Origin of the sequence: Sphingomonas sp. CFBP8993, assembly GCF_034044895.1 — a bacterium.
Lineage (GTDB): Bacteria > Pseudomonadota > Alphaproteobacteria > Sphingomonadales > Sphingomonadaceae > Sphingomonas.
The window spans coordinates 452886-509370 of record NZ_JAXCWU010000002.1 but is presented as its reverse complement, the minus strand read 5'-3'; the positions used below and the strand labels follow the sequence as shown (position 1 = coordinate 509370).

53 protein-coding genes and 1 CRISPR repeat array (2 of these 54 only partly in view) are annotated in these 56485 nt (G+C 66.2%); of the genes, 17 read left to right on the top strand and 36 right to left on the bottom strand.

Annotation, left to right across the window (positions count from 1 at the left end):
• Positions 1 to 113 carry the 5' portion of a toxic anion resistance protein gene (locus SOM26_RS05515; RefSeq protein ID WP_320451720.1) on the bottom strand. Its footprint begins 1096 nt before the window's first position, so 113 of the gene's 1209 nt are visible here — the first part of the coding sequence; its start codon is at positions 111 to 113; its stop codon lies beyond the left edge, outside the window.
• Positions 114 to 472: 359 nt separating this feature from the next.
• On the bottom strand, positions 473 to 1498 hold the full coding sequence (ruvB, locus tag SOM26_RS05510; RefSeq protein WP_320451719.1) for a Holliday junction branch migration DNA helicase RuvB: 1026 nt from the start codon (positions 1496 to 1498) through the stop codon (positions 473 to 475).
• A 153-nt stretch (positions 1499 to 1651) separates the two neighbouring features.
• Here ruvB and SOM26_RS05505 point away from each other — a divergent pair, with 153 nt between their 5' ends.
• Entirely contained in the window at positions 1652 to 2545 is an 894-nt protein-coding gene (locus tag SOM26_RS05505) for a 2-hydroxyacid dehydrogenase (RefSeq protein WP_414712016.1), read from the top strand.
• A gap of 97 nt (positions 2546 to 2642) precedes the next feature.
• Here SOM26_RS05505 and ruvA read toward each other — a convergent pair whose 3' ends face one another.
• The 4 genes from ruvA to SOM26_RS05485 all read right to left on the bottom strand — a co-directional run bounded on the left by ruvA (position 2643) and on the right by SOM26_RS05485 (position 5393).
• Positions 2643 to 3242: a Holliday junction branch migration protein RuvA gene (ruvA, locus tag SOM26_RS05500; protein ID WP_320451718.1), complete on the bottom strand. Its 600-nt coding sequence runs from the start codon at positions 3240 to 3242 to the stop codon at positions 2643 to 2645.
• Positions 3243 to 3465: 223 nt separating this feature from the next.
• Positions 3466 to 3984, bottom strand: coding sequence for a crossover junction endodeoxyribonuclease RuvC (gene ruvC, locus SOM26_RS05495; RefSeq protein ID WP_320451717.1), 519 nt, complete (start codon positions 3982 to 3984; stop codon positions 3466 to 3468).
• 98 nt (positions 3985 to 4082) lie between these two features.
• The gene (locus SOM26_RS05490; protein ID WP_056437018.1) at positions 4083 to 4826 is read right to left on the bottom strand and encodes a YebC/PmpR family DNA-binding transcriptional regulator; all 744 of its coding nucleotides are present in this window, start codon (positions 4824 to 4826) and stop codon (positions 4083 to 4085) included.
• 27 nt (positions 4827 to 4853) lie between these two features.
• Entirely contained in the window at positions 4854 to 5393 is a 540-nt protein-coding gene (locus SOM26_RS05485) for a DUF1003 domain-containing protein (protein WP_320451716.1), read from the bottom strand.
• A 71-nt stretch (positions 5394 to 5464) separates the two neighbouring features.
• On the opposite strand from SOM26_RS05485, the gene SOM26_RS05480 reads away from it, so the two are divergent.
• Positions 5465 to 6928 carry a helicase HerA domain-containing protein gene (locus tag SOM26_RS05480; RefSeq protein WP_320451715.1) on the top strand — a complete coding sequence of 488 codons (1464 nt, stop codon included), beginning with the start codon at positions 5465 to 5467 and terminating at the stop codon, positions 6926 to 6928.
• Between the two features lie 145 nt (positions 6929 to 7073).
• Here SOM26_RS05480 and SOM26_RS05475 read toward each other — a convergent pair whose 3' ends face one another.
• The 3 genes from SOM26_RS05475 to SOM26_RS05465 form a co-directional block, all read right to left on the bottom strand.
• Positions 7074 to 7442 (bottom strand): hypothetical protein, encoded by a 369-nt coding sequence (locus SOM26_RS05475; protein ID WP_320451714.1) that lies wholly within the window; start codon positions 7440 to 7442, stop codon positions 7074 to 7076.
• A gap of 176 nt (positions 7443 to 7618) precedes the next feature.
• Complete coding sequence (locus tag SOM26_RS05470; protein WP_320451713.1) at positions 7619 to 7879, bottom strand: DUF2312 domain-containing protein; 261 nt, start codon at positions 7877 to 7879, stop codon at positions 7619 to 7621.
• Positions 7880 to 8029: 150 nt separating this feature from the next.
• Entirely contained in the window at positions 8030 to 8332 is a 303-nt protein-coding gene (locus tag SOM26_RS05465) for a DUF1244 domain-containing protein (protein WP_320451712.1), read from the bottom strand.
• A gap of 72 nt (positions 8333 to 8404) precedes the next feature.
• On the opposite strand from SOM26_RS05465, the gene pyk reads away from it, so the two are divergent.
• From pyk to cas2, 4 genes are all read left to right on the top strand, one after another.
• The gene (gene pyk, locus SOM26_RS05460; protein WP_320451711.1) at positions 8405 to 9874 is read left to right on the top strand and encodes a pyruvate kinase; all 1470 of its coding nucleotides are present in this window, start codon (positions 8405 to 8407) and stop codon (positions 9872 to 9874) included.
• A 486-nt stretch (positions 9875 to 10360) separates the two neighbouring features.
• Positions 10361 to 13627, top strand: a complete 3267-nt coding sequence (cas9, locus tag SOM26_RS05455; RefSeq protein WP_320451710.1) for a type II CRISPR RNA-guided endonuclease Cas9 — start codon at positions 10361 to 10363, stop codon at positions 13625 to 13627.
• 15 nt (positions 13628 to 13642) lie between these two features.
• Complete coding sequence (cas1, locus tag SOM26_RS05450; protein ID WP_320451709.1) at positions 13643 to 14575, top strand: type II CRISPR-associated endonuclease Cas1; 933 nt, start codon at positions 13643 to 13645, stop codon at positions 14573 to 14575.
• Positions 14572 to 14916 carry a CRISPR-associated endonuclease Cas2 gene (gene cas2, locus SOM26_RS05445; RefSeq protein WP_320451708.1) on the top strand — a complete coding sequence of 115 codons (345 nt, stop codon included), beginning with the start codon at positions 14572 to 14574 and terminating at the stop codon, positions 14914 to 14916. Before cas1 ends, cas2 begins: the two co-directional genes overlap by 4 nt.
• Positions 14917 to 14989: 73 nt before the next feature.
• A CRISPR array of direct repeats spans positions 14990 to 16541; the repeat unit is 36 nt; unit sequence AGTATAGCCGCTCAGAGATTGCGGTCCAGCGGCAAC.
• Between the two features lie 222 nt (positions 16542 to 16763).
• On the opposite strand, the gene lpdA is transcribed toward cas2, so the two are convergent.
• The 10 genes from lpdA to phhA form a co-directional block, all read right to left on the bottom strand.
• A complete protein-coding gene (lpdA, locus tag SOM26_RS05440; RefSeq protein ID WP_320451707.1) occupies positions 16764 to 18158 on the bottom strand; it encodes a dihydrolipoyl dehydrogenase in 1395 nt (464 codons plus the stop codon).
• Between the two features lie 108 nt (positions 18159 to 18266).
• On the bottom strand, positions 18267 to 19493 hold the full coding sequence (gene odhB / locus SOM26_RS05435; RefSeq protein ID WP_320451706.1) for a 2-oxoglutarate dehydrogenase complex dihydrolipoyllysine-residue succinyltransferase: 1227 nt from the start codon (positions 19491 to 19493) through the stop codon (positions 18267 to 18269).
• Positions 19494 to 19608: 115 nt separating this feature from the next.
• Positions 19609 to 22590, bottom strand: coding sequence for a 2-oxoglutarate dehydrogenase E1 component (locus tag SOM26_RS05430; RefSeq protein ID WP_320451705.1), 2982 nt, complete (start codon positions 22588 to 22590; stop codon positions 19609 to 19611).
• Between the two features lie 130 nt (positions 22591 to 22720).
• Complete coding sequence (gene sucD, locus SOM26_RS05425) at positions 22721 to 23605, bottom strand: succinate--CoA ligase subunit alpha (protein WP_042484035.1); 885 nt, start codon at positions 23603 to 23605, stop codon at positions 22721 to 22723.
• A gap of 56 nt (positions 23606 to 23661) precedes the next feature.
• The gene (locus SOM26_RS05420; protein ID WP_320451704.1) at positions 23662 to 23964 is read right to left on the bottom strand and encodes a GIY-YIG nuclease family protein; all 303 of its coding nucleotides are present in this window, start codon (positions 23962 to 23964) and stop codon (positions 23662 to 23664) included.
• Between the two features lie 52 nt (positions 23965 to 24016).
• Positions 24017 to 24979: a malate dehydrogenase gene (gene mdh / locus SOM26_RS05415; RefSeq protein WP_076717375.1), complete on the bottom strand. Its 963-nt coding sequence runs from the start codon at positions 24977 to 24979 to the stop codon at positions 24017 to 24019.
• Between the two features lie 132 nt (positions 24980 to 25111).
• Positions 25112 to 26224 carry a cell division protein ZapE gene (gene zapE / locus SOM26_RS05410; protein ID WP_320451703.1) on the bottom strand — a complete coding sequence of 371 codons (1113 nt, stop codon included), beginning with the start codon at positions 26222 to 26224 and terminating at the stop codon, positions 25112 to 25114.
• Positions 26225 to 26437: 213 nt separating this feature from the next.
• Positions 26438 to 27217: a succinate dehydrogenase iron-sulfur subunit gene (locus tag SOM26_RS05405; RefSeq protein WP_320451864.1), complete on the bottom strand. Its 780-nt coding sequence runs from the start codon at positions 27215 to 27217 to the stop codon at positions 26438 to 26440.
• 110 nt (positions 27218 to 27327) lie between these two features.
• Positions 27328 to 27903 carry an ATP-dependent Clp protease proteolytic subunit gene (locus SOM26_RS05400; RefSeq protein WP_320451702.1) on the bottom strand — a complete coding sequence of 192 codons (576 nt, stop codon included), beginning with the start codon at positions 27901 to 27903 and terminating at the stop codon, positions 27328 to 27330.
• 59 nt (positions 27904 to 27962) lie between these two features.
• Complete coding sequence (gene phhA / locus SOM26_RS05395; RefSeq protein WP_320451701.1) at positions 27963 to 28832, bottom strand: phenylalanine 4-monooxygenase; 870 nt, start codon at positions 28830 to 28832, stop codon at positions 27963 to 27965.
• Between the two features lie 14 nt (positions 28833 to 28846).
• Here phhA and SOM26_RS05390 point away from each other — a divergent pair, with 14 nt between their 5' ends.
• Together SOM26_RS05390 and SOM26_RS05385 are read left to right on the top strand one after the other, a co-directional pair.
• Complete coding sequence (locus SOM26_RS05390) at positions 28847 to 29542, top strand: TIGR02117 family protein (RefSeq protein WP_320451700.1); 696 nt, start codon at positions 28847 to 28849, stop codon at positions 29540 to 29542.
• The gene (locus SOM26_RS05385) at positions 29503 to 30243 is read left to right on the top strand and encodes an alpha/beta hydrolase (protein ID WP_320451699.1); all 741 of its coding nucleotides are present in this window, start codon (positions 29503 to 29505) and stop codon (positions 30241 to 30243) included. The genes SOM26_RS05390 and SOM26_RS05385 overlap by 40 nt, the downstream gene beginning before the upstream one ends.
• Here SOM26_RS05385 and SOM26_RS05380 read toward each other — a convergent pair.
• Entirely contained in the window at positions 30237 to 30539 is a 303-nt protein-coding gene (locus SOM26_RS05380) for a hypothetical protein (RefSeq protein ID WP_320451698.1), read from the bottom strand. The genes SOM26_RS05385 and SOM26_RS05380 overlap by 7 nt on opposite strands.
• A gap of 16 nt (positions 30540 to 30555) precedes the next feature.
• Complete coding sequence (locus SOM26_RS05375) at positions 30556 to 31569, bottom strand: glycerophosphodiester phosphodiesterase (RefSeq protein ID WP_320451697.1); 1014 nt, start codon at positions 31567 to 31569, stop codon at positions 30556 to 30558.
• A 113-nt stretch (positions 31570 to 31682) separates the two neighbouring features.
• Between SOM26_RS05375 and SOM26_RS05370 the strand changes: the two genes are divergently transcribed.
• From SOM26_RS05370 to SOM26_RS05350, 5 genes are read left to right on the top strand one after another with little or no spacing between them, the layout of a single operon-like run.
• Positions 31683 to 32219: a 2Fe-2S iron-sulfur cluster-binding protein gene (locus tag SOM26_RS05370; RefSeq protein ID WP_320451696.1), complete on the top strand. Its 537-nt coding sequence runs from the start codon at positions 31683 to 31685 to the stop codon at positions 32217 to 32219.
• On the top strand, positions 32216 to 33199 hold the full coding sequence (locus tag SOM26_RS05365) for an FAD binding domain-containing protein (RefSeq protein ID WP_320451695.1): 984 nt from the start codon (positions 32216 to 32218) through the stop codon (positions 33197 to 33199). The genes SOM26_RS05370 and SOM26_RS05365 overlap by 4 nt, the downstream gene beginning before the upstream one ends.
• Before the next feature lie 4 nt (positions 33200 to 33203).
• On the top strand, positions 33204 to 35441 hold the full coding sequence (locus SOM26_RS05360; RefSeq protein WP_320451694.1) for a xanthine dehydrogenase family protein molybdopterin-binding subunit: 2238 nt from the start codon (positions 33204 to 33206) through the stop codon (positions 35439 to 35441).
• A complete protein-coding gene (locus SOM26_RS05355; protein WP_320451693.1) occupies positions 35441 to 36364 on the top strand; it encodes an XdhC family protein in 924 nt (307 codons plus the stop codon). Before SOM26_RS05360 ends, SOM26_RS05355 begins: the two co-directional genes overlap by 1 nt.
• Positions 36351 to 36974, top strand: coding sequence for a nucleotidyltransferase family protein (locus SOM26_RS05350; RefSeq protein ID WP_320451692.1), 624 nt, complete (start codon positions 36351 to 36353; stop codon positions 36972 to 36974). Before SOM26_RS05355 ends, SOM26_RS05350 begins: the two co-directional genes overlap by 14 nt.
• Here SOM26_RS05350 and SOM26_RS05345 read toward each other — a convergent pair.
• The 11 genes from SOM26_RS05345 to SOM26_RS05295 form a co-directional block, all read right to left on the bottom strand.
• Positions 36943 to 38148, bottom strand: a complete 1206-nt coding sequence (locus SOM26_RS05345; protein WP_320451691.1) for an ABC transporter permease — start codon at positions 38146 to 38148, stop codon at positions 36943 to 36945. The genes SOM26_RS05350 and SOM26_RS05345 overlap by 32 nt on opposite strands.
• Positions 38148 to 38894 carry an ABC transporter ATP-binding protein gene (locus tag SOM26_RS05340; RefSeq protein ID WP_320451690.1) on the bottom strand — a complete coding sequence of 249 codons (747 nt, stop codon included), beginning with the start codon at positions 38892 to 38894 and terminating at the stop codon, positions 38148 to 38150. Before SOM26_RS05340 ends, SOM26_RS05345 begins: the two co-directional genes overlap by 1 nt.
• Positions 38884 to 40272 (bottom strand): efflux RND transporter periplasmic adaptor subunit, encoded by a 1389-nt coding sequence (locus tag SOM26_RS05335; protein WP_320451689.1) that lies wholly within the window; start codon positions 40270 to 40272, stop codon positions 38884 to 38886. The genes SOM26_RS05340 and SOM26_RS05335 overlap by 11 nt, the downstream gene beginning before the upstream one ends.
• Complete coding sequence (locus tag SOM26_RS05330) at positions 40272 to 41768, bottom strand: efflux transporter outer membrane subunit (protein ID WP_320451688.1); 1497 nt, start codon at positions 41766 to 41768, stop codon at positions 40272 to 40274. Before SOM26_RS05330 ends, SOM26_RS05335 begins: the two co-directional genes overlap by 1 nt.
• Before the next feature lie 259 nt (positions 41769 to 42027).
• On the bottom strand, positions 42028 to 42612 hold the full coding sequence (locus SOM26_RS05325) for an ABC-type transport auxiliary lipoprotein family protein (RefSeq protein ID WP_320451687.1): 585 nt from the start codon (positions 42610 to 42612) through the stop codon (positions 42028 to 42030).
• A gap of 20 nt (positions 42613 to 42632) precedes the next feature.
• Positions 42633 to 43595, bottom strand: coding sequence for an MlaD family protein (locus SOM26_RS05320; RefSeq protein WP_320451686.1), 963 nt, complete (start codon positions 43593 to 43595; stop codon positions 42633 to 42635).
• Complete coding sequence (locus SOM26_RS05315; protein WP_320451685.1) at positions 43595 to 44512, bottom strand: ABC transporter ATP-binding protein; 918 nt, start codon at positions 44510 to 44512, stop codon at positions 43595 to 43597. Before SOM26_RS05315 ends, SOM26_RS05320 begins: the two co-directional genes overlap by 1 nt.
• The gene (locus tag SOM26_RS05310) at positions 44512 to 45618 is read right to left on the bottom strand and encodes an ABC transporter permease (RefSeq protein ID WP_320451684.1); all 1107 of its coding nucleotides are present in this window, start codon (positions 45616 to 45618) and stop codon (positions 44512 to 44514) included. The genes SOM26_RS05315 and SOM26_RS05310 overlap by 1 nt, the downstream gene beginning before the upstream one ends.
• A 97-nt stretch (positions 45619 to 45715) precedes the next feature.
• A complete protein-coding gene (locus SOM26_RS05305) occupies positions 45716 to 46921 on the bottom strand; it encodes a DUF445 domain-containing protein (protein ID WP_320451863.1) in 1206 nt (401 codons plus the stop codon).
• 265 nt (positions 46922 to 47186) lie between these two features.
• Positions 47187 to 50393, bottom strand: a complete 3207-nt coding sequence (locus SOM26_RS05300) for an efflux RND transporter permease subunit (protein ID WP_320451683.1) — start codon at positions 50391 to 50393, stop codon at positions 47187 to 47189.
• A gap of 1 nt (position 50394) precedes the next feature.
• Complete coding sequence (locus tag SOM26_RS05295; RefSeq protein WP_320451862.1) at positions 50395 to 51573, bottom strand: efflux RND transporter periplasmic adaptor subunit; 1179 nt, start codon at positions 51571 to 51573, stop codon at positions 50395 to 50397.
• A gap of 210 nt (positions 51574 to 51783) precedes the next feature.
• Here SOM26_RS05295 and SOM26_RS05290 point away from each other — a divergent pair, with 210 nt between their 5' ends.
• Entirely contained in the window at positions 51784 to 52530 is a 747-nt protein-coding gene (locus SOM26_RS05290; protein WP_320451682.1) for an SIMPL domain-containing protein, read from the top strand.
• A gap of 166 nt (positions 52531 to 52696) precedes the next feature.
• On the opposite strand, the gene SOM26_RS05285 is transcribed toward SOM26_RS05290, so the two are convergent.
• The 3 genes from SOM26_RS05285 to SOM26_RS05275 form a co-directional block, all read right to left on the bottom strand.
• Positions 52697 to 52954 carry a GlsB/YeaQ/YmgE family stress response membrane protein gene (locus tag SOM26_RS05285; RefSeq protein ID WP_042483991.1) on the bottom strand — a complete coding sequence of 86 codons (258 nt, stop codon included), beginning with the start codon at positions 52952 to 52954 and terminating at the stop codon, positions 52697 to 52699.
• A gap of 137 nt (positions 52955 to 53091) precedes the next feature.
• The gene (gene sciP, locus SOM26_RS05280; protein ID WP_261268912.1) at positions 53092 to 53391 is read right to left on the bottom strand and encodes a CtrA inhibitor SciP; all 300 of its coding nucleotides are present in this window, start codon (positions 53389 to 53391) and stop codon (positions 53092 to 53094) included.
• Positions 53392 to 53487: 96 nt separating this feature from the next.
• Positions 53488 to 53718 (bottom strand): hypothetical protein, encoded by a 231-nt coding sequence (locus SOM26_RS05275; RefSeq protein ID WP_320451681.1) that lies wholly within the window; start codon positions 53716 to 53718, stop codon positions 53488 to 53490.
• Between the two features lie 160 nt (positions 53719 to 53878).
• On the opposite strand from SOM26_RS05275, the gene mnmA reads away from it, so the two are divergent.
• A complete protein-coding gene (gene mnmA / locus SOM26_RS05270; protein ID WP_414712015.1) occupies positions 53879 to 54985 on the top strand; it encodes a tRNA 2-thiouridine(34) synthase MnmA in 1107 nt (368 codons plus the stop codon).
• Between the two features lie 15 nt (positions 54986 to 55000).
• On the top strand, positions 55001 to 55273 hold the full coding sequence (locus tag SOM26_RS05265; RefSeq protein ID WP_320451680.1) for a UvrB/UvrC motif-containing protein: 273 nt from the start codon (positions 55001 to 55003) through the stop codon (positions 55271 to 55273).
• Positions 55274 to 55499: 226 nt separating this feature from the next.
• Here the strand turns inward: SOM26_RS05265 and SOM26_RS05260 are convergent, their stop codons facing one another.
• A complete protein-coding gene (locus SOM26_RS05260) occupies positions 55500 to 56216 on the bottom strand; it encodes a DUF4163 domain-containing protein (RefSeq protein WP_320451679.1) in 717 nt (238 codons plus the stop codon).
• A 103-nt stretch (positions 56217 to 56319) separates the two neighbouring features.
• Here SOM26_RS05260 and SOM26_RS05255 point away from each other — a divergent pair, with 103 nt between their 5' ends.
• Positions 56320 to 56485 carry the start of a putative DNA modification/repair radical SAM protein gene (locus SOM26_RS05255; RefSeq protein ID WP_320451678.1) on the top strand. The gene runs 1079 nt beyond the window's last position, so the window shows 166 of its 1245 coding nt (coding positions 1–166); it begins with the start codon at positions 56320 to 56322; the stop codon falls past the right edge of the window.

Below are 56485 nucleotides of genomic sequence, written 5' to 3'. Positions count from 1 at the left end.
TCGTCGACGGGCACCAGACCCGCCGCCTGGGACGGCGCCACCGTCGGCACGGGATCGGGCGGCGTCAGCGTCAGCCCCTTTTCCTGGGTCGCGGTATCGGCGGTCGTGGCCATTCTCAAACTCTCCAAATGCGCGCGTCTAGTGTGGAGGGGATGGCCGCCGGGTTCAAGTGTATTATATGAGCAATACTATCCAGCCGTACGCGACGACAAATTGATCGTGCGATGGGCGCAACCGAAGCCAGGGGGGTTCGTTACCCGACTTCGACCCGGCCTCTCCGGACGGTTCGATCATTCCACAAAGCCCATGGCCCAGCGCTTTTCGCGCGAGACTTCATGCGGTCGCGTCAGGATGGTCGCGCATCGGTCGGAAAGACCGGGTTGAACGCAGCACATACAGACACCCGCCTGCCCCCTTGTCGGTTCCATACCGCCAGGGGGCTTTTTTGGTTCAGGTGCCGGACGGGACCGGATCAGGTGTCGAACAATCCGTCCTGCGAGCCCATCGGCGGGTTCAGGCCCAGATGCTTCCACCCACCTGCGTTGAGGATGCGGCCGCGCGCGGTGCGGGCGAGCAGGCCGAGCTGGATCAGGAAGGGCTCGATCACCTCCTCGATCGTGTCACGCGGCTCGGACAGCCCGGCCGCCAGCGTCTCCACGCCCACCGGACCGCCGCGATAGACGTCGGCGATCATCGTCAGATAGCGCCGATCCATCGCGTCGAGCCCCAGCGCATCGACCTCCAGCCGGTTGAGCGCCTGGTCGGCGGCGGCGGCATGGACGATCTCATGCCCCGCCACGCTGGCGAAGTCGCGGACCCGGCGCAGCAACCGGCCCGCGATACGCGGCGTGCCGCGCGACCGGCGTGCGACCTCGATCGCGCCGTCCTCGGCAATCGGCAGGTCGAGCAGCCGGGCGGCACGGGTGACGACGCGGGTCAGCTCTTCGACGGAGTAGAATTGCAGACGCACCGGGATACCGAAACGGTCGCGGAGCGGCGTGGTCAGCAACCCCTGTCGCGTCGTCGCCCCCACCAGCGTAAAGCGCGGCAGGTCGATCCGCACGCTGCGCGCCGACGGCCCCTCACCGATCATCAGGTCGAGGACACGGTCCTCCATCGCCGGATACAGGACTTCCTCGACCGCCGGTTGCAGCCGGTGGATTTCGTCGATGAACAGGACGTCGCCATCCTCCAAATTGGTCAGCAGCGCCGCGAGATCGCCCGACTTGGCGATCACCGGGCCCGACGTCGCGCGAAAGCCCACACCCATCTCGCGCGCGATGATCTGCGCCAGCGTCGTCTTGCCCAGCCCCGGCGGGCCGAAGAACAGGACATGGTCGAGCGCATCGCCACGCCCGCGCGCCGCCTGGATAAAGACGCGGAGGTTGTCGCGCGCCGCCTGCTGCCCGACGAACTCGTCCAGGCTTTTCGGGCGAAGCGCGGCGTCGACATCCTCGGGACGGCGGCTGGCGGACAATAGGCGGTCTTGGTCGGTCACGCGCACAGCCCTAGCGGCTGGGGGGCATGGCTGTCGAGAAGGCTCGCGAACATTGCACGAACATGGGCATGTCGCGGTCCGGCATGGCCATACGCTCGCCGCGTTTGATCCGGATGGCGGACAGCCCCGCCAAAGCGCGCTATCATCCCGGCCATGCCGCACGATCTCTTTCTCGCCACCGCCGTCCCGCCCGCGCTGGACATCATGCTTGCCGAGCGCTTCACGATCCATCGCGAGACGCCCCCGCCGACCACGCGCGCGATCGTCGGCGGCGGCATGATGACGGTCGACGCGGCGTTGCTCGACCGGCTGCCCGAGTTGGAGATCATCGCGGTGCACGGCGTCGGCCATGACGGCATCGACCGCGCCGCCGTGGCCGCGCGCGGCATCCGCATCGCCATCACCCCGGACATCCTGACCGAGGACGTCGCGGATCAGGCAATCGCGCTGTGGCTGGCGGTCGACCGGCGGATCGCGGCAAACGACCGCGCGCTGCGCATGGGCAACTGGACGGTGCCGCTGGGCCGCCGGGCGAGCGGGCGGCGGATCGGCATTTTCGGGCTCGGCCGGATCGGCGAGGCGATCGCCAGGCGCGCGGAACCGTTCGGGGGAGAGATCCTCTATACCGCGCGCAGCGCCAAGCCGGTGGCGTGGCGCTTCGTCCCCGACCTGGCGACTTTGGCGACAGAGAGCGACGTACTGTTTCTCGCCGCGCCGGGCGGTGACGAGACGCGCGGCGTGGTCGATGCGCAAGTGCTGAACCGGCTGGGGACCGAGGGCGTGCTGGTCAATATCGCACGCGGCAGCCTGGTCGACGAGGCGGCGCTTGTCGCGGCGCTGGAGTCGCATCGGATCGCGGGCGCGGGGCTGGACGTGTTCGCCGACGAACCCGACGTTCCTTACGCGCTGCGCCGGATGAACCATGTCGTGCTCGCCCCGCATCAGGGCAGTGCAACTCGCGAGGGACGCGCGGCGATGGCGGAGATGGTGGTGGCGAACCTCGATGCGCATTTTGGTGGAGAGGTGCCGCCGGGATTTCTGGGGTAAGATTGGGGCGTGGCCTTCGACTTCGCTCAGGTGGAACGGAGTTTTGGATCACACCTCCACAGCCGTTCAGGCTGAGCGAAGTCGAAGCCCATGCCGCCTACTTCGCCGCCTTCCTGAGCGCCAACCGCACCAGCGCATCCAGCGACGCCCCCGCGCCCAGTTCCTCCTCCGCCGCCGCGACCGCCGCATTGGCCTCGGCCGGCCGGAAGCCCAGGTTGAGCAGCGCCGATACCGCATCCGCGCCCGCTCCGACCGGCGCGGCCATCCCGCCCCCCGATCCGGGAGCCAGCACGATGCCGCCGACCCTGTCCTTCAACTCCATCACGATCCGCTGGGCGAGCTTGGGCCCCACGCCGTTCGCGCGCGCGACCATCGCCTTGTCGCCGCTGGCGATCGCGCGCATCAGGTCGACGGGTTCCAGCGCGGACAGGATCGCCAGCGCCACGCGCGATCCCACGCCTTGCACCCCGGTCAGCAGGCGGAACCAGTCGCGCTCGTCCGCGCTCGCGAAGCCGACCAGCCGGATCGAGTCGTCGGATACCAGCATCTCGGTATGCAGCATCGCCGCCTCGCCGACCGGGCCGATGGACGACAGCGTGCGCGCCGAGGCGCCGACCAGATAACCGACGCCGCCGACATCGATCACCGCATGGTCGATACCGGTGGAGTCCAAACGTCCCTTGAGATGCGCGATCATGGGGATGGGTTAGAACAAAAGGGGGGATTCGTCACGGGGGTTTGAAGGACAGGGAATGGCCCGTGGCTTTCCCTCCCCCATCCCCTCCCGCCTGCGGGAGGGGCGTGCCACGCTTCGCCCGTACGACGCCTTCGCGACGGTTCTGAACGGCCGCCCAGCCACGCACCCCTCCCGCAGGCGGGAGGGGATGGGGGAGGGCCCAGCCGCCAGCGAGACGTCAGCGCTAAACCGCCCCCACCCGCCGCTGCATCGCCCGCGCACTCGCCAGGTGATGCGCATGCGTGATCGCCACCGCCAACGCGTCCGCCGCGTCGGGCCCGGTCAGCTTCACGCCGGGCAGCAGATGGCCGACCATCGCCTGCACCTGCTTCTTGTCCGCGCCGCCGGTGCCGACGGTCGCCTTCTTGACGATGCTGGGGTGATATTCGCCCACGACCAGCCCCGCCTGCGCCGCCGACAACAGGACGACACCGCGCGCCTGGCCCAGTTTCAACGTCGACTGCGCATTGCTGTTGCCCAGCACCTCTTCCACCGCCGCGCCGTCTGGCTGTTGCTGGCGGATAACGTCGTAGAGCGCGGCGTGCAGGTTCGCGAGGCGACGCGGCAGGACCATCGACGGCTCGGTCTTGATCTGGCCATTGGCGATATGGCGCAGGCGGTTGCCCTCCACCGCGATCACCCCCCAGCCGGTGGTGCCGAGGCCGGGATCCAGGCCGAGGATGATGGCGGGGGGTGGGGTCATTTCAGGCTTTCGGGAGGGGTTTGACGTTGCCGGCCCCTCCACCACGCAGCTTCGCCACGCGGTCCCCCTCCCCAGGCGTCGCCTGGGGAGGATTGGGGTCAGGCCAGCTTTTCCATCACTTCGTCGGAGACTTCGTAATTGCCCCAGACGGTCTGGACGTCGTCATCGTCATCCAGCGTGTCGATCAGCTTGAACAAAGTCGCTGCCGCCGCTTCGTCGACCGACACCATGGTCTGCGGCCGCCAGGCCAGCTTGGCGCCTTCCGCCTCGCCCAGCACGGGCTCGAGCGCCTTCGCCACTTCGTGCAGGTCGCCCTGCGCGGTCCAGATCTCGTGGCCGTCCTCGGACGAAGTCACGTCCTCGGCCCCGGCCTCCAGCGCCGCCTCGAACACCTTCTCGGCGTCACCGGCACTCGCGGGATAGTTGATCAGGCCCATCCGGTCGAAACCGTGGCTGACCGATCCGCCCGCGCCCAGGTTGCCGCCATTCTTCGACACGGCGGTGCGTACGTTCGTCGCGGTGCGGTTGCGATTGTCGGTCAGCGCCTCGATGATCAGGCTGACGCCGCCGGGGCCGAAGCCCTCGTACCGGACCTCTTCGTAATTCTCGCCATCGCCCCGCGAAGCCTTGTCGATCGCGCGCGCGATATTGTCCTTGGGCATCGAGGCCGCCTTGGCCGCGTTGACGGCGGCGCGCAGACGCGGATTCATGTCCGGGTCGGGCGTGCCCATCTTGGCCGCGACGGTGATTTCGCGGGAAAGCTTGGAAAATGCTGCCGAGCGCTTCTTATCCTGCGCGCCCTTGCGGTGCATGATGTTCTTGAATTTGCTGTGGCCTGCCATCGGTGCCTCTTGAGATGATCGCGCTCTCTACGACCGCGAAAGGGCCTTTGCCAACCCGTCGATCTTGGCCTCCAGGCTATCGAGCCGGTCGGTGACCGCATTGTCCAGCTTGTGATGCAGCCGCAATATGTCGATCTCGGCTCGCAAATTGGTGCGATAGTCGAGGCTCGCGGCCAGCCGATCCTTCGCCGATTGCCGGTTCTGGCTCATCATGATGACCGGTGCCTGGATCGCCGCCAATGTCGAGAGCATCAGGTTCAGGAAGATGTAGGGGTACGGATCGAACGCCAGCCCGAAATGGCTGAGCACGTCCGAATTGAGCAGCATCCAGCCCAGCAGGACCACCGTAAAGGCGATGATGAAGCCCCAGCTGCCGCCGACCGCCGCCACCCGGTCGGCCAGCTTCTCGCCCCAGGTCGAGGTTTCGTCCGCGATGTCGGCGGCGTCGCGCGCGCTGAGTTGTCCCGACTCGATATCGGCGATGACCTGGGCTTCTTCCTCGTCCAGTTCATGCGCGGGCTTGCCCAGCGTGCGGCGGGCGATTTCGGCGGCGGTCGACAGGGCCATAAGGGGAGCGCTCCGCTTGAAGAATCAAATGCCTTGCTCCTTGGGGCGTTGATCGGCCAAACGCCAGAGTCATGACGGTACGCGTGGATATGGGAACCGACGAGCGTGGCTCGTCGGTGCCGATCGATCTTGAGGAACTGCTGGCGACCCGCCTGCTGGTGCAGGGCAATTCGGGGTCGGGAAAGTCGCATCTGCTGCGCCGCCTGCTCGAAAGATCGGCGGGCCAGGTGCAACAGGTGGTCATCGACCCGGAGGGCGATTTCGTCACCCTGTCCAAGGCTTACGGCCATGTCGTGATCGAGGCGGGCGACTATGCCGAGCGCGAGGTCGGGCGCTTCGCCTCGCGGATTCGCGAACACCGCGCCTCGGTCGTGCTCAGCCTGGAGGGGCTGGAGATCGAGGGGCAGATGCGCTGCGCCGCCACCTTCCTGAACGCGCTGTTCGATGCCCCGCGCGAGCATTGGTATCCCGCCCTCGTCGTGGTCGACGAGGCACAGCTCTTCGCCCCCACCACGGGCGGCGAAGTGACCGAGGAGGTCCGCCGCGCCTCGCTGTCGGCGATGACCAACCTGATGTGTCGCGGCCGCAAGCGCGGGCTGGCAGGGGTGATCGCGACCCAGCGACTCGCCAAGCTGGCCAAGAACGTCGCGGCGGAGGCGTCCAACTTCCTGATGGGCCGCACCTTCCTTGACATCGACATGGCGCGCGCCGCCGACCTGCTCGGCATGGAGCGGCGGCAGGCGGATGCGATTCGCGATCTGGCGCGCGGCACCTTCCTGGCGCTGGGCCCAGCCGTCTCGCGGCGGCCGATCACGGTGAAGATCGGCGCGGTCGAAACCTCGGCCCGCTCGGGCAGCCCCAAGCTGACCCCCCTGCCCGACGCGCCGCCGCCCGACCTGCAGGAACTGCTGTTCGCGCCGGTCGAGGAAGCACCGACCCTGCCGATGACCTTCGATCCGCGCCCACGCCGGGTGCCCGCCGAGGAACTGATGGCCGACCTGGGCCGACCGCCTTTGCCCACCACTGCCGCGCCGCCCGCGCCGGAAATGGACGAGGCGGAGATCGAGGCGATCTACGAACAGGTGCTCCGCGCGATCGTCGAGGACCCCGAATCGACCTTCCGCCCCGCCTCGGTCCTGTTCCAGGATTTCCAGGTGCGCTGCCGGATGGCGGGGCTGGCCCGGCCGCCGCTCGACCTGAACGGCTTTGCCCGGCGGCTGTCCTGCGCGCGGGCGGGGATTTTCGACGTCAGCGATCCCGACTGGCAGGAGGCGCTGGCGCTGGCGGGCATGCTGCCCGACGACATGCTGGGCGCGTTCCTGCTGGTCGCACGGGCCGCGCGCGAAGGCCTGCCCTGCCCGCCGGATACCAAGATCGCCGAAACCTATGGCACCAGTTCGCTCGGCCGGGTGAAGCGGCTGATCGCCTATATCGAGAGCCGCGACCTGTTCGTGTGCCGTACCGATTTGACGGGGAAACGGTCGATCACGATTCCCCGGCTGGGCTGGACGACCCAGGCGGCGGAGATGGGGTAAGGTTTGCCTTTGGCCTTCGACTTCGCTCAGGCTGAACGGAGTAGATAGCTGTGGCTCATAATCCCAAACGCCCGTTCAGCCTGAGCGAAGTCGAAGGCCACGCTCCACATCCGCCGCGTACCAACAGGTTGGCGGACTTCAGTGGTCAAGGCTTGGGAGCGGCTGGCTGGTCCTTCAGGCGCGGTACCCAGATCGTGCACGACAGCCCTTCGACCAACGGCCCGCCATCCGGCATCCTCACCCGCTTGAAGCATCCACCCAGCGGAAATGCGCGGCTGAGCCATTTCCCCTCGGGCGTGTCCTGTTCGTAGGACTCGATCTTGCGGCGCTCCAGGAACATCCACAACTTTTCCGATGCCTCGCCCGCACAGATATATTTATGGCTGTCTGCCGTCTCGCGCACATCCCCGGCGTTGACCGCCTCGTTTAGACAGGCCTCCATCAGGACCGGCACCTGTTCCGGAAAGGGCTTTTCGTTCCCGATAGCGAGCAGCGCGATGGCGAAGATCAACATGATGGACCGGGTATATGCCCGGTCCGATCACGACCGGCAATGATCTGAAGCACAGCTACCCACCCCCCGTTCAGCCTGAGTGAAGTCGAAGGCCACGCCCCACCACCCGCCAAACAAAAAGGGCGACGGAGCCCAAAGCCCCGCCGCCCTTCGCATCCTGAAACCCGAAACCGGGATCAGATCATGCCCAGCGCCTTCATATACACTTCGAGGATGGCTTCCTCTTCCTGATATTCCTCGCGCTTCTTCTTGCGGATCGCCATGATCTTGCGGATCGCCTTGGGGTCGTACCCGCGCGCCTTGGCTTCGGCGAAGACATCCTTGATGTCGTCCGAAATGCCCTTCTTCTCTTCTTCCAGCCGCTCGGCCCGCTCGATCAGCAGGCGCAGCTCGTCGGCCGTCACATTGCCGCTGCTGTCGAAATTCTCGTCCGCCATTGTCTCTAACCTTCTTGAAATCCGATATGCCCCGACGAGCCCTGCCATGTCGCCGCCACGACGCGGCCCTGCCTCGGCGAAGGTCGGTCCGGCGCGGATGTCGGGATCGCGGGCGGTCTAGGCGGTTCCGCGCCCGGGCTCAAGCGGGGGTTAACGGTTCTTCTTCACGCTTTCGGCCATGCGTGCGAGTTGTTCGGGTGTCGCCTCGGCCTGATGCTCGGCCTTCCACTGGTCGTACGGCATGCCATAGATCGCCTGCCGCGCCGTCGCCTTGTCGACCCCGGCCGCCTCGCCCACCCAGTCGGACAGGCAGTTGCGGCAGAAACCGGCCAAGCCCATCAGGTCGACATTCTGCGCATCGGTGCGGTGGCGCAGATGCAGCACCAGCCGACGAAACGCCGCCGCCGCCGCCGCGTCATCAATTGCATTCAACGCATCCAGCGTATCGCTCATATTCGTCGCTCCTAGGTTGATCGTAACGCATTAGGCTTTAGGACACTGGCCGCAAAGAAGCAGGATGTGAACATGACCAAGGCCCTCCCCCCGCGTTCGCGCAAAGTCCGCGTCCTCGCCACACTCGGCCCGGCCAGCAGCGATCCCGAGACGATCGCCACCCTGTTCCAGGCGGGCGCCGACGCCTTTCGCATCAACATGAGCCATGGCGACCAGCAGTCGAAAATCCCGCTGATCCAGGCTATTCGCGGGCTGGAGGAGCGGTTCGGCCGTCCGACGACGATCCTGGCCGACCTTCAGGGCCCCAAGCTGCGCGTCGGCAAGTTCGCCGAGGGCAAGATCATGCTGGAAACCGGCAGCACCTTCATCCTCGATCGCGACCCGACGCCGGGCGACGCCACCCGCGTCGAGTTGCCGCACAAGGAAATCTTCGCCGCGATCGAGCCAGGCGCGCGCCTGTTGCTCGACGACGGCAAGCTGGTCCTGCGCGTCGCCTTCCACGACGCGGACAAGATCACGACCCTGGTCGAGGTCGGCGGTGCGCTGTCCAACAACAAGGGGCTGAACGTCCCCGACGTCGTGCTGCCGATGGCCGCGCTGACGGAGAAGGATCGCTCGGACCTGGCCTTTGCGGTCGAGCAGGGCGTGGACTGGATCGCCCTGTCCTTCGTCCAGCGGCCCGAGGATCTGATGGAGGCGCGCGGCCTGATCAAGGGGCGCGCCGCCCTCCTCGCCAAGATCGAGAAGCCGCAGGCGATCGACCGGCTGGAGGAGATCGTCGAGCAGTGCGACGGCGTGATGGTCGCGCGCGGCGACCTGGGCGTCGAATTGCCGCCGCAGATGGTGCCGCCGCTCCAGAAGCGCATCGTCGAGGTGTCGCGCCGCATGGGCCGCCCGGTCGTCGTCGCAACCCAGATGCTCGAATCGATGATCCAGAGCCCCTCGCCCACCCGCGCGGAAGTGTCGGACGTGGCGACCGCCATCTATGACGGCGCCGACGCGATCATGCTGTCGGCCGAATCGGCGGCGGGTGCGTGGCCGGTCGAATCGGTTGCGATGATGAACGCGATCGGCGTGTCGGTGGAGAATGATCCCGGCCACGGCGACCGCATCCACTTCACCGCGATGACCCCCGACCCGACCACCGCCGACGCGCTGGCCGAGGCCGCGGCGCGGATCACCAACACCGTGTCGGCCAAGGCGATCATCTGCTTCACCACCAGCGGATCGACCGCGCGCCGTATCGCGCGCGAGCGTCCGTCGGTGCCGCTGCTGGTCCTGACGCCGCAGCTTGAGACGGCGCGTCGCCTGGGCCTGCTCTGGGGCACGCATGCGGTCCACACCCGCGACGTCGAATCCTTCGAGGAGATGGTCGCCAAGTCCAAGCGCATGGCGCTGCGCCATGGCATCGCCGAGGCGGGCAACCAGGTCGTGCTGATGGCGGGTGTCCCCTTCCGCACGCCGGGATCGACCAACGTGCTGCACGTCACCCGCATCATGGGCGACGAACTGACCAATTACGGCGATCGTAGCGAGGCGTAAGCGCCGAGCCGGTTTGCCGCGAAACAGGATCGGGCGGTGGAGTGAAGACTCCGCCGCCCTTTTTCGTGCGCGGCGAGTACCCGGTCCAGACAAGAAAAAAGCCAGCGCCGTAGCGCTGGCCTTATCTGGTGCAATACTGCTTGTTAACCGCAGGACCGCAATCTCTGAGACCCTTACGATAGGCAGGTTCCAGCCCCTCGTCAAGCGAGAGGTACGGCAACAAACTCTGATTCTGATTACTTACGGCCTTCCAACAAATAATGACCGAAGTTGCGTTGGTGGGCGGGACATTAGCAGACAGTCCCGCCCACGCCAGCAGGACATTGAAGCTCTGCCATGCTCCGTTTGACGCTGTCGGCAAACGCTATCTCGTACAATTAACCGCAGGCATTAAGTACCCAAACTCTAGCAAAATGTCCATACTGGACACAACTGTCCTTCGGACGCAAACTCCCCGTGATATTCTAAAGATGACGGGGGATGCAGATGGCGGGAACACGACTGGGCCTTGACCTGGGCACCAATAGTTTGGGCTGGTGCCTGTATGCACTGAACGAGCACGACCAGCCTCATCGCATATTGGATTGCGGCGTGCGCATCTTCCCCGATGGCCGCCATCCCACCTCCAAGGATTCGCTTGCCGTCGAGCGGCGTAACGCCCGTGCCATGCGCCGACGGCGTGACCGCTACCTCGGTCGCAGAGGTACGCTGCTCGCCGCATTGGTCCATTATGGATTGATGCCCGCTGACCCGGACGAGGCGCGCGCGATGGCCGACCATGACCCTTACGACTTGCGCGTCCGGGCGCTTCGAGAAGCCCTGCATCCGCACGAACTGGGTCGCGCCCTGTTCCATCTCAACCAGCGCCGTGGCTTCAAATCCAATCGTCGGGCCGACCGCCGACGCAACGACAAGGAAGACGGCAAGATCAAGTTGGCGGAAATCGAACTCGATCGGGCCATGGCCGAAGCCGGCGCGGAGACGCTCGGCGAATTTCTGCTGCCGCTCGCCACCAAGCGCGTGCGCATGCACGCCGATGGCACCGGTTACGACTTCTATCCCCAGCGCCGCCACTATGAGCATGAATTCGACTGCATCTGGCGGGCCCAGGCCAGCCACCACCCGACCCTTCTGACCGACGCAGTCCGGGATCATCTTCACCGGATCATCTTCTTCCAGCGTGATCTGCGGAAACAGGCCGTCGGCCGATGCTCGTTCCTGGAAGAAGATCGCCTACCCAAGGCCCATCCCCTGTTTCAGGAACGGCGCCTTTACGAAGAGGTCAATCATCTTCGTATCCGTGAAGGTGGCGTTGAGCGCCCCCTGTCGCTGGACGAACGCGACCAGCTGATCCGCAAGCTGAAATCATCGAAGAAGGCCGCCTTTCAGACATTGCGGCAACGTGTCCTCAAGCTCTCGCCCGATGCGCGGTTCAACAAGGAGAGCGCGACCCGCAAGGATCTGGCGGGTGACGAGATCGGCGCGGAAATGGGCCACAAGACGCGCTTCCACACTCGCTGGGCCCATTTCGACATGGATACCCGCTGGTCGATCATCGAGCGGCTTACGAACGAAGAGGATCACACACGACTGATCGCATGGTTGACCACGACATTCGCATTGTCCGTCGATCAGGCCGAGGCCGTGGCGACCTGCCCGCTTCCCGAAGGCCATGGACGCCTGGGAGAAACCGCAAGCCGGTTGATCCTGGAGGCGCTCAAGGCCGAGGTGATCGACTATGACGATGCCGTTCGGCGCCATGCGGACATATTGGGCCATCACTCGGACCGGCGCCCAGAACAGGGGCTGGAGACGCTTCCCTATTATGGCGTCGTGCTGGACCGCGACCTCAAGCCTGGAACCCAGAAGACCGACGATCCCGACGATGTACGCTTTGGCCGGGTCGGCAATCCCACCGTTCATATCGGGCTGAACCAGCTGCGCGTGGTGGTCAACGAGATCGCTTCGCGTCATGGCAAGCCACGTCAGATCGTGATCGAGATCGCCCGCGAGCTCAAACAGAACGACCAGCAGAGGGACGATGCCAATCGCCGCATCGCGCAGAACACGCGCGAGGCCGAACGGCGCTCGGCCAAGCTGCGCACAGAGGGGATTGAAGATACCGGCGCCAACCGCATGCGTCTGCGGCTCTGGGAGGAACTCAGCGAAAATGTGATGGACCGCCTCTGTCCCTATTGCGGTGAGGGAGGGCCGATCGGCCTGCGCCAGCTTTTCCACACGTCGGATATCGATATTGATCACATCCTGCCCTATTCGCGAACGCTCGACGACGGCCCGGCCAATCGCATTTTGGTGCACAGCAAATGCAACCGCCAGAAGGGCAATCTTACCCCTTGGGAGAAATGGCACGACGACGACGAACGGTGGGAGCGGATCCTTCAACGAGTCGCGCGGCTTCACCCCAACAAGCAATGGCGCTTCCTGCCGAACGCCATGGAACGGTTCGAAACCGAAGGCGGGTTTGCCGAGCGTCAGCTGAAGGACACGCAGTATCTTTCGGTCCTGGCAGGACGCTATGTCGCCAGCCTGTACGGCAAGGCCGATGGCCGCCCCGTCTATGTCATACCTGGGCAGATGACGTCGTTGTTGCGGCGGGTATGGGGCCTCAACACGCTGCTGCCCGACCATAACCAGGTCGATAACAAACATAGTGACGCCGCGAAGAACCGGCTCGACCATCGCCATCATACCATCGATGCGGCCGTCACCGGCCTGATGGATCATCGCATCATCCAGATAATCGCAAACGCCGCCGCCACTGCGGAACGGGCCGATCTGGATCGGCTGTTTGCCGACCTGCCCCAGGCCTGGGACGGCTTTCGCGACGACCTGAAAACCGCCCTGGACCGCGTGATCGTCAGTCACCGACCAGACCATGGGCTCAAGCCCAAGGCCAAGCTGAAGCAATCCGGACCGCCGCACATGACGGCGGGTGCGTTGCATAATGGTACCGCCTATGGCCTGACCAATAAAGTCAATGCCAGCGGCATTCCGATGGTCGTCCATCGCATACCCATGATCTCGCTGAAATCCGAGCACCTGATCGACGGCGGCAGTGGTCGCAAACCGGCCTGGGTCGTGGATCGCGCTTTGCGCGAAAGACTGGCCAACTGGACGCGCGGCAAGACCGACAAGGCATTCGGCGAAGCGATCAAGCGTTTCATTGAGCTCGACGACAAATTCAAGAATATACGCGGCGTCCGCATCATTGAGGCGATGAACGTCATCCCTGTCCGTGATGCGGACGGCCGGGCCTATAAGGGGTATAAAGGCGATTCCAATTATCGTTATGACATATGGGAAATGCCCGATGGCCGTTGGGTGACGGGCTGGAAGGATCGGGAAGGCCGCCCTCGGTCGAGCATCGTCTCCATGTTCGACGCCCATCAAGCAGGTGACGAACCGCGGCCGCATCCGGCGGCGCGCAAGGTCCTGAGCCTTCATCGCAACGACATCATCGCGATCGACCAAGGAAGCGGACGCGAGTTGCTGCGCGTCGTCAAATTCTCGCCGGAGCAACTTGCCCTTGCGCCTCTCAATGAAGCCAATGTCGACGCCCGCAATCGAGACAAGGAATCATCCTTCCGATACACCTTCCCCGCGCCCTCGCGATTGCGCGAATGGCGGGCGCGGCAGGTGATCGTCAGCCCGACCGGCCGCGTCCTGGACCCCGGCTTTCCCGCGCGCAAAACGGTTCGGCCTACACGACCAAAACCGACCGAAGCGGCCTGACGGAGCGACGCCGCGATGGGATTGGAACGGATCGTCGATATCGCCACCGACAATCGGCACCTGTCCGCCCATCATGGCTTCATGATCGTCTCCGAAGAGCGGGTCGAGGTCGGCCGCGTGCCGCTCGACGATGTCGGTGCGGTCATCGTCCATGCGCACGGCGTCACCTGGTCGACGAACCTGATCGTCGCACTGGCGGAGCGTGGCGCGGTGATGCTGCTCTGCGGCGCCAACCACAGCCCCACCGCCATCTGCCTGCCGATCGACGGCCATCATGCGCAGAACGGCCGGATGCGTGCTCAGTGGGAAGCCGGGCGGCCGCTGTCCAAGCAGCTCTGGCGCGCGCTGGTCGTCGCCAAGATCCGCTGGCAGGGTGCGGTCCTTGCCGCCAACGGCCACTCCGCCACCGCCTTCGACCATCTTGCGCGCAAGGTCGGCTCGGGCGACCCGGAGAATATCGAGGCACAGGCGGCGCGACGATACTGGCCATTGCTGATGGGCGAAGCGTTCCGCCGCGACCGCGACGCCGACGGCACCAACGCCTTGCTCAACTATGGCTATGCGGTGATGCGCGCCGCCTGCGCCCGGGCGGTGGTCGCCGCTGGGCTGCATCCGTCGATCGGGGTGCACCATGCGCATCGTGACAATCCCTTCGCGCTGGCCGACGACGTGATCGAGCCGTTTCGCGCGCTGGTCGATGCACTGACCATCCGGCTGATGGCGCATGGCATCACCGGCGTCACGCCCGAGGCGAAACGCGCCTATGCCGCGCTGATCGCGGTCGACCTGATGCTCGACGACGGGGTCACCACGGTCTGGCTGGCGATCCAACGCGCCGCCCAGACACTGGCGCGCAGCTTCCAGTCCGGTCGCGCGACCGACCTGATCCTGCCGCTCCCGCCCTCCGCACTCGAGATCGCGGCGCTGGACGGATTGTTGCCGCGATGAGCACCGGTGCGGCGCTCCTGTCGGGATATCGACTGATGTGGATTTTCGTCATGTTCGACCTGCCCGTCACCAGCAAAACCGAGGCACGCGCCGCCACCAAGTTCCGGCAATATCTGCTCGATGAAGGATTCGAGAAGAGCCAGTTCTCGGTCTATGCCCGCTTCTGCAGCGGCAAGGAACAGATGGAGGCTTATCTGCGTAGGATCGAGGCGAACCTGCCCGACAAGGGTGAAATCCACATTCTGAGCTTCACCGACCGCCAATATGAAAACATCATCCGCTTCGCCGGACAAGCCCGCAGACAAGCCCGGAAAAATCCGGACCAATTGGCGCTGTTCTGATGATCCGTGAGCGTTTTGACTATGCTGGATGGCAGGTTTCGTCGTTGCAGATCAACACGATACCCCACCATCCAGTATAGCCGCTCAGAGATTGCGGTCCAGCGGCAACCGACCGCCGTGGATGATGATCGCGGGGGTCAGTATAGCCGCTCAGAGATTGCGGTCCAGCGGCAACTCACCGGCCACGAACGCGATACCTTCCTGAAGTATAGCCGCTCAGAGATTGCGGTCCAGCGGCAACGCCGCCCCGGCTGCCAACGATGACGCGCCCAGTATAGCCGCTCAGAGATTGCGGTCCAGCGGCAACGTCTGCCGACCTGTGCCCTATCCCAGACGAAGTATAGCCGCTCAGAGATTGCGGTCCAGCGGCAACGCATTTTAGCCGCTAAAGAAGGTTTAGCTAAGTATAGCCGCTCAGAGATTGCGGTCCAGCGGCAACAGCGGGTCGACCACGCTGGACAACAGCTTGAGTATAGCCGCTCAGAGATTGCGGTCCAGCGGCAACCCGCGCTCGATAGCTGCCAGCAGCTCGGGCAGTATAGCCGCTCAGAGATTGCGGTCCAGCGGCAACTGTTCGAGCCAGCGACTGGTTCGTCGTCGAAGTATAGCCGCTCAGAGATTGCGGTCCAGCGGCAACTGGTCGGCAATCTCGGTCGCGATCCGGAGAAGTATAGCCGCTCAGAGATTGCGGTCCAGCGGCAACCCGCGCAGATGACGATCGCGTCGAAGCCATAGTATAGCCGCTCAGAGATTGCGGTCCAGCGGCAACGCATTATGCCAAGGCGATGCGATCGTCCGCAGTATAGCCGCTCAGAGATTGCGGTCCAGCGGCAACCGAAACGCCGCGTAGGTGTTGCGAAAGTCGAGTATAGCCGCTCAGAGATTGCGGTCCAGCGGCAACACCAGCCAGCCCTTCACGCCCTCATACACGAGTATAGCCGCTCAGAGATTGCGGTCCAGCGGCAACCTTGGCACCGACGATGCGGAATTGCTTTTTAGTATAGCCGCTCAGAGATTGCGGTCCAGCGGCAACTCATGTATCGCGGTTACGTCATCCTTGCCAGTATAGCCGCTCAGAGATTGCGGTCCAGCGGCAACGCCGACGCTGTCGTCAGCGATCGCCAACATAGTATAGCCGCTCAGAGATTGCGGTCCAGCGGCAACACCAGAACCCAACGGTCCAACGCCGCCGCGAGTATAGCCGCTCAGAGATTGCGGTCCAGCGGCAACGCAAACGGCAGCTTGGACTTCGCTGTGGCAGTATAGCCGCTCAGAGATTGCGGTCCAGCGGCAACGGGTACTCTTCGGGCGACGTGCGATCATCAGTATAGCCGCTCAGAGATTGCGGACCAGCGGCAACCGCCCTTCCCTTGGTGCCAAACGCGCCTCGAGTATAGCCGCTCAGAGATTGCGGTCCAGCGGCAACCTCTGGCTGTGCCAGGGATGGAAAATGCGGAGTATAGCCGCTCAGAGATTGCGGTCCAGCGGCAACTTGTCTTGGCCGTACTGGAAAATCGGGGGCAGTATAGCCGCTCAGAGATTGCGGTCCAGCGGCAACGTCAAACGGCTGCTGTCGTTGGTCAAAGCGAAGTATAGCCGCTCAGAGATTGCGGTCCAGCGGCAACCACGGTCATGGTGCCGCGCTGCGAAGTAAAATTAGCGGGTGCCAGTGGAATTGCAGCACTTTGTCGACAATCGGCTTTCCGTAAAAAACGCCGACAGTCGCTAGCCGGCAATCCGACCAGCAAGCCCGTCACCCTGCACCCCGACACCTGCCGCCCAAAAACAAATACGGGCGAGCATCCCATGATGCCCGCCCGTCTCATCAGTTCTTCGGCAAGGCCGGGTCAGATGTGGATCGGCTTGCCCTGCACTGCCATCGCCGCTTCCTTCAACGCCTCGGCGTGGGTGGGGTGGGCGTGGCAGGTGTAGGCGATGTCTTCCGACGTCGCGCCGAATTCCATCGCCTGCGCGGCCTGGGCGATCATGGTGCCAGCAAGGCTCGAGATGATCCAAACACCCAGTACGCGGTCGGTCTTGGCGTCGGCGATGACCTTCACGAAGCCGTCGGTGTCGCGGTTGGTCTTGGCGCGGCTGTTGGCCGCGAACGGGAACTTGCCGACTTTGACCTCGCCCTTTTCCTTGGCGGCTTCTTCCGACAGGCCGACACCGGCGATTTCGGGCATGGTGTAGACGACGCTGGGGATGACGTCGTGGTTCACGATGCCGGTTTGCCCTGCGATGTTCTCCGCCACCGCGACGCCTTCGTCCTCGGCCTTGTGGGCGAGCATCAGGCCGGGGGCCACGTCGCCGATCGCCCAGACACCGTCGACATTGGTCGCGAAGTCATGGTCGATCTCGACCTGGCCACGACCGTTCAGCTTCACACCGGCGGCTTCCAGGTTCAGGCCGTCGATGTTGGGCTTGCGGCCGATCGCGACCAGCACGGCGTCGGCCGACAGCGTTTCCGCCGCACCGCCCGCCGCTGGTTCGACCGACACGGTCGCGCGGTCGCCCTCGACGCTGACGCCGGTCACCTTGGTCGAGGTCTTCAGCTCCATGCCCTGCTTCTTGAACAGCTTGGCCGATTCCTTGCGGACCTCGCCATCGAAGCCGGGCAGGATCTGGTCTAGATACTCGACGACCGTGACCTTGGCACCCAGACGACGCCAGACCGAACCCAGTTCCAGCCCGATCACGCCGCCGCCGATGACGACCAGATGTTCCGGCACCTTGGGCAGCGCCAGCGCGCCGGTCGAGTCGACGACGACCTTCTGGTCGATCTCGACGCCCGGCAGCGGGGTCACGACCGAGCCGGTGGCGATCACGATGTCGCGCGCGGTGACGGTCTGCTCGCCGACCTTGACCGTGCTCGCATCCTGGAACGCGGCCTTGCCCTTCAGCCAGGTGACCTTGTTCTTCTTGAAGAGATACTCGATGCCGCCGGTCAGCTCGCCGACCGCCTTGGCCTTTTCGGCATGCATCTGGTCGAGGTTGAGCTTGGCCCCCTCGATCTCGATGCCGAACTTGGCGAACGCGCCGTGGCTGGCTTCCTCGAAGATCTCCGATGCGTGGAGCAGCGCCTTGGACGGGATGCAGCCGACGTTGAGGCAGGTGCCGCCCAGCGTCTCGCGCGCCTCGGCGCACGCGGTCTTCAGGCCCAGCTGCGCCGCGCGGATCGCCGCGACATAGCCGCCGGGGCCGGCACCGATCACCAGGACGTCATAGTCATACTCAGCCATTTGTCTCTCCCGTTCCCCGGCCTGGGGTCCAGCCTGCGGGCGCACCCGCCTTTACACAGAACGAACGGACCCTCGCGGTTGCGAGGGCCCGTATAGATCACAAAGCGATCAGAGGTCGATCAGGATGCGGGTCGGATCCTGGATCGCGTTCTTCAGCGCGACGAGGAAAGTCACCGCCTCGCGGCCGTCGATGATGCGGTGGTCATAGGACAGCGCCAGGTACATCATCGGGCGGATGACGATCTGGCCGTCGACGACGACCGGGCGCTCCTCGATACGGTGGAGACCCAGCACCGCCGACTGGGGCGGGTTGATGATCGGGGTCGACATCAGCGAGCCGAACACGCCGCCGTTCGAGATGGTGAAGGTGCCGCCCTTCATCTCGTCCATCTTGAGCGTGCCGTCCTTGGCGCGCTTGCCGAAGTCGCCGATCGTCTTTTCGATGCCCGCAACCGTCAGGTCCTGCGCATCGCGGATGACCGGCACGACCAGGCCGTTCGGGGCCGAGACGGCGACCGAGATGTCGGCATAGTCGTGATAGACGATCTCATCGCCTTCGATCGACGCGTTGACCGAAGGAATGTCCTTCAGCGCCATCGTCGCGGCCTTCACGAAGAAGCCCATGAAGCCCAGGCGGACGCCGTGCTTCTTCTCGAACAGGTCCTTATACTTGGCGCGCGCCTCGATCACCGCGGTCATGTCGACGTCGTTGAACGTCGTCAGCATGGCGGCGGTGTTCTGTGCCTCCTTCAGGCGCTTGGCGATCGTCTGACGCAGGCGCGTCATCTTCACGCGCTCTTCCTTGCGCGCCGAACCGGCAGGCGCAGCGGCCGGAGCAGCGGCGGCGGGAGCCGGGGCGCTCGACTTGTTGGCGGCGGCGGCGGCGACGTCTTCCTTGGTGATGCGGCCGTCCTTGCCGGTGCCCTTGATCGTCGCGGGGTCGAGGCCATGCTCGAGCACCGCACGACGGACCGACGGCGAGAGTGCGGCGGGCGAGTCGCTCGACTCGTCAGCGGCAGGTGCCGCGCCCGGAGCCGGAGCAGCCGGAGCGGCCGTCGCGGCAGGCGCCGCCGCTTCGGTCTTGGCCGGGGCCGAGCCACCGGCATCGACGGTCGCCAGCAGCGCGCCGACCTGCACCGTGTCGCCGACCTTCACGGCATGTTCGCCCATGACACCCGCCACCGGCGAGGGCACTTCGACCGAGACCTTGTCGGTCTCCAGGCTCGCGATCGGCTCGTCGACCGCCACCGCCTCGCCCGGCTGCTTCAGCCACTCGCCGAGCGTCGCTTCGGAGATCGATTCGCCCAGCACCGGCACCAGAACTTCAGTCGCCATTTCCATTTCCTCCACCCGGTCCATCGACCGGGGTTCTTACGCGGGCGGGCAAAACGCCCGCGCCAGATTTCATCCCTCCCCGGTCCCGCGAAGGACCGGGGCGCTCGTCAATCGTTCAGTCCGCAGCCGCCGTGGTCGGCTTGGCGGTGGTGTTGCTGCCCTCTGCGCGCGTCCTGCGGATTTCGTCGCGGACATTGTGGCCCAGCGCATCGGCGACCAGCGCGCCCTGCTCGGCGGTGTGGCGCTTCATCAGGCCGGTGGCGGGCGAAGCCGCCGCCGCACGACCCGCATAACGCGCGCGCTTCACGCTCGCACCGGCCTCGGCCAGCGACTCCTCGATCAGCGGCTCGACGAAGAACCAGTAACCGTTGTTCTTCGGCTCTTCCTGCGCCCAGACCACGTCCTGCAGGTTCGGCATCCGCGCGATCCGCTTGGCGAGCGCGTCGCTGGGGAACGGATAGAGCTGCTCGACGCGCACGATCTGGGTCGTGGTGTCGCCCGCCGCATCGCGTGCCTCGATCAGGTCGTAAGCGACCTTGCCGGTGCACAGGACCAGACGCGTCGTGGCCTCGTCGGCGGCACCGTTGGTGTCCGACAGCAGACGGCGGAAGTGGCTATCGCCCTGGAACTCCTCGGCCTTCGACACCGCCAGCTTGTGACGCAGCAGCGACTTGGGCGTCATGACGATCAGGGGTTTGCGGAAATTGCGGTGCATCTGGCGGCGCAACAGGTGGAAATAGTTGGCCGGGGTGGTGCAGTTCGCAACCTGGATATTGTCGTTGGCGCAGGACTGGAGGAAGCGCTCCGGACGCGCGGAGCTATGCTCCGGCCCCTGCCCTTCATAACCATGCGGCAGCAGCATCACGAGGCCGTTGGCGCGCAGCCACTTGGACTCGCCCGACGTGATGAACTGGTCGATCATGATCTGCGCGCCGTTGACGAAGTCGCCGAACTGCGCCTCCCACAGCACCAAAGTCTTCGGATCGGCAAGCGCATAGCCATATTCGAAGCCCAGCACGCCATATTCGGACAGCGGGCTGTCCAGCACCTCGAAGCTGCCATGCTCGACGGTCTTCAGCGGCACATATTTGTGCTCATCGGTCTGGTCGACCCAGACCGCGTGACGCTGCGAGAAGGTGCCGCGACCCGAATCCTGGCCCGACAGGCGCACGCCATAGCCTTCCGACAGCAGCGAGCCGAAGGCCAGCGCCTCGCCGGTCGCCCAGTCGAAATTCGCGCCGGTGGCGAACATCTGGCGCTTGGCGTCCAGCACGCGGTTCAGCGTCTTGTGGACCTGCAACCCCTCGGGAATCGTGGTCAGCGTGCGGCCGATCGCGTCGAACAGCTTCTTGTCGAGGCCGGTTTCGACGTTGCGGCGACCCTGATCGGTCTCCTTGGGCGCCGACAGTCCCGACCAGCGACCGGCGAACCAGTCGGCCTTGTTGGGCTTGTAGCTCGCGCCCGCCTCGAACTCGCCTTCGCAGCGCGTGGTGTACTGCTTGATGTTCTCGTCGACCCAGGCCTGATCGACCACACCCTCGGACACCAGCCGCTTCGAGTAGATTTCGCTGACACCTGGGTGCGAGCGGATCTTGTTGTACATCAGCGGCTGGGTGAAGCCCGGCTCGTCGCCCTCATTGTGGCCGAAGCGGCGATAGCACCACATGTCGATCACGATGTCGCGGTGGAACTTCTGGCGGAACTCGATCGCCATCTTGGTGGCGAAGGTCACCGCCTCGGGATCGTCGCCATTGACGTGGAAGACCGGCGCCTGGACGCCCTTGGCCACATCCGACGGATAGGGCGAGGAGCGTGCGAACTGCGGGCTGGTGGTGAAGCCCACCTGATTGTTGATGATGAAGTGGACGCAGCCGCCGGTGTTGTAGCCACGGATGCCCGAGAAACCGAGGCACTCCCAGACGATGCCCTGGCCGGCAAAGGCCGCGTCGCCATGGATCAGCACCGGCACCGAGGCCGAGTGATCCTCCAGGTCGCCCGCGATCGTCTGAATCGCGCGGGTCTTGCCCAGCACGACCGGGTTCACCGCCTCAAGGTGCGAGGGGTTGGCGACCAGCGACATATGGACCTTATGGCCGTCGAACTCGCGGTCGGTCGAGGTGCCGAGGTGATACTTCACGTCGCCCGAACCACCGATATCATCGGGGTTGGCCGAGCCACCGGCGAATTCGTGGAAGATCACGCGCAGCGGCTTGGCCATCACGTTTGCCAGCACGTTCAGACGGCCGCGATGCGCCATGCCGAACACGATCTCGCGCACGCCCATCTGGCCGCCATACTTGATGACCGATTCCAGCGCGGGGATCATCGACTCGCCGCCGTCCAGGCCGAAGCGCTTGGTGCCGACATATTTCTTGCCGAGGAATTTTTCCCACTGCTCGGCCTCGATGACCTTGTTCAGGATCGCCTTCTTGCCATCGACGGTGAAGTCGATCGCCTTATCCTGGCCTTCCATCCGGTCCTGGAGGAAGCGGCGCTCCTCCACGTCCGCGATGTGCATGTACTCGAGGCCGATATTGCCGCAGTAATTCTTGCGCAGCGTGTCGACCAGCTCGCGAACGGTCGCCCATTCGAAGCCCATCGTGCCGCCCAGATAGACCTTGCGGTCGAGATCGGCGTCGGTGAAGCCGTGATATTCGGTCTTCAGGTCTTCCGGAAGCTCACGCAGGCCCGACAGGCCCAGCGGATCGAGGTTCGCCGCGAGATGGCCGCGCACCCGGTAGGTGCGGATCAGCATCTGCGCGCGGATCGCGTCGCCCGCCGCCTTGACGATGTCGGCGGTCGAGGGTGCAGGTGCGGCCGAAGCGGCGGCGGCGGGCTTACCGCCCTTGGCAGGCTTAGGGGCCGGTTCCATCTGGGTGGGGTCGAGGCCCGCCGTCAGGTCGTCGGTCGAGGTCAGCGGCCAGCGCTTGTTCTGCCAGCTGGGGGCTCCGACGCCCTGCTCCAGACCGTCGAAAAAGGTCCGCCAGCCTGCATCGACCGACGACTGGTCGGCCTGATACTTGGCGTAGAGCGTTTCGATGAAAGCGGGGCTGACGCCCGCCGCGATTTCGCTGAATTCCTGGCCTTCGTAGCCCATGAGACGCTTCCTCGACCGCCCGTCTTATCAACTATCGCCACCCCGGCACATCCGCCTGGGGTCCGCAGCCGCGAGCGGCCCGCCTGCCGCCACGGACCCCGGCGGTTGTGCCGGGGTGACGCGATACGCCTTACTTGTTCAGCACCGACAACAGCGTCGAGCCAAGCTCCGACGGCGAAGCCGCGACCTTGATCCCGGCCGCTTCCATCGCCGCGATCTTGTCCTCGGCGCCGCCCTGGCCGCCCGACACGATCGCACCGGCATGGCCCATGCGACGGCCCGGAGGCGCGGTGCGGCCCGCGATGAAGCCGGCCATCGGCTTCGAACGGCCGCGCTTGGCTTCGTCACGCAGGAACTGCGCGGCTTCCTCTTCGGCCGAGCCGCCGATCTCGCCGATCATGATGATCGACTGGGTCTCGTCATCGGCCAGGAACAGCTCCAGCACGTCGATGAAGTTGGTGCCGTTGACGGGATCGCCGCCGATGCCGACCGCGGTCGTCTGGCCCAGGCCAGCGTTCGAGGTCTGGAACACCGCCTCATAGGTCAGCGTGCCCGAGCGCGACACGACGCCGACCGAGCCCTTCTTGAAGATCGAACCCGGCATGATGCCGATCTTGCACTCACCCGGCGTCAGGACGCCCGGGCAGTTCGGACCGATCAGGCGCGACTTCGAACCCGACAGGGCGCGCTTGACCTTGACCATGTCGAGGACCGGAATGCCTTCCGTGATCGCGACGATCAGCGGAATCTCGGCGTCGATCGCTTCCAGGATCGAGTCGGCCGCGAAGGGCGGCGGCACGTAGATGACCGATGCGTCGGCGCCCGTCTTCGACTTGGCTTCGGCGACGGTGTTGAAGACCGGCAGGCCGATATGCTCGGTGCCGCCCTTGCCCGGCGTCACGCCGCCGACCATCTGCGTGCCATAGGCCAGCGCCTGCTGGGTGTGGAACGTGCCGGTTTCACCCGTCATGCCCTGGGTGATGACCTTGGTGTTCTTGTTGACGAGGATGCTCATCCGTCGGTTCCGTCCTTGTCCGCCCCGGCGAAGGCCGGGGCCCAGTTGCGATACGGTTATGGTAGTGCGATGCGATCATACAGGTCTGCCCAATCGAGATTGAGCCCTTCGATCTCTCGCAGCTTCCAAAGCCGCTTCCAATTCTTCATTCGCAGTTCGCGTTGCCGCGCTGCTTCCCAGCTATCATGCACCTCGTACCAGACGAGCCGATGACAGTGGTTGTCCCGCGTAAACCCAGCGACCACGTCGGTACGGTGCTCCCACACCCGCCGTGGCAAGTTGGTCGTCGAGCCGATATAAATCGTCCCGTTGCGACCGCTGGCCATGATGTAGACGAAGGCTTGTGCTTCGATCACCATGACCAACCCAACTGGGCCCCGGCCTTCGCCGGGGCGGTGTTATTCCTTTAAATTACGCCAGCGACTCGTCGATGCCCTTGCAGGCCACGAGCAGTTCCTTGACCGCGTCGACCGAAACCTGAAGGTTCGCCTTCGCCTCGTCCGACAGCTTGACCTCGACGACCTTCTCGACGCCGTTCGCGCCGATCACGACGGGGACGCCGACGTACAGGTTGTCGATGCCATACTCACCCGACAGATGCGCGGCGGCAGGCAGGATGCGCTTCTGGTCGTACAGATACGCCTCGGCCATCGCGATACCGCTGGTGGCAGGCGCATAATAAGCCGAACCGGTCTTGAGCAGCGCGACGATCTCGCCGCCGCCGCCACGGGTGCGCTTGATGATCTCGTCGACCTTTTCCTTGGTCGAGAAGCCCATCTCGATCAGGTCGCTGACCGGGATGCCGCTGACGGTCGAATATTCCAGGACCGGGACCATGGTGTCGCCGTGGCCGCCGAGCACGAAGGTGTTCACGTCCTTCACCGACACGCCGAATTCCTCGGCGAGGAAGTGCGAGAAGCGGGCCGAGTCTAGCACGCCGGCCATGCCGACGACCTTGTTCGCAGGCAGACCAGAAAATTCGCGCAGCGCCCAGACCATCGCGTCGAGCGGGTTGGTGATGCAGATCACGAAGGCGTCGGGCGCGTTGGCGGCAATGCCCTCGCCGACCGCCTTCATCACCTTCAGGTTGATGCCGAGCAGGTCGTCGCGGCTCATGCCGGGCTTGCGCGCGACACCGGCGGTGACGATGATCACATCGGCGCCCGCGATATCGGCGTAGTCGTTGGAGCCCTTGATGTTCGCGTCGAAGCCTTCGACCGGGCCGCACTGCGACAGGTCGAGCGCCTTGCCCTGGGGCACACCCTCGACGACGTCGAACAGGACGATATCGCCCAGCCCCTTGAGCGCGGCGAGGTGCGCCAGCGTGCCGCCGATGTTACCGGCGCCAATCAGCGCGATCTTCTTGCGAGCCATTCCAATCCTACTCCGTAGTGGACGTACGTGATTGGTCACGCGGCCTACGCCCATTGCGGCGTCGGGGCAACCGTTATTCCACAGAGTTTAAGAATTTAAACGATAATGGTTCGCAAGTGCATTAAGCCACGATTAAGCCTCGTCCGAGCCATGCCCCTGCGCCAGATATTCCTCCGACCGCATCTCTTCCAACCGGCTGATCGTGCGTTCGAACTCGAACCGCCCGTCCCCGGTTTCATAGAGTTCGGCGGGCTGGGCGTCGGCTGCGGCGAGCAGCTTGACCTTGTGTTCGTAGAGCGCGTCGATCAGCTGGACGAAGCGCGCCGCCTCGTTGCGATTCTCCGGCCCCAGTTTGGGGATGCCGACCAGAATCACGGTATGGAAGCGCCGCGCGACGGCCAGATAATCCGCCGCCCCGCGCGCCTCGCCGCACAGCCGCTTGAACGAGAAGACCGCGACGCCCTTCAGGGCCTTGGGGACGTGCAGCACGCGGCCACCGACCTTCAGGTCCTCCGAGGGGACGTGCGCCGCATCCTCGACCGGATAGTCGGTCAGGCGGAAGAACGCCGCCGACAACGTCATCGTCGCCTTCGACCCGTTGGGCACCAGCCATGTGTCCAGCCGCCCCAGCCGGTCGCGCCGATAGTCGGTCGGCCCGTTGAGCGCCAAAATGTCCAGCCGCGCCTCGATGAGCGCGATGAAGGGCAGGAAATGCTCGCGGTTGAGCCCGTTCTTGTACAGGTCCTTGGGGGGCCGGTTGGAGGTGGTGACGATCGTCACCCCCGCCTCGATCAAGGCGGTGAACAGCCGCGACAGGATCATCGCGTCGGGGCTGTTCGTCACCATCATCTCGTCGAAGGCCAGCAGCCGGACTTCCTCGGCGAGCGCGGCGGCGACCGGGGCGATCGGGTCGCCCGCCTGCTTGGCGCGCTCGGTAGCGATGCGGGCGTGGACCTCCAGCATGAACTCGGCGAAATGGACCCTGCGCTTGGCCTGAACCGCGACTTGGGTAAAGAACAGGTCCATCAGCATCGACTTGCCGCGACCCACGTCTCCCCAAAGATAGACGCCCTTGGGGGCAGGCGCGCCCTTGCCGGTCAGGCGGGCAAGGAAGCCGGTCTTGCGCGGGGTTTCGAGTTCGGTTGCCAGTGCCTCGAGTCGGGCGGCGGCGGCGGCCTGTTCGGGATCGGGGCGGAGCTCTTCGGCGGCGACCAGGCGGCGATAGGCGTTCAGGATATCAGGCATGTTGGAGGGGATGTCTGCCCTACCCTGTCCGGCGTCAACCCCTGCCCTCACCCTTCCCACCCGCTTAAAGCGGGCGGGCCCCTTCCCTCTCCCGATGGGAGAGGGAGGGAGGTGCGTTGGCACCGGAAGGGTGAGGGCCGCTTGGCAGCGTCCTAAAAACAAAAAAGGGGGCCGTTTCTGACCCCCTTTCCGTTTCCATCGAAAGCAACCGAATCAGATGACCCGCTCGGCTTCCATCTTCTTGATCTCGGCGATCGCCTTGGCCGGGTTCAGGCCCTTGGGGCAGACATTCGCGCAGTTCATGATTGTGTGGCAACGATACAGGCGGAACGGATCCTCCAGCTCGTCCAGACGCTCGCCGGTCATCTCGTCACGGCTGTCGGCCAGCCAGCGATAGGCCTGGAGCAGGATCGCCGGGCCCAGGAATTTGTCGCTGTTCCACCAATAGCTGGGGCAGGACGTCGAGCAGCAGGCGCACAGGATACACTCGTACAGCCCGTCCAGCTTCGCGCGGTCGTCGGGCGACTGGAGCCGCTCCTTGCCCGAGGGGGCGGGCGACACGGTCTGCAGCCACGGCTTGATCGACGCGTACTGCGCGTAGAAGTGCGTGAAGTCGGGGACCAGGTCCTTGACCACGTCCATGTGCGGCAGCGGGGTGATCTGGACCGTGCCCTTCACATCCTCGATCGCGGTGGTGCAGGCCAGGCCGTTGCGGCCGTCGATGTTCATCGCGCACGATCCGCAAATACCCTCGCGGCACGAACGGCGGAAGGTCAGCGAGCTGTCCTGCTCCGCCTTCATCTTGATCAGCGCGTCGAGTACCATCGGACCGCATTCGTCCAGATCGATCTCGAACGTGTCGTAACGCGGGTTCTGGCCCGAATCAGGATCGTACCGATAGACCTTGAACTTTTTCAGGCGGCCTTGCGTGGTCGCCTGGTGCGCTTCGCCCTTCTTGATGACGCTGTTCTTCGGCAGGGCAAATTCGGCCATGGTCACTAACCCGCTGGATGGGCCGGCCCCGGGACCGGCAAAGAATTACCAGAGCCGATACATGACAGGACCGGATGTCGCAAATGTCTTGAAGCGATTTAGGCGCGTGCTCAGATCACATCAAGTACGAGGCCCAGATCGCGCGCCTCCTCGGCATCGATATACCAGTTGCTGACCGCCTTTTCGCGCAGGGTCTCGAACGAAACCTGCGATCCGTTGACGATGGCGCGGAAGCCCTCCTCCTGGATCAGGACCGACTGTTCGATTTCGTGCAGCTTGGCCTTCAGGATAGCGGGCAGGGTGGTGAGCGGACCGCTCAGGTCGATCGATCCCGACATCTGCCGCTCGTGCAGCATCAACCGGGTGCCGCGCGTCAGGAATCGACTCTCGACCGGGAAGGCCGACATGAACGTCGCGCCCGCCGAATAGACCGCGACCTTGCCCAGGAACAGCGTCTCGCGCCCCGTATAGTCACGCAGCAGGCGGATCGAGTCGCCCATGGCGCGCGCCATTTCCGGGTCACCGCCCAGCGTGGTGATCGACACGACCAGCGGGCCGTCGGCCGGTGCGGCGGCGAGCTGGTCCTTGAAACCCGCATGCATCACTTCGTCCACGGTGCCGTAGAGCTGGATATGCGGGCGGGCGAGCAGCGGGTAATTCACCGCGTTGTTGGGAAGATCGTGCATGACGCATGCGAACCGGGGGTGGGCGATAAGGTTCCGGTTCGAAGGCCCAGGGCGACCTCCTATCCGGCCTTCGCCTTGGCATATCCCTGCGTCCCCCGCGTCACCACATCGTCCCCCGCTTGGATCTCCGCCACCGGGATATCCGGCAACGCCTTGATCTCCTGATAGAGCGGCGCAAAGTCCGTCTCCAGCGTGGTGCGCAGCAATTCCTCGTAACTGGGGATCACGAAATAATTCTGCTGGAAATCGTCGATCCGGTATTCCGTCCGCATCACCCGCTTCAGGTCGAAGCCGATCCGGTTGGGGCTCGGGTCCTCCAGCGCGAAGCGGCTTTCCGAATAGCTCGACACGATGCCAGCGCCATAGATGCGCAGGTCGCCATCCTCGCGCACCAGCCCGAACTCGACCGTGTACCAGTAAAGCCGCCCCAGATATTTCAGCGCGTCCATGCCCAGCGCCCGCTGCCCGCCGCGCCCATAGGCGGCGAGGTAATCGGCGAAGACCGGATCGGCCAGCATCGGCACATGGCCGAACACGTCATGGAAGACGTCCGGCTCCTCCAGATAATCCAGCTGGTCGGGCCGCCGGATGAAATTGCCCGCGACGAAGCGGCGATTGGCCATATGGTCGAAGAACACATCATCGGGCACCAGCCCCGGCACCGCCACCACCTGCCACCCGGTCAGCTTCATCAGCCGCTCGGACAGTTCCTCGAAATCGGGAATACCCGGCCGCGACAGCTTGAGCACGTCGAGGCCGCGCAAATACGCCTCCGACGCGCGGCCCGGCAGCAGCTTGGATTGGCGCGCGAACAGCGTATCCCAGGTCGCATGTTCCTCGACCGTGTAATGCTCCCACCCCTGCGGAATGGTCCAGTCGGCCCCTGCCCCTTCGGGCGGGGCGGCGAGAACATGGGTATCCTGTGCCATGCGCGAAGCCTATCATGAAGATGGTGACAAATGAAACCATAGCGTGGCGACGGCTGGGGCGCGTTGCAAGGGGGATGCTGGCTGCGATCGGCCTGATCCTGTTCGGTTATTTCACTCTGGGGCTGGCGCTGGGCATGATAGCGCGGGCGACCGCGTCGATGCCCGCGGCGGGCGCGGATGCCGTCACCATCTTCGTCGAGTCGAGCGCGGTCCACACCGCGATCATCGTGCCGAAGCAGGCGGCGGGCGTGGACTGGCGCGACTGGGCACCGCCGCAGGACCTGCGCGACCCACGCTATGCGGGCTTTCCCTTCCTCGCCATCGGCTGGGGCGAGGCGGGTTTCTTTCGCGAGACGCCGCATTGGCGCGACGTTAAGCCCGGCACGATCGTGCACGCGGCGCTGGGCAGCAACCGGACGCTGATCCATGTCGACCACCTGCCGCTGCCGCGTGCCAATGGTGACGATGTCCGCATGATCCAGCTGTCGCCTCAGGCCTATCGCAAGCTGGTCGGCTTTATCCAGGCAAGCTGGAAACGCGGCGGGCCGCATGGTCCGGGTTATGACGTGTACGACGCCTTTTACGAGGCAAGGGGGCGCTACAGCGCCGCGCATACCTGCAACAACTGGACCGGCGATGCGCTGGCGGCGGCGGGGGTGCGGATGGGCTGGTGGACGCCCTTTCCATGGACGGTGATGCGGTGGCTATGACCCCGCCGCCGTCGAAAGCGCTCTGGGCCGCCGAATTGCCGCGCGCCTTGTGGATGGGTGCGACCTGGTGGCGGCACCGAGCCGAGCTGGATGCCGCGCCGCGCGGCGACGGGCGGGCGCTGATGGTGCTGCCCGGCCTGGTCAACAGCGACCGGGCGACGGTCGTCCTGCGCCGATACCTGACCGGCAAGGGCTACCGGGTGCATGGCTGGGGACTGGGCCGCAATCTGGGCATTCGCAGCGTCGGGCGAGAGGCCAAGCGATTGATCGCACGGCTGGAGTCGCTGGCCGATACCGGCCCGGTGACGTTGATCGGCATCAGCCTGGGCGGGATCATCGCCCGGATGGTGGCGCAGGCCCGGCCGGATCTGATCGCGGGGGTCATCACGATCGCTTCGCCCTATGCGGGCCCGGCGCGAGCGACCAATGTCTGGCGCGCCTTCGAGCATCTGACCGGCGAGCGGGTGGACGATCCGGCGGTGATCGCCCGATCGGCGGTGATCGCGGGGCCGCTCCCCTGCCCCTCGGCCGCGATCTGGAGCCGGAGCGACGGGCTGGTTGCCGGGATCATCTGTCGCGACGATGCGACCCCGGCGGTCGAGGTCCGCTCCAGCCATTTATGGGTGCAGCACCGGCCGCAGGTGCTGGCGGCGGTGGCGACCATCCTCGCCGGATGGCCGCCCCCGGTCAGCGATCAGTAACCGGCGCGATAGCCGTCATAGCCCTGCTGGCTGGGCTGGCCCTGCTGCTGGCACTGTTCGGGATGCTTGCGGCACTGCTTCTCATACTCGCGGCGCGCGCGGCCTTCCTTGGCCTCCTGCTTGCGCATCTTGCGGCCGTAATTGCGATCCGCCTCCGACTGGCTGGTCGTCGTCCAGTCGACGACCTGCCCCGCCGCCTGGAACGGTGCCTTCACGACACTGGCCACCGTCTTGACGCAGCCTCCGGTGGTCAGCGGCAAGGCCAGGACGGCGAGTTTCAGGACGAGGTTACGCATGGTCGTTGGGGTTCTTTCAGCGGGCGCGCAAAAAAGCGTTGCGCGTTTCTACCCCGATTTGCGGGAAATCGGTGAAGAAACCGTCGATGCCCTGGCCCAGCGCGGCGCGGATTTCGCCCGCCACATCGCCATGCGCCTTGGCATCCGAACCCTTGCGGAAAGCCGCCCGCACGAACTGGTTCTCCGCGCGATAGGTCCAGGGGTGGACCCGCAGGCCCGCGGCATGGGCATCCGCGACCAGCGTCGAGGGCGCATCACCCTTCCACAACATCGCCTTGTCCGGCCCAATCCCCCAGGCATAGGTCGCGACCTGCTTCATCCCCTGGGGCGTCATCATCGCGGCGTAGGTCGGCGCGGCGCCGTCGGCCGGACCGCCCTCGCCCGCGACCAGCTGGATCAGGCGGATGCCGGTCATCGTCTTCAGATGTTGCAGGTTCTTCACCTCGAACGACTGGATGAACACCGGCGCGTCCGCCGTCTTCCACCCGGCCTTGTCGAGCGCGGCGACCAGCGGCGCGTCGGTGCCCTTGCCGATCGATGCGAAATAGGTCGGATGCTTGGTCTCGGGATAGATGGAGATGGTCCGCCCCGTCTCCTTCGACCGCTGCTTGGCGAGCGCGATGATCTCCTCCAGCGTCGGGATCTGGAATTGCCCGTCATAGGCGGTCGAGCGCAGCTGCGGCAGGCGTTCGCGGGCGCGCAGGCTCTTCAGCTCGGCCAGGGTGAAGTCCTCGGTGAACCAGCCGGTTTCGGTCTGGCCGTCGATGACCTTGGTCGCCTTGCGATCGGCGAATTCGGGATGGGCCGCGACATCGGTGGTGCCGGAAATCTCGTTCTCGTGCCGCGCGACCAGATGGCCGTCCTTCGTCGGCACCAGATCGGGTTCGATCACGTCCGCGCCCTCGCGGATCGCGAGATCATAGGCGGCCAGCGTATGTTCGGGACGCTCCCCGCTCGCCCCGCGATGCGCGATGACGATCGGCGACGAAAGCGAGGGCGAGGATAACGGCGTATTGGGTTCGGCGGACATGGCCTCAGACTGCCCCAAGACCAGCGAGACGGCAATGAGAGTGGTTCGCAACGGGAAACGTGCGCAAGTCATGGCGTTTGTTCATCCAACTGTAATCCCAAAGGGATGGCGCGATGCATTTCACAATCAATGGTCAATCGCATGACATCGAGGTCGATGTTCGCACCTCTTTGCTCGATCTCTGTCGCGAGCATCTGGGCCTGACCGGCTCCAAGAAGGGCTGTGACCACGGCCAGTGCGGCGCGTGCACGATGCTGGTCAACGGCCGCCGGGTGAACAGCTGCCTGACGCTGGCGGTAATGCACCAGGATGACGAGATCACGACGATCGAGGGGCTGGGCCAGCCCGGCAACCTCCATCCGTTGCAGGACGCATTCGTGCGGCATGACGGCTTTCAATGCGGCTATTGCACGCCGGGCCAGATCTGCTCGGCCGTCGGGATGCTCGACGAGGTGAAGAAGGGCTGGCCCAGCCATGTCACCGAAGACCTGGGCGCGGCCGAACTGACGGTCGAGGAAATCTCAGAGCGGATGAGCGGCAATCTGTGCCGCTGCGCCGCCTATCCCAATATCGTCGACGCGATCCGCGACGTGGCGGGACAGGGCGACCGCAATCCCAATGAACAGGTCGGCCGGGAGGTCGCGGCATGAAGACGTTCGATTATGCCCGCGCCGATTCGGTCGCCACCGCCACCCGCGACGGGGCAGCGCCCGGCGCGCGCTTCATCGCGGGCGGCACCAACCTGCTCGACCTGATGAAATTGCAGGTCGAGACGCCCGAGACGCTGATCGACATCAGCCGCCTGCCGCTAACCGAGATCGAGGAGCGCGAGGATGGCGGCCTGACCATCGGCGCGCTGGTGCCCAATAGCGACCTCGCCGCCGATGCGCGTGTGATCGAGCGTTATCCGGTCCTGTCGCGCGCGTTGCTGGCGGGTGCTTCGGGGCAGTTGCGCAACAAGGCGTCGACCGGCGGCAACCTGCTCCAGCGGACGCGCTGCTATTATTTCTACGACCCTGCCACCCCCTGCAACAAGCGCGAGCCGGGCAGCGGCTGTTCCGCGATCGGCGTCGAGAATCGCATCCTGGCGATCCTCGGCACCTCGGACCAGTGCATCGCCACCCATCCCAGCGACATGGCGGTGGCCATGCGCGCGCTGGAGGCGGTGATCATCACCCAGAAGCCCGACGGCGATCGACGCCGGATCGCGATCGGCGAATTCTACCGCCTGCCGGGTAGCACCCCCGAAATCGAGAACGTCCTAGAACCGGGCGAATTGATCACCCATGTCGAACTGCCGCCCGCGCCCGAAGGTCGCCAGACCTATCGCAAGGTCCGCGACCGTGCCTCCTATGCCTTCGCGCTGATCTCGATCGCCGGGATCATCGCGGTGGAGGGCGGCAGGATCACCTCGGCGCGCCTCGCCTTTGGTGGGCTAGGGCCGATGCCGTGGCGAGACGAGGCGGCGGAGGCCGCGCTGGTCGGGCAGGAGGCGACCGATGCCGCCTTCAACGCCGCCGCCGATGCGCTGCTCGCCAACGCCAAGGGCCATGGCTCGAACGACTTCAAGATCCCGCTGACGCGCCGCACATTGATCGCGACGCTCCGTGAACTGACGCAGGAGGGCTGATCCCATGTTCGGATTCGGCAAGGACGACACGCATTCGCTGACCATGAATCAGCCGCACCCCGACAGCCTACTCGACACGGGCGTGCAGGGGGTGATCTCCAAACCGCTCGACCGGGTGGACGGGCCGAAAAAGGTGACGGGCACCGCCACCTATGCCGCCGAGTACGCCATCGAGAACCTCGCCCACGGGGTTCTGGTCAGCGCGACCACGGGCCATGCCAAGATCAAGTCGATCGACGCCGATGCGGTGAAGGCGATCCCCGGCGTGATCGACGTCATCACCGATTATGCCACCTTCCTGCGCAACCCGCAGCAGGGCGGCGAGACCGGTGCCCCGACCCAGGGCGTGAAGCAGGTCGACTATTTCGGCGAGATCATCGCGATCGTCGTTGCCGAGAGCTTCGAGGTCGCGCGCGACGCAGCCAAGCGGCTGAAGGTCGAGTATGAGCCACTCGACGGCACCTTCGATTACGAGGCCAATCGCGACAAGGCCGAACCCGCGCCCGACGGCCTGATCAAGGGTCATTATGACCAGGGCGATTTCGACCAGGCGTTCGAGAATGCGCCGGTCAAGATCGACGTGACCTACACCACCCCCAGCCAGAATTCGGCGGCGATGGAGCCGCATGCCTCGATCGCGGTGTGGGAAGACGGTGCCCTGACGCTGTACGGCGCCTATCAGATGCCGACTTCGGACGCGCAACAGCTCGCCAAGTCGCTGGGCGTGTCCTCGTCCAAGGTGCGGATCATCGCACGCTATATCGGCGGTGGCTTCGGATCGAAGCTGGGCATCGCGCCCGAAAGCGTCGCCGCCGCCATCGCCGCCAAGCGGCTGGACCGCCCCGTCAAGGCCGTCATGCTGCGCCAGCAGGTGTTCGACGCCACCGTTCGCCGCTCCAACACCGAACAGCGGATGCGCCTGGGCGCGGAAGCGGGCGGACGGATCGTCGCGCTGGGCCAGGAGTCGCTCACCTCCAACCTGCCGGGCGAGGCTTATTTCGAGCCTGTCGGGATCGGCACCCATTTCCTCTATGCGGGCGAGAACCGGCGGATCAACCATGACATCGTGCCGATGAACTGGCTGCTTTCCGGCTCGATGCGCGCGCCGGGCGAGGCGGTGGGCATGATCGGCATGGAATGCGCCATGGACGAACTGGCCGAGGCGATCGGCATGGACCCGATCGCCTTGCGCAAGGTCAACGATCCCGAACAGGATCCCGAACTCAAGGTCCCCTATTCCTCGCGCCAGCTCACCCGCTCGCTGGAAGAGGGTGCGAAGCATTTTGGCTGGGACCAGCGCCAGGCACCGGGCCAGCGGCGTGAAGGCGACTGGCTGATCGGCATGGGCGTCGCTGCCGCCTGCCGATCGAACCAGTTGCAGCAGTCGGCGGCCAAGGTCGAGCTGCACCCCAACGGCACGGCCACCGTGTCCTCGGCGATGACCGATATCGGCACGGGCAGCTATACGATCATGGCGCAGATCGCCGCCGAGATTCTGGGTCTGCCGGTCGAGCGGGTGACGATGGCGCTGGGCGACACCAACGATCCGCCTGCGGCCGGTTCGGGTGGGTCGTGGGGCGCGGCTTCGGCGGGCTCGGCGGTATACCTCGCCGCCGAACGCGTGCGCGAGAAGCTGGCCAAGGCGATGGGCGTCGAAGCCGATGGCCTCACCCTGAAGGACGGCATGGCGATCGGCGACAATCGCTCGGTGCCGATCGGCGAGTTGGTCGGCGACAAACCCCTGTCCGCGATCGGTGAGATCAAGCCGGGTGCGCAGGAAAAGCAGTATAGCCAAGCAGGCTATGGCGCGCATTTCGCCGAGGTCGGGGTGAATGTCGTCACCGGCGAGGTGCGCGTCCGGCGGATGCTGGGCGTGTTCGCGGCGGGGCGTGTGCTCAACGCCAAGACCGCGCGCTCGCAGTGCCTGGGCGGGATGACCTTCGGCATCGGCACCGCGCTGACCGAGGATCTGATCCACGACCCGCGCACCGGCAAGCTGGTGAACCACGACCTCGCCGAATATCACGTGCCGGTGAACGCCGACGTGCCGCAGCTGGAGGTCCATTTCCTCGACGAGCGGGACATCCATGCCAATCCGATCCACGCCAAGGGGATCGGTGAGCTGGGCATTTCCGGCGCGGCTCCGGCGGTGGTCAATGCCATCTACAACGCCACCGGCGTGCGGGTACGCGAGATGCCGGTAACGCTCGACAAGCTGCTCGATCACTTGCCCGCGCTTTGATGAGCGACAATGATCGGATTCTAGCCGCCGCGCAGGAATGGCGTGGGCAGAAGATGGCGATCGCGACCGTGGTGTCGACCTGGGGGTCGGCACCGCGTCCGCGTGGCAGCCACATGCTGGTCCACGCCGATGGCCGGTTCGAAGGGTCGGTGTCGGGCGGTTGCGTCGAGAACGACATCCTCCACACCGCCGCCGAGGTGATCGGCGGCGCGCCCTTCCAGCTCAAGCGTTACGGCGTCGCCGACGCCTCGGCCTGGGAAGTCGGCCTTCCCTGTGGCGGCGAGATCGCGGTGATGGTGCAACCGGTGTCGGCGGACGGGTTCGACCCCGAACTGTTCGACCGGATCGCCGAGGCGCGTGACGCAGGCCAGTCGCTGACCGTCACCACCGAACTGGCGACCGGCCATGCGGATTTGCGCCCGGTCGAAACCGGCGAGGTCTTCGCCAACCGCTACGACCCGCCGCGCCGGTTGCTGATCGTCGGCGCGGTGCAGATCGCGCAGAGCCTGGCGCAGCTGGCGCAGACATTGGGCATCGCCACCACCGTCATCGACCCACGCGCGCGCTTCCTGACCGAGGAACGCTTCCCCGGCGTGACGCTTGACGATCGCTGGCCGGACGAGGCGGTTGCCGCCTATCGCCCCGGCCCTGCGACCGCCGTCGTGACGCTGAGCCACGACACCAAGATCGACGACCCCGCGCTGGTCGCCGCGCTCGCCACCGACGCGGCCTATATCGGCGCACTCGGCAGTCGGCGCAGCCATGCCGCGCGGCGGGAGCGTCTGGCGGCGATGGGCGTTTCCTCGCAAGCGATCGACCGGATCGATGGCCCCGTCGGGCTCGACATCGGGGCGATCGGCCCGTCCGAGATCGCGCTGTCGATCGCGGCGGCGATGATAGGAGCCTTTCATGATCGACGCTGAAGATGTGGTCCTGGTCCTGCTGGCGGCGGGCCAGTCGAGCCGGTTCGGGGTGGAGAACAAGCTGGAGGTCGAGTTTCTCGGCAAGCCGGTCGGCTATCACGTCACCACCGCGCTGGAGAGCATCCCCTTTGCCAACCGCATCGTGGTGACCGACGGATGCCAGCTCGACTTCGCGTCACGCGGCTATCACGTCATCCACAATGACGAGATCGCCAAGGGCATGTCGCATTCGCTGCATCTGGGCATTCGCGAGGCCATGAAGACTTCGCCCAAGGCGATCTTGATCGCGCTGGCCGACATGCCGCGCGTGACGGCGGCGCATATCCACCGCCTGTTCGACGCCTTTGAGGGGCCGGACTCGGTGGTCGTGTCGAGCAATGGCGAACACCCCACCCCGCCGGGCGTCTTCGGATCGGGCCGGTTCGACGACCTCCTGAAGCTGGAAGGCGACGAGGGCGGGCGCAAGCTGGTCGCGGGCGGACGCCATGTCGTCACCGCCCCCGCCGAGCTGATCGACATCGACACGCCCGAGGATCTGGAACGCCTGCGCCAGCTGGTCCACGCCCCCGAACGCACGATCACTCGTGCCGTAGCGCGTCAATCGGATTGAGCGCCGCGGCGCGGCGCGCCGGGAAGTAACCGAACACCACCCCGATCACCGCCGAGATCGCAAAGGCGATGATGTTTATCTGAAGGTCGAAGGTCCACGGCACCTGCATTACCGGCACCAGCAGCGCGATGATCGCCTGCGCCAGGATCAGGCCGATGATCCCGCCCAGGCAGGACAGCACGACCGCCTCGACCAGGAACTGCATCAGCACCTCGCGCGCGACCGCACCGATCGCCAGGCGGATGCCGATCTCGCGCGTCCGCTCGGTCACCGACACCAGCATGATGTTCATGATGCCGATGCCGCCGACCACCAGGCTGATCGCGGCCACCGCCGCGACGATGCGGGTCAGCATGGTCGTCGTGCTGGTCAGCGTGTCGCTGATCTGCTTGGTGTCGAAGATGTTGAAGTCCTCGGCCTTGTCGCCGGTGATGTTGCGCCGTTCGCGCAGCAGATCGGTCAGCGAGGCCTGGACCGCGTTCGTTGAATAGGCCTGGTCCACGCCGACCAGCATCAGGCGGATGTCGCGATTGCCGGTGAAGCGTCGCTGCACCGCCTTGATCGGCATCAGCACCACGTCGTCCTGATCGCCGAACCCGCCCTGCCCGCGCGTCGTCAGCACGCCCACCACGTCGCAACTGATCGCGCCGATCCGGAATCGCTTGCCGACCGCGTCGGTGCTGGGGAACAGGTTCTTTCGCACGGTATTGCCGATGATGCACACCGCCTTGCCCGCCGCCTGTTCGGCCGGGGTCCATAGCCGCCCCGAGGCCAGCGGCCAGGGCTGGACGGTGAAATAGGCCAGCGTCGTACCGGTGACCGTCGTCGACCAGTTGGCGCCTTCGTAGATCGCCGTCGCGGTCGACTGTGCCTGGGGCGCGACCGCGGTGACGCCCGCGATCTGCTCGGCGATGGCCGACACGTCCTCGAGCTTGAAGTCGGGCGGACGCGGGCCGCCGCCGCCACGCCCGAAGCCCTGGCCCGGCCGCACCTGAAGGATGTTGGTGCCCAGCGACGAAATCGACTGCTGCACGGCCGCCGTCGTCGCCTTGCCCAGCGTGACCATGGTCACGACCGCGCCGACGCCGATGATGATGCCCAGCGTCGTCAGGAACGAGCGCAGCACATGCCGCCGGATCGAGCGGATGGCGAGGATGAGCGTGGAGCCGAACATCAAATACCATCTCTGTCAAACGGGACCATTTCCGGCACCACGCCCGGCCGGTGCTGCGCCTCGATCCGATCGACCAGCCCGTCCTTGAAGTGGATGACGGTGCGCGCGAAGGCCGCCATGTCGGGTTCGTGGGTGACCATTAGGACGGTGATGTTGCTGTCGCGATTGAGCCCGGTCAGCAGCTCCATGATCTCCACCGAGCGTTCCGAATCGAGATTGCCGGTCGGTTCGTCGGCCAGCAGCACGTCGGGGCTGGTGACGATGGCGCGCGCGATCGCCACGCGCTGCTGCTGCCCGCCCGACAGTTCGGCGGGCGTATGGTCCCACCATTTGTCGAGTCCGACTTTCTCCAGCGCCGCCATGCCCAGGTCGCGCCGCGTCTTCTTGTCCTCGCCGCGATAGAGCAGCGGCAGTTCGACATTCTCGAGCGCGGTGGTGCGCGACAACAGGTTGAACCCCTGGAACACGAAGCCCAGATAGCGCCGCCGCAGCATCGCGCGCTGGTCGCGGTCCAGCGTCTCGACCGGATGCCCGCGAAACAGGAAGTGGCCGCCGCTTGGCACGTCCAGGCAGCCCAGGATGTTCATCGTCGTCGACTTGCCCGAACCCGACGGGCCCATCACGGCGACGAAGTCCCCGGCGGCGATGTCCAGGTCGACGCCCTTCAGCGCCTGGAACTGGGTCGCCCCCATGCCATAGGTCTTGGTGACGCCGCGCAAGCTGATCAGGGGCGCATCAGCGGCCACCGCCTGCTCCCTGACCGCCGCCGGTACGACCCTGGCGACCCTGGCCGCCGCCCGAGCGTGCTTGCTCGCCCGCCGCCAGCTGGCCGGTGATGACCTGCATCCCCGGCTTCAGCCCGCCCGACAGCACCTCGGTCATCGACCCGTTGGTGTCGCCCGTCACGATCTGGACCGGCTGCGGCTTGCCGTCGGCGCCGCGCACATAGACGGTCTGCGTCGCGCCGCGCTGCACCGTCGCGGTGCGGGCCGCACGATCGCGGCGCGGGCGGAAGGTCAGCGACCCCGCAATGCCGCCGCCACCCTGGGCCGCGCCGTCGGACGGCTGGAACCGCAGCGCGGCATTGGGGAGCAGCATGACGCCGCGCTTGTCCGAGGTCACGATATCGGCGGTCGCGGTCATGCCGGGCCGCAACTGCAGATCGGGGTTCGCCACGGTCAGGTCGGCGGCATAGCTGACCACCTGCCCGGTCGACGCGGTCGCGCTGGCGGTCGAGGAGGTGGACGAGGTCGCGGCACTGACCGTCAGGTTAGAGCCAAGGTCGACGCGGGTGATCGTCGCCGGGAAGGTCCGCCCCGGAAAGGCGTCGACGGTGAAATTGGCCTTTTGCCCGACCTTGACCTCGCCGACATCGGCCTCGTCGATCGCGACCTCCAGCTTCATCTTGGTCAGGTCTTCGGCGATGACGAACAGGGTCGGCGTGTTGAACGACGCCGCGACCGTCTGGCCCGGATCGACCTGGCGCGCCAGCACCACGCCGGAGACGGGCGAGCGGATGATCGCGCGCTGGCGCTGGGTCTGCGACTGGGCCAGCTGCGCGCGGGCGGCGGCGACGTTCGCTTCTGCCACGCGCTGCGCCGCGATCGCGCGCTGCGCATCGGCGCGGCCCGCCTGCAGCTCGGTGGCCGACGGCACCCGGCCGTTCGACAGCTTATAGACCTGTTCCAACCGGGCGAGCTGCGCCTGCGACTCCGCCACCGTCGCACGCGCCTGCGCCACCTGTGCGGTGTTGGCGGCCAGCGTCGCCTGTGCGGCGCGGATCTGGTCGTCGATCTGTTCCGGGTCGATCAGCGCCAGCGCCTCGCCCGCCTGCACCCGGTCGTTCACATCGACTACGACCTTCGTCACCAGGCCCGACAGCTGTGAGCCGACCGTCACCTGGTTGGTCGGGGCCAGCTTGCCGGTGGCCGACACGGTGACGGTCAGGTCGCCGCGCGTCACCGGTGCGGTGGCGAACTCGGCGTCCTTGGTGCCGCCGAAACAGCTTTTGAGCAGCAGCGCGAGCAGCACGACGCCGAGGATCACGACGCCCCACTGCACCCATTTGCGCCATCGCGGCTGTGGCTTGACGCCCAGGAAATCGTCGAGAGTCTGGTCGGCCATCAGCGGTTATCCGGGGTTGTCGCGCGAGGCGTTGCTTGGGGCGGGGCTTGGAGCGAGGCTTTAGGTATGGTGGTGTCGTCCCATCCGCCGCCGAGTGCGGCGAACAGCTGGACCTGCGCGGTCGCGGCGTCGGAGCGGGCCTGCACCAATCCGTTCTGCGCGCTGAGCAGCGCGGCCTCCTGTTGCGACAGGGTGATGAAGTCGGTCAGGCCGGTGCGATACTGGCTACGCGCCAGGATCGCCGAATTGCGCGCGGCATCAAGCTGGATGGCGAACTGCCGTTCGCGCGCGCGGGCGGTGTTGAGCGCGACGATGGCGTTCTCGACATCCTCCAGCGCGAGCAGCACGGTGCCCTGATAGGCGGCATAGGACTGGTCGGTGAGCGCCTGCGCATTGCGAACCTGCGAGCGCAGCCTGCCGCCGTTGAAGATCGCCTGGGTCAGTCCGGCGAACAGGCTGCCGGTGATGGCGTTGCCGAGCGACCCCAGGCTGGTCGCCGCGGTGTTGATGTTCCCCGAAATGGCCAGCGCCGGATACAGCGCCGCCTGGGCCACGCCGATCCGAGCCGTTGCCGCAGCCAGATTGCGCTCGGCCGCGCGCACGTCCGGACGACGGCGCAGGATGTCGGCCGGAATGCCGGCACCGATGACCGCAGGACCCTGCGGGATCGGCCGCACCGCCGCCAGCCGCGCCTTGACCGCACCGGGCGCCTGGCCGGTCAGCACGCCCAGCCGCGAGACGGCGGCATTATATTGCTGCTCGATCGAGGGGATGGTCGCGGCGGTCTGCGCCCGCTGGCCGCGTGCCTGTTCGGCATCGAGCGAGGAGACCAAGCCCGCCTGCACCCGGAACCCCGCAATTTCCAGATTGTCGTCCTGCAGGCCCAGGCTGGCCTGCGCATTGGCGAACTGCGCCTGATAGGCGCGGGCCAGGACGTAATTGCGCGCCAACTCGCTTTCGACGGTCAGCAGCGTCGCGGCATAGCTGAACCCCGCGCCCTCATAAGTGGCGCGCGTCGCCTCGACGGTCCGGCGCACCTCGCCGAACAGCCCGACCTGATAGCTGGCCGAAAGCCCCACGGTGAAGCTGTTGCTGCCGCCCGCGCCGGTATCGACGACCGTGCCGTCAGGCAGGGTGAAGCTGCGTCCGCCGCCACGCAGATTCTCGTTGCGCTGATAGCCGGTCGAACCCGACACCGTGGGCAGCAGCGACGCGCGGCTCTGGATCAGGCTTTCGCGCGCCTGGCGCAGCCGGGCGACCGCCTGGACCACATCGGTGTTGGCGACGACCGCCTGCTCGACCAGTTCGGCCAGCAGCGGATCGTTGAACGATCGCCACCACCGGCTGAGGTCCTGCGCCTGCGCATTGGCGGCGGGCACCGACCATGTCGCGGGCACCCCCAGCGCGTTCGGCGCAGCGGGATGGTAATCGGGTCCGACCGTACAGCCGGACAGGACGGCGGGGCCCAGGAGAAGGACGCGGGCGCGAGGCTTCATGGCCTGGAACGTGCCGTGCCGTTACGGCCCCGTCCAGTGCGTTTATGTCGCAAATTGTGACGGCTGACGGAAATTTCCGTCACTTGGTGGAGCACGTTTTAGGCGGACGAAAGTTCCAGCCCAAAACAAATTCCTCCCCGACACGGGGAGGTGGCAGCGCAACGCGCTGACGGAGGGGGGCTTCCACAAAAAGCGCACCTTGCGGCGCGCCCCCTCCACCATGCTTCGCATGGCCCTCCCCGTGCCGGGGAGGATTGCGTTACCGCCCCACCCAGTCGGTGACCTGCTGCGCCACCTGGTTCGCGGCCTGGTTCAGCGCAGGGCCGACACTGTCCGCGTCGATCTTGCCGACCGGAACGCGCGCCTCGAAACGGCGCTTCTCGATCCCGGTCTGGCCGTCACGCTGAAGCGCGGCATCGAACGTCACCACCGCGTCGCGGCGGGTGGCGTCCATGCCGAAATGGCGCAGTTCACCCGCCAGGCGGTCGCCCGGATCACCGACCGATTCCCGCGCCGACAGGACGACGCGGCCCGCCCGTGCGGTCATCGTATCCGCCATCAATCGCGCGAATAGGCGCGCGGGCGGCTCGGCCCATTGCGCATCCTTCACATAGGCGATGCTGGTCGCATCCTCCTGCACCGGCACGCGAGCCGTCGCCAGTTCCTGCGGCGAGGTCGGCACCTGGATCGTGATCGACTTGGCACGGGCCGAATCCTGCGTCTGGCCGATATCCGGCGCCGATTGCGCCTGGAGCGTCAGCAACGAGGGCGGCGGCTTGGCGCCGAAGCTGATGCAGCCGGCGAGCGGAAGCGATGCGAGCATCACGATCAGCGGAGTCTTCATGACAGTCCTCATCGGCTTCCTCACTTGCCCTTATAGTCCGGCAGCTTCTGCTGCCCGATCAGCGACCCGGCGCCCTGCTGGTCGACCTTTTCGGCGACCGCCGACAGCGACTGGGTCATCACGCGCAGGTCCTTCACCAGACGATCCACCTCGGGCACGGTCTGCTTCGAGAAGGTCTGCAGGCCCGGTCGCGCGTCACCGATCGCGGCGTTCAGCGTGTCCGCGCTCTTCTGCGCCGAGGCGATGGTGCGGTTCAGATTGGCGATGGTCGGCTTCACATCCTCGGCCAGGATGCCGTTGGTCGTCGCCGCCAGCTGGCCGATCGACTGCGCCGCGTCGCCCGCCTGCTGGATCGCCACGCGGGTCTGCGCCAGCGTCGCGGCAATCTCGGGCCCGCGATCGGCCAGCGCGTCGGTCAGGCGGTTGGTGTTGTCGAGGATCCCGGCGATCGACGCCTGGTTCCGGTCGGACAGCAACCCGGTCAGCCGCTCGGTCAGCGTCGACAGCCGCTCCAGCAACTGCGGCGCGGAGTTCAGGATCGCGCCGATGCCGCCCTGCTTGGTCGGGATGACCGGCACATCATAGGGGCAGATCGTCTTGTTCTCAGGGGTCGGGCAGGCGATCGGCGGTGCACCCTTGCGAGCGCCGTCCAGCGAGATGGTGCTGGTGCCGGTGAAGCTGGCCGAAATCGACGCGGTCGTGCCCTGCAGGATCGGCGTCTGGTCGTTCACCGCGACGCGCACGCGCACGAACTGCGGATCGGGACGCCACAGCGCGATTTCCTTCACCTGCCCCGAGGGCACGCCCGAATAGGTGACCGCCGAGCCCTTGGCCAGGCCGTCCACCGACTGGCGGAAGAAGATGTCATATTCCTTCTCCGACGTGCCGCCCAGACGGGCGATCCAGACGGTGAAGATCGCCAGCACTGCGAGCAGGATCAGCACGACAGAGCCGACAAGGACGTGGTTCGAACGGGTTTCCATCAGCGTGTCCCTGCTTCGCCTCTCGCATGGGCATCGGCCGCACTGCCTTGGCTTTGCTGGCCAGTGGCGTGCGCTTCGACTTCGGTGGGGTGGCGCGCGGCGTCCGTGTCCGCCGAACGCGGCCGGATATCGGCGACCTCGTCCTTGGCGGCGACGGCCGCCCGGCCGCGCGGCCCCTTGAAATATTCCTCGATCCACGGATGGTCGAGCGCGATCAGCTCGTCGATCGTGCCGACCGCGATGACCTTCTTGTCGGCAAGCACCGCCACCCGGTCGCAAATCGCATATAGCGTGTCGAGGTCATGGGTGATCAGGAAGACGGTCAGCCCCAATGTCTTTTGGAGCGAGGCGATCAACTGGTCGAACGCCGCTGCACCGATCGGGTCGAGACCCGCGGTCGGCTCGTCGAGGAAGAGGAGTTCGGGGTCGAGCGCCAGCGCGCGGGCCAGCCCGGCGCGCTTCTTCATGCCGCCCGACAGCTCGGCGGGATATTTGGGCCCCGCGTCCGCAGGCAGGCCGGTCATCACCACCTTGTAGGACGCGATCTCGTCCATCAGCGCCTGGGGCAGCTCACGGTAGAATTCGCGCAAGGGGACTGCGACATTCTCGGCGACGGTCAGTGTCGAGAACAGCGCGCCGCCCTGAAACAACACGCCCCAGCGCTTGCGCACGTCGATCGCCTCGGTCGCCTCGCGGCCGATCGTCGGCTCGCCGAACACGGTGATGTCGCCCGCATCGGGGGTCTGGAGCCCGATGATCGTGCGCATCAGCACCGACTTGCCGGTACCCGACCCACCGACCACGCCCAGGATCTCGCCCTGCCGCACGTCGAGGTCCAGCCCGTCATGGATGACCTGCTCGCCGAAGCTGTTGCGCAGGCCCCGGACCTTGATGAGGATGTCGTCCTGTTCGGCCATCAATCCCATCCGATCCAGGTGAAGAAGACCGCGAAGAACGCGTCGAGCACGATCACCAGGAAGATCGCCTGCACCACCGCCGCGGTCGTGCGCAGGCCGACCTGCTCGGCATCCGACTTGACCTGCATGCCCTGGAAACAACCCGCGATCGCGATGATCGCGCCGAAGACGGGGGCCTTGATCAGGCCGACATACAGGTCGGTGATCGGCACCACCTCGCGGATGCGCGAGACGAAGGTGACCGGCGGGATGCCCAACGACACCGCCGCCAGGAAGCCGCCGCCGATGATCGCAATCAGCGAGGAATAAAAGCCGAGCAGCGGCATCAGCGTCACCGCCGCCAGCGTGCGCGGCACGACCAGCGCCTCCATCGGCGACACGCCGATGACGCGCATCGCGTCGATTTCCTCCGTGAGCTTCATCGTGCCGAGCTGCGCGGCAAAGGCCGAACCCGACCGCCCCGCGACCATGATCGCGGTCATCAGCACGCCCAGTTCGCGCAGCGTCAGGCGGCCGACCAGATTGATCGTGAACACCTCCGCGCCGAACTGGCGAAGCTGCACCGCGCCCTGCTGCGCGATGACGATGCCGATCAGGAAGCTCATCAGGCCGACGATCGCCAGTGCCGAGACGCCGACCGTCTCGAACTCGTGCACCACGGCGTTGAAGCGGAAACGGCGCGGGTGGCGGATCACCGCCAGCGCGGCGAGGACCGTGGCCCCCATGAAGCCCAGCAGGCCGTACAGCGTCTGGAAGGCGGCGACGACCGCATCGCCGACCTCGCCCGCCACGCGCGCGAAGGGACTGACCGGCTTGGGCCGCATCGCGACCGGCTGGTCCGCCTCGGTCACCTTGGCGAACAGATGGCGCTGATCGTCGTTCAGCCCCTCGATCTCGGCCTTGTTGCGCGCGGCGAAGCGGTGGATCAGCCAGGCGCCGACGGTGTCGATCCGGTCGACCTGCGACAGGTCGATCCGTCGGACCGCCGCATCCTCGCGGTCCAGCCTTTCGGGCAGGTCGCCCAGCGTCGCGAGCGACAGGCTGCCCATGAAGCGCAGCGCCCCTCCGTCCGCCGCATCGTGCTGATAGTCGGCCTTGGCGTTCATCACCTGCCTCTTTGCGGGAAAGCGGGGGCATCGACAAGGCGCTTCGTGCCTGCGACGAATCGATATAGCGTGTTAATTATACCAGGTCGTGACGTTTTCATAGCATCCGATCCAGCAGGTGCAGGACCAGGCCGACGCTGCCGCCCACCAGCGTGCCGTTGATGCGGATATATTGCAGGTCGCGGCCCACCGCATTTTCCAGCCGTGACGTGACGGTATCGGCATCCCAGCCGCGCACCGTTTCCGACACCAGCCGGACGATACCGTCGCCATAATCGGCCGCCACGCCCGCCGCCGCCCGCCGCACGAAGCGGTTGATGGTCGCCGCCAGCCGCGGATCGTCCTGAAGCGTCCGGCCGAGATGGCGCAGCGTGTCGCCCAGCCGTCCGGCGGTCACCGCCTGCGGATCGCGCGCCATGCGCAACAGCGCCTCGCGTGCCTGTTCCCACAGGCCGTCCAGCCAGCGCTGCATCGCGGGATTGGCGATCAGGTCGGCCTTCATCGCCTCCACCCGGTCGCGGGTGCGCGGATCATATTGCAGGTCCCAGGCAAGGCGATCGAGCCCCTCCTCGATCTTCTGGCGCAGCGGATGGTCGCGATCCTCGGCGACGTCGTGGAGCAGCTTGTGCAACCCGTCGATCAGCTTGTCGGCCAGCGTCTCGTCCAGCCCGGTCCAGCGCAGGATGGCCCCGGCCCGTTCGTGCACCATCGCCCGGACGATCGTCTCGTTCGCCTCCAGCGCCGAAGCCGCCCAGCGCAGCACCGAGTCGAGCAGCGGCAGGTGGCGTCCTTGCGCGATGCTGGCCTTGAGCAGCTGCCCCAGGATCGGCGAGACCTCGGTCGCGCGCAGCCGCGCGGCGATGCCCGCCTTGACCATGCCGCCCAGCCGCTGCGGATCGAAGGCGCTGAGCATCTCGGCGAACAGCCGAGACGCGCCGCGCCGGATGCGCCCGCCCTCCTGCGGCGGCTGCGCCAGCCAGCGGCCCGCTGCCCCCGCCACGTCCAGCCGGTGCATGCGGCGTGCGATGACGCGCGGGATCAGGAAGTTGGTGCGCAGGAAATTGGCGAGCGTGTCGCCGATGCGATCCTTGTTGCGCGGCACGATCGCGGTGTGCGGGATCGGCAGGCCCAGCGGGTGACGGAAGAGCGCGGTGACCGCGAACCAGTCGGCTAACCCGCCGACCATCGCCGCCTCGGCAAAGGCGCGAACGAAACCCCAGGCGGGGTGGAGAGGTTGCAAGGCGCGCGAAACGAGGAACAGCGCCGCCATCAGCAGCAACAGTCCCGTGGCGACCACCCGCATCTTCCGCAGGGCAGCTGGAACGGGCTGGCTACCCCCCAATCGCGTTGCGAGTTCCATCAATCAGGACAATTCGCGAGCGGCGGCTTTGTTCAAGAACAATCTTTCCCGAGCGTAACGAAACGGGGACGATCTGATCCTCCCCGGCACGGGGAGGTGGCAGCGCATAGCGCTGACGGAGGGGGGGGATGCCGCATAGGTCAGCCCTCGCGGCACGCCCCCTCCACTACCGCTGCGCGGCGATTCCCCTCCCCGTTCCGGGGAGGATTCACTCCGCCGGATCATATCCCAGCTTGCCGGTCGCGGGCGGCAGCGCGGGGCCGCCGCTCGGTCCCTCGATCACCGGGCCGCTGCCCAGTTCGTCACCAGGCTTGTAGGTCAGCAAGCGACGACCCAGGCGCGGGCCGACCCAGCGTTCGACACCGACCGCCAAGCTGAACGCCGCCGGCACGATCAGCAGGGTCAGGACCGTCGACAGGGCCAAGCCGCCGATCACGGTGATCCCCATCGGACTACGCCACGAACCGTCACCGCCCAGCGACAGTGCGGTCGGGATCATGCCCGCGACCATCGCGACCGTGGTCATCACGATCGGCTGGGCACGCTTGTGGCCCGCATCCAGCACCGCCTCGCGGATCGGCACGCCCTTGGCGATCTCCTCCAGCGCGAAGTCGATCAGCAGGATCGAGTTCTTGGCGACGATGCCGAGCAGCATCAACAGGCCGATATAGACCGGCAGCGAAAGCGGATTGCCGCTGAAATACAGCGCCAGCAACCCGCCCAGCGGCGCGAGCAGCAGCGAGGCCATGTTGACGAAGGGCGGCAGGAAGCGCCGATAGAGCAGCACAAGCACCGCAAAGACCAGGAATACCGCCGAGATGATGGCCGTGAAGAAGTTGGTCATCATTTCGTTCTGCATCTTGGCCTGGCCCAGCACCATCTCGCTGACCCCCATCGGCATGTTCTTCATGATGGGCAGGTCGTGGACCTTCTTCATCGCATCGCCGCTGATGACGCCCTGCGCCAGATCGGCGCCCACCGTCACCTGACGCCGCTGGTTGACGCGGTCGATCTGGGTCGGCCCCGCGCCCAGGCCGATATCGGCCACGACGCTGAGCGGCACCGAGCCGCCGGTCTGGGTCTGCACCGGCAGGTTCTGGATGGTCGACAGGCGCGCACGGGCATTCTGGTCCAGCGCGACGCGGATCGGCACCTGACGGTCCGACAGCGAGAAACGCGCCGAGTTCTGGTCGATATCGCCCAGCGTCGCGATACGGATGGCACTCGACAAGGCCTGCGTCGTCACGCCCAGATTGGCCGCGAGGTCGAGGCGTGGGCGGATGACGATTTCCGGTCGGTCGAGATTGCCGACGATGCGCGGCGCGACCAGGCCGGGCAGCGTACCCATCTGCTCGACGATCTTGTTCGCGGTGGCGCGCAGCACGGCGGGATCGTCGCCGCCCAGCGTGATGGTCAGGTCGCGCCCGCTCGATCCCCAGCCGAACTGCGACTGGAAGGTCACGCGCGCGTCCGGGATCGCCGCCAGTTCGGGCGCCAGCGAACGTTCGAATTCGGTGCTCTTCATCGAGCGATCCTCCTTCAACGTCGCCACCACCCGGCCATTGCCGACGCTGGTGCGCGAATAGACCGATTCGACATCGGGCTGCTTCTTCAGGAACTGCGCCACCCGCTTCACGACCTGATCGGTCTGGGCCAGCGTGGTGCCCGGCACCATTTCGATCTTGGCGACCGCCTGGTCATTGTCTTGCGGCGGCTGGAAGGTCTTGGGGATGATGCCGAACATCACGACGGTCAGCACGAACGCGCCTACGCCGATGCCGATCACCCACAGGCGATGGTCGCGGAACCGGCCCAGGATGCGCCGGAACAGCCCCCGTTTCACCCCGTCGCTCGGCCGGTCGAAGCGCAGCGACCAGCGCAGCGTCGCCATATAGGCGTCCATCAGCTTGCCCTCGCCGTGGCTGGCATGGCCCGCCGACTTCAGGAAATAGGCCGCGATCATCGGCGTGATCATGCGCGCCACCGCAAGGCTCATCAGCACCGAGACGACGACGGTCAGGCCGAAATTCTTGAAATACTGGCCCGGCACGCCCGGCATCAGTGCGACGGGCAGGAACACCGCGACGATCGCCATGGTAGTGGCGAGCACGGCCAGGCCGATCTCGTCCGCCGCGTCGATCGACGCCTGATAGGCGGATTTGCCCATCCGCATGTGGCGCACGATATTCTCGATCTCCACGATCGCATCGTCGACCAGCACGCCCGCCACCAGGCTGAGCGCGAGCAGCGTCATCTGGTTCAACGTGAAGCCCAGCAGATCCATGAACCAGAAGGCCGGAATCGCCGACAGCGGGATGGCCAGCGCCGAGATGACGGTCGCGCGCCAGTCGCGCAGGAAGAGGAAGACGACGATGACGGCCAGCACCGCGCCCTCGATCATCGCATGGATGGCGCTCTCATACTGCGCCTCGGTATATTTCACGCTGTTCGAGCGGAGGACGAACTTCACCTCCGGGTTGCGCTTTTCCAGCGCCTTCAGCTTCTCGACCGCGCCGTTATAGACGCTGACGTCGGACGCACCCTTGGCGCGCTGGAAGTCGAAGCTGATGACCTGCCGCCCGTCGACCGCCGCCTGCGAACGCTGCTCGGCATAGAGGTCGCGAACCGTGGCGATATCGGCCAGGCGCACGGTGCGCCCGCCGCGCACGTTGATCTGGGTCTGGCCCAGGTCATAGGCATTGCGGGCGTTGCCCAGCACGCGCACTGCCTGCTCGGTCCCGGCGATCTCGGCACGGCCACCGGCGGCGTTCAGGTTGGTCATGCGCAACTGCGCGTTGACTTCGCTGGCGGTCAGCCCCTGCGCCTGCAGCTTCAGCGGATCGAGGATCACGCGGATCTCGCGCGTCACGCCGCCGTTGCGGATGACCTTGGACAGGCCGGGAACCGACAACAGCTCCTTGGTGACGTTGTTGTCGATGTACCAGCTAAGTTGTTCGGGCGTCATGTTGGACGCCACCGCCGAATAGCTGGCGAGGTCGTTGTCGGTCGAATCGACGCGGATCACCTGCGGCTCGAGGATGCCGTCGGGCAGCATCGATCGGATCTGGGTTATGGCGTCGCGCGCATCGCTGACCGCGCGGTCGATCGGCGTGCCGATATCGAGCTGGACCAAAGTCTGCGACTGGCCCTCGGTCACCGTCGAGGTGATCTGGTCGACGCCCTGAAGGTTCCGCAACGCCGCCTCGACCCGCTGGGTGACCTGCGTCTCCAGCTCGGTCGGCGCCGCACCCGGCTGGTTCACGACGACCACGACGATCGGGAAATCGATGTCGGGATCGTTGTTCACGTCCATCCGCATGAAGCTGACGATCCCCGCCAGCGTCAGCGCGACGAACAGGACGATCGGCGGAACGGGGTTCCGGATCGCCCAGGCGGAGATGTTGCGGAAACTCATGTTACTTGGCCTCCTGGCCTGCCACGATCGGGCGGACCTGCTGGCCTGCCGCCAGGAAGCCGCCCGCCGAACGCACCACCCGCTCGGTCCCGGTCAGGCCCGAGGCGATGGTCACGCCGTTGTCCGAAACCTGGCCGATCTTGATGTCGCGGCGTGCGACCTTGTTGTCCGGGCCGACGATATAGACGAAGCTGCCCTTGTCGTCGCTCTGGATCGCCGAGTCCGGCAGGACGGGGGCCTGCGCCCCACCGCCGCGGATCGTCGCCGCCGCAAAGCCGCCGGGACGCAGCGCCGGGTTATAGGTCAGCGCGATGCGCGCCACGCCCTGGCGCGTCTGCGGATCGATGATCGGCGACACCTGCCACACCTCGCCCTTGAAGCTCTGGTCGACGCCGACCGGGGTCACGGTGGCGGGCGCGCCGACCGACAGGCCAACCAGGTCCGATTCCGCCAGCTGCGCGCGCAGCTCCATCTGCCCGCCCATCGCCATGCGGAACAGCACGCCCGAGCCCGAGCTGACGATCTGGCCCGGCTCGGCGGCGCGGGTCAGGATCAACCCTTCGGCCGGTGCGCGGATATCGAGGCGGCCGTTGCGCGCCTGCGCTTCGCGGAAGGTCGCCTGCGCCGCGCGGACGCGGGCGGCGGCGGCATCGCGGGTCGCGGCGCGACGCTGGAGATCAGCCTTGGAGATAAAGCCGCGATCGACGAGCTGCTGGGCGCGGTCGAGTTCGGCCTGGGCGATCTGCTGGTCCGACTGAGCAACCGACACCTGGGCGTTCAGCGCCGAGGCGGTCTGGGTCTGGACCGAGCGGTCGACGGTCGCCAGCACCTGTCCGGCGCGGACCCACTGGCCCGGCTCGACAAGGACGCGGGTGATCATGCCGCCCTCGCCCGCCACGCCGACCGGCATCTCGCGCCGTGCGGCCAGCGTACCGGTGGCCGAGATCACCCGGCTGACCGTCTGGCGACCGGGCACGACGACGGTGATGTTGGGAATCTGGGTTCCCGCGCCCGCCCCCTGTTCGGCGGCATGCTTCTTGCCCCCGAACATGAGCCAGCCCACCAGCGCCAGCGCGACGACCGCCACGACGATCCAGATCCAGCGCCGACCCCGCCGGGGCGCAGGCCCCTCCAGGCCCAGATGCTGGCCGCCACCAATCGCCCCCGTCTCGTAATTCATGTTCGTCACCGATCCCCGACCCGCATCACCGTTGCGCGAAACAGCGCACAGGATGCGCCCAATCGTCGCTGTGTTATAGAAATATATCACCCTGTTCAAGCATCTTTGCGCGCCCGCCCGGCCCAGGTGGCCCCAAGATGATTCCGGCGCGTTCATCACACGTTTTGCCGATAGTTGCCAAAGGCTTCGCATCATCAAAGGGAGACGACGATGAACAAGATCCTGCTTGCCGCCGCGCTGGCCCCGGCCGCGCTGCTGCCGGGTGCCGCACTGGCGCAGAGCGTGCCCGCCCCGACCACGGTCGAACCGCTGGTGCCTGCCGCCGGCACCGTCCTCGACATCTCGGCCGAGGGGCGCACCACCCGCACGCCCGATATCGCGACGATCCGCGCCGGGGTGGTCAGCCAGGGCGCGACCGCCGCCGCCGCCCTGAGCGACAATGCCCAGCGGATGGCCCGGGTGCTGGCGGCGGTGAAGCGGGCCGGGGTCGCGGACCGCGACATCCAGACCGCGACCGTCCAGCTACAGCCGCAATATCGTTACGGCGAGAATGTCCCGCCCGTGATCACCGGCTATCAGGCGACCAACACGATCAGCATCCGCTTCCGCGATATCGCGAAGTCGGGCGGGGTGCTGGATGCACTGGTCGCGCAGGGCGCCAACCAGATCGACGGACCCAATCTGTCGATCGACAAGCCCGATGCCGCGCTGGACGAAGCGCGCGCCGATGCCGTTCAGCGTGCCCGTGCGCGAGCCGAACTCTATGCCAAGGCGGCGGGGATGCGGGTGACGCGGATCGTATCGATCACCGAAAACGGCGCGGATGCCGGCGGCCCCGAGCGCCCAATGATGGTCCGCTCAATGGCGATGCGTGCCGATTCCATGGAAAAGACCAGCATCGCGCCCGGCGAGCGCGACGTGACCGTCAATGTCTCGGTCCGGTTCCTGCTGAACTGACCGACGCCCGCCCCCATGGCGCATGGTCATGGGGGCGGTTTTCCCTGCCCCGCCCGCCTGCCCGACCGTGATCGGCAGGATCAGCATGGGCCCGTACCGCGCATAGCAAAAGAGCCGCCCGGTTTCCCGGACGGCCCTTTTGTCTTCGCTCCGAGCGATGGGGTGCTTAGCGCACCCGACCGCGGCGAACGAGGTTCACGATCGCCAGCAGGACAACAGCGCCCAGCAGCGAAACGAGGAACGAAGTAAGCGTCAGACCGGCATTGTTGATCGAGCCGCCTGCAAAGATCAGACCACCGATGAATGCGCCGACGACACCGACGACGATATTCAAGAAGATGCCCTGCTGAGCATCAGTACGCATGATGATGCTGGCCAGCCAGCCAATGACACCACCGACGATAAGCCACAGGATAATACCCATTGTCTTTCCCTCCGTTGGGCCCGCGAGCGGGACACGGGGGGAAGACGTGCGAATGGCGATTATTGTTCCGTCCCCGTACCGTCGATTCGATGAACCGTTTTGCGCATGTCAACAATGCGATCGTTTTTATTGTATACTCAGTATTTCTGCTGGCGTTCGTAGAGCGAGCGATAATGCTGGATCCGGGTCACGCGCAGGCCCGGCATCCCCGACCGGTCGATCGCCCGCTGCCACCCCGCAAACTCCTCGACCGTCAGGCCATAGCGTTCGCAGACTTCGTCTACCGAGAGCAGCCCGCCATTGACGGCCGCCACCACCTCCGCCTTGCGACGGACGACCCAGCGCGTCGTGCTGGGCGGCGGCAGGCTTTCGAGCGTCAGCGGTTCGCCGAGCGGCCCGATTACCTTGGCAGGGCGGATCTTTTGGTTCTCGATCATCATGCAACCTCACCGGGGCTCCCCACCCCATGTCGTCTGATGGCCCCTTGGTATCGCGGGCCCTTGAACATCGCCTAAAATCGAAAGGTTAACGGGTCATTCATTCCTGCTCCACCGTGCGAGGGTCCGTGCCATCGGCCCGTTGAACGCCCCGTCGAGGGGCGAAAACAGGCTGGGATCGGGATCCCGTCGCGCGAATCCGGCCTGGACCGCGGCGGTCCGGCTGGCGGCCTGCCGTGCGGTCGCACCGACCATCAGCACCGCCAGGTCCGGCGGCAAAACCGTCAGTTCGGTATCCCGATCAAACCGGTTGAAGCTGAGGTCCAAAAGCGCGATCCATCCTGACTGGTGAGCCACCCTGATATCCGGCGGATATGAAAGCCGGGTAAAGGCCGTGAAGTAACTACACTTTTTTCTTAACCATCATGCCGCCGCCGCATGCGTCCTTTTTTGCAAGCGGGGCCTGAAAGGCGTATGGACGCCGACCATGGAGCAGATGGTGGATTTTCAACTCGGGGGCGATCCCCGGGCCAAGCGGATCGTGGTGGCGATGTCAGGCGGGGTCGACAGCTCGGTCGTGGCCGCGCTCGCCCATACCACGGGGGCCGAGACGATCGGCGTCACCCTGCAACTCTATGACCATGGCGAGGCGGTGGGCCGGGCGGGCGCCTGTTGTGCGGGCCGCGACATTCGCGACGCACGCGCGGTCTGCGACCGGCTGGGCATCGCACATTATGTCTTCGACCATGAAGACAGTTTCCGGACCCAGGTGGTCGATCGCTTTGCCGACGAATATCTGGCCGGGCGCACGCCGATCCCGTGCGTCCAGTGCAATATGGGCCCGAAATTCACCGACCTGCTGAAGCTGGCGCGCGAACTGGGCGCCGACTGCCTGGCAACCGGTCATTATGTCCGTCGCGCCGAGGGTCTGCATGGGGCGGAGCTGCACCGCGGTGCCGACCCCGCGCGCGACCAGAGCTATTTCCTCTTCGCGACCACGCAGGAGCAGCTGGATTTCCTGCGCTTCCCGCTCGGCGCGCTGCCGAAGTCGCGGGTGCGCGAGATCGCCGCCGAACTGGGCCTGGGGGTCGCCGCCAAGCCCGACAGCCAGGACATCTGCTTCGTGCCCGACGGCGACTATGCCGGGCTGGTCAAGAAATTGCGTCCGGAAGCGGATACGCGCGGCGACATCGTCGACCTGTCGGGCGCCAAGCTGGGCGAGCATCGCGGCCTGATCCACTATACGGTCGGCCAGCGGCGCGGGCTGGAGATCGGCGGCAGCCCCGAGCCGCTCTACGTCGTCCGGCTGGAGCCCGATACCAAGCGCGTCGTCGTCGGCCCGCGCGCCGCACTGGCGGTGGAGGCGGCGCGGCTGACCGCCATGAACATACTCGGCCCGCTCGACGGTCCCCTGTTTGCCAAGGTACGCTCCATGGCCAAGCCGGTGCCGGCCCGCATGATCGGCGAGCGGCTGGTCTTCGACGCGCCCGAATATGGCGTGTCGCCGGGCCAGGCGGCGGTACTGTATGACGGCGACCGGGTGCTCGGCGGCGGCTGGATCGCCGAGACCGAGGCGGCACGCATCGCCGCTTGAGGCGTTTGTCCGGGCATGACCGCCCCGACGATCGAAGACCTTCGTCTCCAGATGGAGGCCGCCGCCGACCGCCTCGACTATGAGGAGGCGCGTCGCTTACGCGACCGGATCACCCTTTTGCGCGGCGGGGCGGAGGATGATGCGGTCGACACCAGCGGCCTGACCCGCCAGCGCCCCGGCGCGATGGGCCTGGGCACCAGCCAGTCGCGCCCCGAACGCCCCGAGGGCTGGGTGCCGCCGAAGAAGCCCGACCCGATGACCAAGGGACGCGGGCGGCGGCAGGGCTGAGGCACCGATCGGGCGCCGTCACCCTGCCGGGTCAGCCGCGGTGCGCCGGGCCGGACAGCGTCTTCACCCCGCCCTCGGCCTAGTCGGGCGACCATCCGCCCGCCACGAAGAATCGGACCAGCGCGGTGCGATACCTCGTAACGGTCGCCGCTGACGCCCTTCCGGTCAGGGCATCCAGATAATGGCGCGTCGATTTCGTCCCATGCTGCACCGCGGTGCACGGTCTTCACGGCCGGACCGCAAAGGCCCCACGATAGCCCGGCTTCACCGCGCCCACGACCGCGCGCGTCACCGGCAACGTCACCTCATAGGCCCCTTCGGCATAGGAACCCGCGACGTACGGATCGGCGATCAGGCCGATCCGGTCGATCGCGCGGCCGTTGGTCGATCCCAGCAGCACGGTCAGGTCCTTGACCGGCGGACAGGCATTCATCGACGATACCTCGCCCTGGTTGCGCCGCCGCTGCTCCGCCTTCAGCCTGCTGCAATAGTCGCCACGGGTCGCGGCCTGGAGCGCAGGAAGCGAGGCGAACACCGCCTTGGGATCCAGCCGCCGCCCGGCTGCCTTGTCCCAAAGCAGCCCATACGACGCGGGCGAGCCATGCGCCCCGCCGGCAAAATTATAGCTGTCGCCCGACAGGCTGAGGAAGCGCGGCGTATCGGTCACGACCTTCCATGTCTGGTCGAAGGAATAGCGGTTGAAGGGAAAGCCCGCCTTGCGCGCCTCGCGGTGACCGGCGGCGGCGTCGCGCGCGGTCTTGGCCCGAATACGCGCACGTTCGGCGTCGAGCCAGGCCTTCAGCCCGGCGATGCGCGCGGCGGCGGCGGGATAGGCATAGCTGAATTCGTAATCGGCGGTCCTGGCCTTGCTCGTCACGACCTGCGCCATCGCCGGTCCCGCGACGCCGACCAGCGCCATTGCGATCATTGCCTTACGCATCATCCCTCCCTCCTCGATCCGCCGCATGTGGATCATACCGGCTTTACGGGCGATGACTGGCGGGGTTCCGCTTGCCCCGCCCACCCTGCGAACATATATCGAACATATGGCGCAACTCGATACCCGTGAAAAGCTGGCGATCCTGGCCGATGCCGCCAAATATGATGCCTCCTGCGCGTCGTCGGGCACGACCAAGCGCAACAGTAGCGACGGCAAGGGGATCGGATCGACCGAGGGCATGGGCATTTGTCACGCCTATGCGCCCGACGGAC

Excerpts from the sequence above, each read along its gene's own strand:
- lpdA (WP_320451707.1), bottom strand. The coding sequence starts at position 18,158 with ATGGCTGAGTATGACTATGACGTCCTGGTGATCGGTGCCGGCCCCGGC.
- SOM26_RS05335 (WP_320451689.1), bottom strand. The coding sequence starts at position 40,272 with ATGGCCGACCAGACTCTCGACGATTTCCTGGGCGTCAAGCCACAGCCG.
- SOM26_RS05480 (WP_320451715.1), top strand. The coding sequence starts at position 5,465 with ATGACGGTACGCGTGGATATGGGAACCGACGAGCGTGGCTCGTCGGTG.
- SOM26_RS05390 (WP_320451700.1), top strand. The coding sequence starts at position 28,847 with ATGAAGATGGTGACAAATGAAACCATAGCGTGGCGACGGCTGGGGCGC.
- SOM26_RS05465 (WP_320451712.1), bottom strand. The coding sequence starts at position 8,332 with ATGAGCGATACGCTGGATGCGTTGAATGCAATTGATGACGCGGCGGCG.
- SOM26_RS05505 (WP_414712016.1), top strand. The coding sequence starts at position 1,652 with ATGCCGCACGATCTCTTTCTCGCCACCGCCGTCCCGCCCGCGCTGGAC.
- SOM26_RS05355 (WP_320451693.1), top strand. The coding sequence starts at position 35,441 with ATGAGCGACAATGATCGGATTCTAGCCGCCGCGCAGGAATGGCGTGGG.
- ruvC (WP_320451717.1), bottom strand. The coding sequence starts at position 3,984 with ATGACCCCACCCCCCGCCATCATCCTCGGCCTGGATCCCGGCCTCGGC.
- SOM26_RS05320 (WP_320451686.1), bottom strand. The coding sequence starts at position 43,595 with ATGGAAACCCGTTCGAACCACGTCCTTGTCGGCTCTGTCGTGCTGATC.
- SOM26_RS05265 (WP_320451680.1), top strand. The coding sequence starts at position 55,001 with ATGACCGCCCCGACGATCGAAGACCTTCGTCTCCAGATGGAGGCCGCC.
- SOM26_RS05330 (WP_320451688.1), bottom strand. The coding sequence starts at position 41,768 with ATGAAGCCTCGCGCCCGCGTCCTTCTCCTGGGCCCCGCCGTCCTGTCC.
- SOM26_RS05285 (WP_042483991.1), bottom strand. The coding sequence starts at position 52,954 with ATGGGTATTATCCTGTGGCTTATCGTCGGTGGTGTCATTGGCTGGCTG.
- SOM26_RS05485 (WP_320451716.1), bottom strand. The coding sequence starts at position 5,393 with ATGGCCCTGTCGACCGCCGCCGAAATCGCCCGCCGCACGCTGGGCAAG.
- SOM26_RS05470 (WP_320451713.1), bottom strand. The coding sequence starts at position 7,879 with ATGGCGGACGAGAATTTCGACAGCAGCGGCAATGTGACGGCCGACGAG.
- cas1 (WP_320451709.1), top strand. The coding sequence starts at position 13,643 with ATGGGATTGGAACGGATCGTCGATATCGCCACCGACAATCGGCACCTG.
- SOM26_RS05310 (WP_320451684.1), bottom strand. The coding sequence starts at position 45,618 with ATGAACGCCAAGGCCGACTATCAGCACGATGCGGCGGACGGAGGGGCG.
- SOM26_RS05315 (WP_320451685.1), bottom strand. The coding sequence starts at position 44,512 with ATGGCCGAACAGGACGACATCCTCATCAAGGTCCGGGGCCTGCGCAAC.
- SOM26_RS05305 (WP_320451863.1), bottom strand. The coding sequence starts at position 46,921 with ATGCGGGTGGTCGCCACGGGACTGTTGCTGCTGATGGCGGCGCTGTTC.
- SOM26_RS05370 (WP_320451696.1), top strand. The coding sequence starts at position 31,683 with ATGCATTTCACAATCAATGGTCAATCGCATGACATCGAGGTCGATGTT.
- SOM26_RS05300 (WP_320451683.1), bottom strand. The coding sequence starts at position 50,393 with ATGAGTTTCCGCAACATCTCCGCCTGGGCGATCCGGAACCCCGTTCCG.
- zapE (WP_320451703.1), bottom strand. The coding sequence starts at position 26,224 with ATGCCTGATATCCTGAACGCCTATCGCCGCCTGGTCGCCGCCGAAGAG.
- SOM26_RS05350 (WP_320451692.1), top strand. The coding sequence starts at position 36,351 with ATGATCGACGCTGAAGATGTGGTCCTGGTCCTGCTGGCGGCGGGCCAG.
- odhB (WP_320451706.1), bottom strand. The coding sequence starts at position 19,493 with ATGGCGACTGAAGTTCTGGTGCCGGTGCTGGGCGAATCGATCTCCGAA.
- SOM26_RS05345 (WP_320451691.1), bottom strand. The coding sequence starts at position 38,148 with ATGTTCGGCTCCACGCTCATCCTCGCCATCCGCTCGATCCGGCGGCAT.
- SOM26_RS05475 (WP_320451714.1), bottom strand. The coding sequence starts at position 7,442 with ATGTTGATCTTCGCCATCGCGCTGCTCGCTATCGGGAACGAAAAGCCC.
- SOM26_RS05405 (WP_320451864.1), bottom strand. The coding sequence starts at position 27,217 with ATGGCCGAATTTGCCCTGCCGAAGAACAGCGTCATCAAGAAGGGCGAA.
- SOM26_RS05430 (WP_320451705.1), bottom strand. The coding sequence starts at position 22,590 with ATGGGCTACGAAGGCCAGGAATTCAGCGAAATCGCGGCGGGCGTCAGC.
- cas2 (WP_320451708.1), top strand. The coding sequence starts at position 14,572 with ATGAGCACCGGTGCGGCGCTCCTGTCGGGATATCGACTGATGTGGATT.
- phhA (WP_320451701.1), bottom strand. The coding sequence starts at position 28,832 with ATGGCACAGGATACCCATGTTCTCGCCGCCCCGCCCGAAGGGGCAGGG.
- SOM26_RS05380 (WP_320451698.1), bottom strand. The coding sequence starts at position 30,539 with ATGCGTAACCTCGTCCTGAAACTCGCCGTCCTGGCCTTGCCGCTGACC.
- SOM26_RS05420 (WP_320451704.1), bottom strand. The coding sequence starts at position 23,964 with ATGGTGATCGAAGCACAAGCCTTCGTCTACATCATGGCCAGCGGTCGC.
- SOM26_RS05490 (WP_056437018.1), bottom strand. The coding sequence starts at position 4,826 with ATGGCAGGCCACAGCAAATTCAAGAACATCATGCACCGCAAGGGCGCG.
- cas9 (WP_320451710.1), top strand. The coding sequence starts at position 10,361 with ATGGCGGGAACACGACTGGGCCTTGACCTGGGCACCAATAGTTTGGGC.
- SOM26_RS05260 (WP_320451679.1), bottom strand. The coding sequence starts at position 56,216 with ATGATGCGTAAGGCAATGATCGCAATGGCGCTGGTCGGCGTCGCGGGA.
- SOM26_RS05375 (WP_320451697.1), bottom strand. The coding sequence starts at position 31,569 with ATGTCCGCCGAACCCAATACGCCGTTATCCTCGCCCTCGCTTTCGTCG.
- sucD (WP_042484035.1), bottom strand. The coding sequence starts at position 23,605 with ATGAGCATCCTCGTCAACAAGAACACCAAGGTCATCACCCAGGGCATG.
- SOM26_RS05325 (WP_320451687.1), bottom strand. The coding sequence starts at position 42,612 with ATGAAGACTCCGCTGATCGTGATGCTCGCATCGCTTCCGCTCGCCGGC.
- SOM26_RS05360 (WP_320451694.1), top strand. The coding sequence starts at position 33,204 with ATGTTCGGATTCGGCAAGGACGACACGCATTCGCTGACCATGAATCAG.
- SOM26_RS05290 (WP_320451682.1), top strand. The coding sequence starts at position 51,784 with ATGAACAAGATCCTGCTTGCCGCCGCGCTGGCCCCGGCCGCGCTGCTG.
- SOM26_RS05365 (WP_320451695.1), top strand. The coding sequence starts at position 32,216 with ATGAAGACGTTCGATTATGCCCGCGCCGATTCGGTCGCCACCGCCACC.
- mdh (WP_076717375.1), bottom strand. The coding sequence starts at position 24,979 with ATGGCTCGCAAGAAGATCGCGCTGATTGGCGCCGGTAACATCGGCGGC.
- SOM26_RS05400 (WP_320451702.1), bottom strand. The coding sequence starts at position 27,903 with ATGCACGATCTTCCCAACAACGCGGTGAATTACCCGCTGCTCGCCCGC.
- SOM26_RS05295 (WP_320451862.1), bottom strand. The coding sequence starts at position 51,573 with ATGAATTACGAGACGGGGGCGATTGGTGGCGGCCAGCATCTGGGCCTG.
- mnmA (WP_414712015.1), top strand. The coding sequence starts at position 53,879 with ATGGAGCAGATGGTGGATTTTCAACTCGGGGGCGATCCCCGGGCCAAG.
- sciP (WP_261268912.1), bottom strand. The coding sequence starts at position 53,391 with ATGATCGAGAACCAAAAGATCCGCCCTGCCAAGGTAATCGGGCCGCTC.
- pyk (WP_320451711.1), top strand. The coding sequence starts at position 8,405 with ATGACCAAGGCCCTCCCCCCGCGTTCGCGCAAAGTCCGCGTCCTCGCC.
- ruvA (WP_320451718.1), bottom strand. The coding sequence starts at position 3,242 with ATGATCGCGCATCTCAAGGGACGTTTGGACTCCACCGGTATCGACCAT.